Genomic DNA, 57,554 nt, shown 5'->3' on the forward strand with positions numbered 1-57,554 from the left:
CGCCTCCCGGATCCGGGAGGCGGAGCTTTTTCTGCGACCGTTAACGTCGCTGTTGCCGTCTTAGGCCTTAGCCACCGTGGCGGTCACGCCCTTGAGAACGTCGTGGACGTTCTTGTCGGCACCAGCCTCGAGAGGCTGGGTCGTCACGGTGAAGTCGACGGCGAGTACCTCTGCCGCGATGTGCTCGCGGTGGCGGTTGGCCCACTCTTCCTTCTCCGCGGGGACAGACAGGGCCACGGTGATGCGGTCGGTGACCACGAAGTCCTCGGCCTTGCGGGCATCCTGCAGGCCGCGGATGACATCCGCGGCCCAGCCCTCAGCCTCCAGCTCTTCGGTGACGTTGGTATCCAACACCACTAGGCCATCCACGCCGTCCACGCGCGCCGTGGACTCCGGGTTCGCCGCCTTGAGACGTTCCGTGTACTCGTCCGGGGTCAGGCGGATATCGCCGTCGACGATAACCTCCTCGCCGTCGCGCTCGTAGTTGCCCGCCTTCAGGTTCTTGATGGCGCGCTGTACGTCCTTGCCCAAGCGAGGGCCCGCCACCTTGGCGTTGCAGACTACTTCGAAGGTGCCGACCTCATCGACATCATCGGTCAGCTCAACGTCCTTGACGTTGACCTCATCGCGGATGATGTCCTTGAAGTCGGCCAAGCGAGCCGAATCCGGCATCGCCACCGTCAGCTTCGGCAGCGGCAGGCGGTTACGCAGCTTATTGGACTTGCGCACAGACGACGCCGCCGAAGCCACCGCGCGGGTGGCATCCATAGCGGCCACCAGGTTCGCGTCAGCCGGGTAGTCCTCAGCCTTCGGGTAGGAAGCCAAGTGCACGGAACGCTCACCGGTCAGGCCGCGGTAGATGACCTCAGCCACGTGCGGTAGCAGCGGAGCCACCACGCGGGAGACGGTCTCCAGCACCGTGTAGAGGGTGTTGAAAGCCTCTGCGTGGGTCTCCTCGCCCTCCCAGAAACGGTCGCGGGAGCGGCGCACGTACCAGTTAGTCAAGGCATCCGCGAAGAGGCGAACCTCCTCGGTTGCCGTAGCAATATCGGTATTCGCCAACGCATCATTCGTGTTCTTTACCAAGTCATGCGTCTTGGCCAAGATGTAGCGGTCCAGCACGTTAGTGGAGCTGACATCGAACTTCGCGTCCTGGGAAGCGTAAAGCTGCAGGAAGGTGTAGGCATTCCAGATCGGCAGGATAGCCTGGCGCACGCCCTCACGGATGCCCTGTTCGGTGACGATGAGGTTGCCACCGCGCAAGATCGGCGAGGACATGAGGAACCAGCGCATGGCATCCGAACCATCGCGGTCAAAGACCTCGTTAACGTTCGGGTAATTGCCCTTGGACTTGGACATCTTCAGGCCGTCATTGCCCAGAACGATGCCGTGGGCCACAACCTTCTTGTAGGCCGGGCGGTCAAAGAGCGCGGTGGACAGCGCATGCATGACGTAGAACCAGCCGCGGGTCTGACCGGAGTACTCCACGATGAAATCAGACGGCGAGTGGGTCTCAAACCACTCCTTGTTCTCAAACGGGTAATGCTTCTGCGCAAACGGCATCGAGCCGGACTCAAACCAGCAGTCCAACACGTCCGGCACGCGGCGCATCGTGGACTTGCCCGTCGGATCATCCGGGTTCGGGCGAGTCAGTTCATCGATGTGCGGGCGGTGCAGGCTGGTCGGGCGCACGCCAAAGTCACGCTCCAGCTCATCCAGGGAGCCGTAGACATCCACGCGCGGGTACTCCGGGTCATCGGAGATCCACGCCGGGATCGGAGCGCCCCAGTAGCGGGTACGAGAGATGTTCCAATCGCGAGCGCCCTCCAGCCACTTGCCGAACTGGCCGTCACGGATGTGCTCCGGCAGCCACTCGATCTCGTTGTGGTTGAGCTCCACCATGCGGTCGCGGAACTCGGTCACCTTGACGAACCATGCAGGCAGCGCCATGTAGATGAGCGGTTCGCCGGAGCGCCAGGAGTGCGGGTAGGAGTGCTCGATGGTCACGTGGCGCACCACGCGGCCAGCTTCCTTCAGGTCCTTGATGATGCCCTTGTTAGCGTCGAAGACCAGCTGGCCCTCGTAAGGTGGCACCTGCGAGGTGAACTTGCCATCCTCATCCACCGGAATGACCAGGCCCACACCGTACTTCTGGCAGGTGAGCATATCGTCCTCACCGAAGGCCGGAGCCTGGTGGACCACACCGGTACCGTCCTCAGTGGTGACGTAATCTGCGAGCAGCAGCTGGTAGGCATTCTCGACATCCGGGAAGAAATCGAAGATGGGCTGGTACTTAAAGCCCTCGAGCTCAGCGCCCTTGAACGTTTTGAGAACTTCCGCCTCACCCAGCTCCTTGGCCAGGGTGCCGGTGAGCGCTTCGGCCATGATGAAGGTGCGGCCAGCAAAGTCGCCCTCGGTGGCCTTGAACAGGACGTAGTCGACCTCCGGGTGGACCGCCAAAGCCAGGTTGGACGGCAGGGTCCACGGGGTGGTGGTCCAGGCGAGGAAGGAGGCGTCGGCAAGCTCGGCGTTATCCGCCAACGTCTTCTCCGCCGCGCTTCCCTCCACAGCGCCCGCTACCGGGAAGGTCACCGTCAGGGTCGGATCCTGGCGCATCTTGTAAGAATCATCCAGGCGCGTCTCCTGGTTCGACAGCGAGGTGTGCTCAGCCCAGGAGTACGGCAGAACCCTGAAGCCCTGGTAGATCAGGCCCTTGTCATAGAGCTCCTTAAACGCCCACATCACGGACTCCATGTAGTTCAAGTCCATGGTCTTGTAACCGTTTTCAAAGTCCACCCAGCGAGCCTGGCGGTTGACGTACTCTTCCCACTCATCGGTGTACTCGAGGACGGACTTGGCGCAGTACTCGTTGAACTTCTCCAGGCCCATCTCCTCGATCTGGGCCTTGTCGGTGATGCCGAGCTGCTTTTCTGCCTCCAGCTCCGCTGGCAGGCCGTGGGTGTCCCAGCCGAAGACGCGCGGAACGTGGTTGCCGGCCATAGTGCGGTAGCGCGGGACGATGTCCTTGACGTAACCGGTCAGCAGGTGGCCGTAGTGCGGCAGACCGTTGGCAAAGGGAGGGCCATCATAAAAGACGTACTCGGGGCAGCCCTCGGTTTGCTCGAGGCTGGCTTTAAAGGTGTCGTCGGCCTTCCAGTACTTCTGGACTTCCTGCTCCATATCGGGGAAACGGGAAGACCCAGCAGTCATATCAACTTTGGGATAAACATTGCCGACGTTCGCGGGGTTGCTACTCATCTAAAAATTCCTTCACTCGTTCGCTGTGGCGGGGACGCGCCTTACGGCTCGCGGTACCACCCCGCTTGGGCGCCGAGGCGCCCCGCTTCGTTGATGTGAAGGAGATGACGGTCCCTACCCGCCCGGTTCTAATAATGCTCTGCTAAGCGCGAAGCACGTTCTTCCGGAATGCTCCCCGGTGATAGCCGGCTCACTGCATACGTCTAAAAGTATAGCGAGGCGGTCAAGTTTTCACAGGCGCAGGTTCCCGAAAGCCCCAAAATAGAAACGCCAGTACATAAAAGAGGCACCCGGGATAAGGTTTTCCACAGGAACATTTTTTCTAATGCGAGCAGGTCATAAGGTGTTTTAAGCTCCACTGTCATGAGCGCACTGCAGAATTTCCTTAACGCACTCGGGGCCGGCATCGATGTCGTCGCCGAGTGCGAAGGCATGTCTGAAGCAGACCTCATCGCCGCCGGTTCCCCAGACAAAACCGCCGCGGAGTTGGTGCGGCTGCATACGAGCTTCTTTGGCAAGACCGCCATGACGCGGATGCAACGCGACGCCGTGAAGGCAGCGCGCCAACGCAAGCATTCTTTGCCTACCTTGGAGGTCATCGACCGCTATGCCCGCAAAGCCAAAACACAAGCGTTGGGCTGGAAACTACGCCTAGAGCTCTGCCGAACGAGCGCTGACACCCTCGCCATGGAGGCACTGGCGAAAAAGAAGCTCAAGGAGCACGCGGTTCTCCCCACGCCGAAGGAGGGCGTGACTGTCTACCGCCGCCGCAATGCACCGTGGACGATGGCGATCACGGGCCCCTCGCAACTGATTGCAGAGCTTAACGACGCCGTCGACCCAGCACGCCCCCTCGAGTCCATCCGCGAGGCCTTCTTCACAGGCGCTGCTCCGCGCCGCGGCTTGCAGACCAATATCCTTGTGCCGCTGGATGCAATGACGAAAATTCTCGACGGTGACGGCGAAGAAATCACCCTCCAGATGACCAATGGCGCCACGATGACCGGCGCGGAGTACCTCAACAAGGTCATCGCCGGTGAGATCGATAAAGACGGCGCGCTCGCGACTCTTTTCCATCCCTATCACGGGCCGGTCAACCTCTACTACGAGGAGCGCTCCGCCAGCATCAAGCAACGCATCATGGCCATGGCCGAGTTCCCAGTCTGTGCTTGGGATGACTGCCTGAAGCCGGCCGATGAATGTCAAGTTCATCACCTCATCGCGTGGAAGAACGGCGGGTACACCAACCAGGAAAACTTGGTGATGCTCTGCCCGTATCACAATGGGGTGAACCAGGACGATCCGAATGCGCCGCCGGGTCGCGGCCGCATGGCTCGGATCAGGGGTAAAGCGAAAAGAACGAACGGCCCTCCTCCGCCGCCCACGCCGCTGCAAGCGCCACCCGGGATATTCACAAACCCCGCGGAACGAGACGACTAGCGGCTTCACAAAAGTAGCCCTCCACCCAGAATTACCACTGGGCCGAGGGCTACTCGTCGTGCCTTAGCTGCGCGCATTACAGATTTTCGGCGAGACCGAGCTACTCGTCGTGCTTGCGGCGGAGTTTAATCACGGTGTCTGCGATGAACAGAACAATGCCCACCCCGGCGGAAGCGAAGAGCACGTACAAGGACCACTCAGCAGCGGTGAGGATGTAGTTCACGAACGCCAAGAAAGCAACAAAGGCCAGAAGCAATGCGCCGATGAGCATGTGCGTTCTCCTTTCCCACCAATGACGAAGAGCTCTGTGCTTACAAAGAATGTATACCTACGGACGTATACCTACAGAAAAGAATAACGGCGCCCCCGCAGGGACGCCGCTCATTCAGAGATTAATCGTTGGACTTTCCGGCCTCACCGTTGGGGGCAGCGGTGCCGCGGGACTCCAACTCCTCAAGCTGGGACTGCAGCAGCGTCTTGAGGCGGGTACGGTACTCGCGCTCGAAGGTGCGCAGCTCGGAGATGCGGGCCTCCAGAGCGGTCTGCTGCTGCTTGACCGTGTTCATGACCTCGGTGTGCTTCTTCTCAGCATCTGCCTGCAGGGCAGCTGCCTTCTCCTCAGCCTGGCGAATCTGTGCCTCCGCGCGGGACGTAGCGTCGGCCTCAGTCTGCTTTGCCTTGTTTTCGGCGTCAGCCACCAGCTTCTTGGAGCGGGTATCGGCTTCCTGCAGCTGCGCGTCGTAGCGCTTCTGGGCGTCAGCAAGCTGGGCCTTGGAGTGAGAGTCAGCGTCGGCAAGCTGCTTCTCTGCGGCCGTGCGGGCCTCCGCCAGCATGGACTCGGAATCGGCCTTGGCCTCGTTGGTAAGGCGGTCTGCCATCTCCTGCGCCAGGCCCAGAACGCGGGCTGCCTGCATATGAGTGTCCGGGGTAGCGAGGCCCTGTGCAGTGGACTGTGCAGCACCTGCACCTGCTACGGCGGCAGCGGAAGATGCGGTGGTGGAGGTTGCGGAGTTCTTCTTTGCGGACTCCAGCTCCTTCTTGGTGCTCTCCAGTTCCTTCTTGGAGGCCTCGAGCTCACGCTTGGCAGCAGCAGCTTCCTCGCGAGCAGCCTTGAGCTCTGCGGAATTGTCCTGCGCCTGAGCGGCCTTCGCCTGTTCCTGGGCGCGCTTGGTTTCTTCCTTGGCCTTGGCAATCTCGTTCTTGGAGTCAGCCAGCTTTGCCTCGTACTCAGCGCGAAGCTTGGATTCGACGTCCTTGCGCACAGCGGCCTCGTCGACCTTAGCGGCAGCGGCACCGCCGGCAGCGCCGGCCGGAGCCTGAGACTTCAGCTCCTCAACCTGGGCGTGGAGATCATCGTTCTCATCCTGCAGCTGAGCAAGAGCATCCTCAACGAGATCGAGGAACTGATCGACCTCGTCCTCGTTGTAGCCACGCTTGCCAATTGGCGGCTTGCTGAAAGCGACGTTGTGTACATCAGCTGGTGACAGTGGCATTGACTTCTCTTCCCCTTACGAATCGGTCAAACCTCTAGAGGGTCCAGAGGCCGGGTACATATGCGGTTAATAATACGGATTGTGGTAACTCATTGTATCCGAATCAACACATTATCTAACGCTGGCACGAGTCTCAACGTTAACAGGAGGGTTTAATACACCCGTTAGTTACACCGCAAGTCCGTTGGTACCGAAAAATAGCCACGCAATAAGTTGCGAAAGAACGGACAAAAGCAGGAACAAAACAATGATGGAAACATCGAGCGCGATGCCGCCCAATTGCAGCGGCGGAATCACCTTTCGCAGCGCTTTGACCGGCGGATCGGTGACCACGAAAAGCACCTCAGCAACCATCATGAACCAGCGGGGCGGGTTGAATTGGCGCGAAAAAGACTGGATCATTTCAATGACGATGCGCGCCAACAAAACCCACGAGTAAAGACTCACGGCGACGAGGAGAATTGAACCTAAAGCACTCACAATGCCTGAGCCTATCGGAATCACCCCCGCCAGCGGTACTCCCCTGCCCTAAGGTTCGCCCTCGGCGTACAGAGACAGCACCGCGGCAGCCATACCGCCGCCGAGAATGACTCTCCGATAAGGCCCCACGATGAAAACGACGAAACCGCCCCATCGCCTTCCGCCTCCCTTAAGCCAACACGGAGGAGAATAACGATGAAGCGGTTAAAGCCTGACGTCTCTAGCGCAGGTGTGCTGCTCGCTCCAGCTCCACGGTGGAGATATCAGCACCCTTCGGCACAATGGCAAAAACCTTGCGGCTGGTGTCCATGCCCTTGGTCAGGTTCTTCATGCGGCCTTCCAACGCGAAGCAGAGGCCTGCGGCAAAGTCCACGAAGCGCTTGGCGGAGCCGCGGTCGGCGTCGGTGAGTTCGAAGACCACTGCGTCACCGTCACGGAAGGGGCCACCAACCTTTGCTGCATCATCAAAGGAGACGAGGGAGAGAGCCACGATGGTCGGGACAAACTCCTCTTCCTGCTTTTCGTAGGAAGGTGCGTAGGCCGGTGCGTTGTAGCTGCGCTCGTCGGCGTAGTAGGCATCGTCGGCGTCCATGTCCATCGGGCCCAGCCCGAAGAACTCTTTAGTCCTATCAATCAGTGACATTCTGGGTCTCCCTCTGACCTAGTGTGTTCTGTTCATTTGCGGTCTTGTAATGCAGTTTTACAATGACAATTAACCTAGCGGGCGGGCTCCCATGATTCCGGTTCCGACACGCACGATATCCGTTCCAGATGCAATCGCTGCCTCCATATCGGCGCTCATGCCGGCGGACATTTTCAGGTCTCGCCCAAGCTTGGCCGCCACCTCATCCGTCAATGCCCTCACCTGGGTGAAAACCTCCGCCGGATCGCTCTCCAGCGGTGGAACCACCATGAAGCCACACAGCTGCAGGTTCTCCAGATCTTCGACCAGATCCACCAGAGCAGATACACCCTCTAGCGGGCAGCCGCCACGCGCGGTATCACCGTCGGCGGATACCTGGATATAGACCGGAAGCGTGTCCTCGCGCTGGCCGCGTTCCTGGGCAAGAGCCACGCCGCGGTCGAGTGCTCTGGCAAGTTTTTCTGAATCGAGCGAGTGAACACTATGCGCCCATCGGGCCACGTGGTTCGCCTTCTTGGTCTGAACCTGGCCAATCATGTGGAAACGCATCTCGGACAGGGCCTCCGCCTTGGCACGCGCTTCCTGCTCGCGATTTTCCGCCACATCTGTGATCCCCAACTCCGCTAGCAGCGCGATGTCTTCGGCCGGGTGAAACTTCGTCACCGGCAGCAGCTGCGGGGCGGGGCGGCCAGCGGCCTCAGCGAAACGGTGAATAGCAGCGCGGGTGCTCTCCAGGCCAGCCCTCAGCTCTTCACGGCGCACAGTATCGTTGTTCGTCATTAATCCTCCAACCAAATCACGCCGGCTTGGCGTCCGGTGACGCCCTCGCGGCGATAAGAAAAGAAATCTGTGTCCTCAATCGTGCAGCGCGGGTCCGATTCGATAGCCGTAACCCCCATCTCCATCAATTGACGAATCAGCCCAGCGCGCACGTCGACGCCCCAGGTACCCGACGACGTGCGGGTCTTGGAGCCGGGCAGATGCTTCTCGACGTCATCCGCCATCGCCTCCGGCACCTCATAGTTCCGCCCAGAAGCGGCCGGCCCCATGAGCACCTGAATCGAGGCGGGGCGGGCCCCTAACTCAACCATGGTATCGACGGTATTGCGGACGATTCCGTTGCGCGCGCCAAGGCGCCCGGCGTGGGCGGCGCCGATGACGCCCGCGGAGACGTCGACAAGCAGCACCGGCGTGCAGTCCGCCACGAGAACGCCTAGGCCCAAGCGCTTTTCGTTGGTTACCACGGCATCGGTGGCCGGCACGGGCTCCTCGACGCCGCGGCGCTCGGCCCCCACCACCGTCACGGTGTTGGTGTGGAGCTGTTCCATCCACACGATGTCCTCTAAGCCCGTGGCTCGGCGGAGCCGCTCGCGATTGGCGGCCACTGCGGCGGGGTCATCGCCAACGTGATCGCCGAGGTTAAAAGAGTCATAAGGCGACGACGACGCCCCGCCGGCACGGCTTGTAAAAACCATGCGGACGGGGCGTCGTGCTGCGTGTGCTTCCTCGTTTACTGGCATGCACTCCAGAGTAGCTGGCTGGAACTAGCGCATGAAGGATGGCACGTCGAGATCGTCATCGCCGTCATCGTCGAAGTCACGGCCACGACGCTCCGTGGGGCGCGAGAGACGGTACTCATCATCGCCGCCGCGGCGGTAGTCCTCACCGCGGAAGCGATCCGAGGTGGTAAATAGTCCGCTCGACGGGGCCGGCTCTGCCGGCTGCTCGCGCTCGTAGGAGTGACGCGGGGCGTACTCTTCACGCTCAATGCGCTGGGAGTCAGCGCGCTGCGGTTCGGCGCGGGTGTACTCCTCGCGCGGGGCCTCGGTGCGGGGCGCGGCGGGGCTCTCAGGCTGTGCCTCAGCGCGGTTCTCGAAGAGGGAACCCGGGCGTGCAGCCGGGGTAGCCTCCGCACCATGCTGCTGCGTCTGGCCAGGCTGTGCCGGCTGGGAGGTCATGTTGGCCTGGGCATCGAAGCCGGTCGCAATGATGGTGACGCGGACTTCGTCACCGAGGTTGTCATCGATGATGGTGCCGAAGATGATGTTGGCGTCCTCGTCGGCGCGCTCCTCCACCATGGAGGCAGCGGCGTTGACTTCGTGAAGGCCCAAGTCGGAGCCACCGGCGATAGACAGCAGAACGCCCTTGGCACCCTCCATGGTCGACTCCAGCAGCGGGGAGTTAATGGCCTGCTCGGCGGCGTTGAGCGCGCGGTTATCGCCGCGGGCGAAGCCGATGCCCATGAGGGCGGAGCCGGCGTCGGACATGACGGAGCGAACGTCCGCAAAGTCGACGTTGATCATGCCCGGGATGGTGATGAGGTTGGTAATACCCTGCACACCGTTGTGCAGAACTTCGTCGGCGGCGCGGAAGGCTTCGACGATGGACAGCTCCTCGCCGCCCAGCTGCATGAGGCGATCATTCGGGATAACGATGAGGGTATCGCAGACCTCGCGCAACTCCTCAATGCCGGCCATGGCCTGACGGGTGCGGCGCGCGCCCTCGAACTTGAACGGGCGGGTAACGACACCGACGGTCAAAGCGCCCATCTTCTTCGCGATGGAGGCGACCACCGGAGCGGCGCCGGTACCGGTTCCGCCGCCCTCGCCAGCCGTCACAAAGACCATGTCGGAGCCCTGGAGGGCGTCTTCGATTTCGGTCTTGTGGTCCTCCGCGGAGGTCTTACCTACCTCCGGGTTGGCACCCGCGCCGAGGCCGCGGGTGGCCTCGCGACCGATGTCGAGCTTGGTATCCGCATCGGAGAAAATCAGCGCCTGGGAATCGGTGTTGATCGCCACGAACTGGACTCCCTTGAGCCCTTCTTCGATCATGCGGTTGACAGCGTTGACACCGCCGCCGCCGACGCCGACGACCTTGATGTCCGCGAGGTTGTTGCTAGATGAGATCATACGAGGGTCTCTTGCCTTTCGAATAAGGTTTTAATGTAAACGAGGAGGCGCCCCTTTTTTCTGAGAGGCGGTTACATCCATCTTTAACGACAACGGGGTAATTTCGGCGCACATTTTGCCGCGTGTCGGTACCCTCAACCTCTACTTTAGGGTTGCTGACATGCGGTTTTCTTAACAGGCGTCCCACCCGCCCCACTCGCGACGCGCTTAGCGGCGAGTCACCAGCGACGGGTTAGAAATGTTCCAGGATTCGCCCTCGAGCTTGAGCACATCTTCGAAAGCAATGGCCTTGTTCGCGTTGTCCTCCGACGCACCCCAAAAGATGGTTTTGTCATCCTCCGTTCGGAAGGTCAGCGAATACCGGTCCTTGATCTCGAGGGTCGAGACCTTCTCCCGAATCGGCGCGGGGAGCGCAGCGACGGCGTCGACAGCCCCCTGCATCTCAGGCGAACCGGAGTCGGTGTGCCCCGTCAGCTCCACGGCCTCGGGTGGTGCTTCGTCCTCCGCGAATTCCTTGCCGTTGTTGTCCACCAAAATCGTCCTATCGCCCTCCCGCACGTAAGCTACCGCCTCGTGCTCGACAAGTTCGATTTGGACGGTTGACGGGAAGGCCCGCGACACCGTCGCGCTTTCTACCCACGGCAGGGAGGCCACACCGTGCGCAGCTTCGCGCGCATCCAGCCGCACCAAATTAGAGCCCTTCACGACGCCACTGGCCTGCTCGACCTCTTCTGCCGCGACGTGATCATTTCCCACGACCTCGAAGGATGTCACCTTCAGGATGGGAAAAAGCCACACCGCCGCGGCAGCAACCGCCACTACGAGAAGCACCGCACCTAGCGCGAGCGCCCCAGTCTTTTTAGACATTCGGTTCCTTCGGTTCCTCCGCGCCGCTCGCATTCTCTAGCGCCGACAAAATTTCACCCGCCACGTAGGTAATCGTTCCCGCGCCGATGGTGAGGACGATATCTCCGGGCTGCGCCAGGGAAATGACGTCGCCGGCAGCCTCAGAGAAATCAGGCTCGAAAATGACCGGCATGTCTTCGGGCATCTTGTCGGTGATAATGCGGGAGGTAATTCCTTCTACCGGCTTCTCGCGGGCGCCGTAGATGTCGAGGACGACGGCGGCGTCGGCAAGCGCCAAGGCCTGAGCAAACTCGGCGTCAAACTCCATGGTCCGGGAGTACAGGTGCGGCTGGAAGCAAGCGATCACGCGCGCACCCTCGCCCTCGGCGTCCGCCTTCGCGCGCGCTGCGGTGAGCACCGCAGACACCTCCGTGGGATGGTGGGCATAGTCATCGAAGACGCGGATCCCCTGGGCGCTGCCGCGGTACTCGAAGCGGCGGCGCACACCCGTAAAGTCGGTCAAGCCTGCAGCCAGTTCCGCCGGGTCTCCGCCAGCCAGCGCACCGGCCAGCAGGGCCGCCGCCGAGTTGAGCACCATGTGATGGCCTGGGACATGCAGGTCATAGGACAGCTCCTGTGGCGCCTGACCCGGCAAGGTCAGGCGAACGCGGACGTGCGCGCCGGCGGCGGAGACGGTTTCTTCTAGGATCTCCGCTGCCAGCGGCACGGAAGAATCCGCGGCTACCTCGCTGCGCGTGCCGTAGCCCAGCACCTGAATCCCGCGCTGAGCCGCCCGCTCACCCGTGGCGGCCGCATGCTCATCCTCGAGGCACACGACGAGGTAGCCGCCCTCAACCACGCGGTCGGCGAAATCATCAAAGACCCGATAGTAGCTCTCTGCCGTGCCGAAATAGTCGAGGTGATCAGGCTCGATGTTGGTGATGACTGCCACGAAGGGGCTGTAGCGCAGGAGGGAGGCATCGGATTCGTCGGCTTCTGCCACGAAGGCGTCGCCAGTGCCGCCGTGCGCGTTGGTCCCAGCTCGGTTGAGTTGCCCGCCGATGGCGAAGGAAGGATCCATCCCCGCCTGCTGGAGCGCGGTGACCGCCATAGAGGTCGTCGAGGTCTTTCCGTGCGTGCCGGCGAGCAGCACCTGACGGTGGCCTTCCATGAGCTCAGCCAGCAGGTCCGAGCGACGGATCACCGGAATCCCGGCTTCCCGTGCCGCCACCAGCTCCGGGTTGTCCTGTGGGATGGCGGCGAAGGAGGTGACGACCACCGTAGGCTTGTCCCCGGCCAGATCGAGGTTCTCAGCCGCGTGGCCGACGGCGACGTGCGCACCCATCGCGCGGAGGACGTCAACGGCCGTCGACTTCTTAACGTCCGAGCCGGTGACGACCGCGCCACGGCTAACCAGGATGCGCGCGAGGCCGGACATTCCGGAACCGCCGATGCCGACGAAGTGGACGCGGGACAGGTCCGTGGTGGCGGGGGTATCAGTCATGGTGAAAATTTCCTTCTTTAATAAACCTGTACTGTGCGCCTAGCCGCGGGTATCGGCGGCGACGCGGTGCGCGATTCGGTCAGCGATCACCGCGGCGGCATCGCCGGCGGTGCTGGCGTCAGCAGCGGCACGCATGGCCGAAAGGGCGTCGGGATGGTCAAGGATAGCGCGAACTTCGGCGACAAGGCGCCCCGGAGTAAGCTCCGCGTCCGGTATCTGGACCGCGGCTCCCGCTTCCACCAGAGCCCGGGAGTTCAACGCTTGCTCGCCGTTGCCGTGCGGCAGTGGCACATAGATAGCGGGCAGGCCGGCCGCAGACACCTCAGCCACGGTCATCGCGCCGGAGCGGCAGACCATCACATCAGCAACGGCAAGCGCGCCGGCCATGTCATCGATATAGGGCACGGCCGTGTAGTGCTCGTGCTCAGTCGGCACCGTGTTCTTTTTGCCGTAGGCATGCAGCACCTGGAAGTCTCGGCACAGGTCCTCGAGCGCTCCGGCGACGGCGGTGTTAATGCTCACCGCTCCCTGCGAACCGCCGGTAACCACGATGGTCGGGCGGCCTTCATCCAGGTTCCAGTTCTGGCGCGCAGCAGCGGCCTTCGCACCATCCGGGTCCTCGCCCAAGCCCGGGCGTACCGGAATTCCTAGGACCTCGCCAGGCATGCCAGATCCCTCTTGGGCATTGATTCCCGTGCCGCCAAGACGCACGCCCAGCTTATTAGCTATACCGGCCAAAGCATTCGTCTCGAGAACGAAGAACGGAATGCCCAAGGACTTCGCCGCCAGGTAAGCCGGCGCCGCAACGTAACCACCGGTGCCAAACACAGCGTTGGCCCCGACGTCCTTAAGCACCGCGCGAGTTTCCCGAACGGACTTGAGAATCCGCCAAGGCAGCTTCACCGCGTCAACGTTGATCTTTCGCGGAACAGGGACCGGAGTGATCATGCGGAGATCGACACCGCGCGCCGGCACGATGTCGCTTTCCAGACCCCGCGGCGTCCCCAAGGCGGTCACCCGCGCCCCGTGGCGTTGGCGTAGCTCCTCCCCCACCGCAAGCGCGGGCTCAATGTGTCCGGCGGTGCCGCCACCTGCTATGACGACGGAAATCGGCGTGTCATTCATGCACTACACGCTACCAGCGCCGCACTGCGCTACCGGCGCTCGCCGCGCCGATACTCCCGCCGCCCCTCCACGCGCGGCGCCTGCGACCGCTGAGAGCGCCCCGTCACCGCACGCCCGAAACGTTCCTCACGGCTGCGTTCCACGTGGCGTTGGGAGCGCTCGCGGTATGGGCGCTGGGAACGCCGAGCATCTGCGCGCTCGCGCGGGGCACGGTGCGCCCCGCCGCGCCGCTCGTTGGGCGGGGTCGGCTCTGGGATGAAGAAGATACGGTCAAAGAGCGGACGTCCAAAGTTCTGCATCGCGGACACCTGCAGCGGCTCGTGGCGTGCCACATTGCACAGCAGGCCCATCGAGCCGATGGTGATGACCGCAGCCGTACCACCCGCAGAAATCATCGGGAGCTGAATACCCGTCACCGGCAGCACACCGATGACGTAGCCGATGTTGATGAAGGCCTGCACGACAACACCCACCGACAGCGTGGCGGCCAGCAAGGACTGGAACTGGTCCTGCGCGCGGGTTGCGGTACGCAACCCAAAGTAGCCCAGCACGGCGAAAAGCACGATGACGAGCGCACCGCCCCAGAGGCCTAGCTCCTCACCGATAATGGCGAAGACGAAGTCGTTCTTGGCTTCTGGGAGGTAGAACCACTTGGCGCGTGATTGGCCGAGGCCAACGCCCCAGAAGCCGCCGTCGGCAAGCGAAAGAAAGCCCTGATAAGCCTGGAAACCGGTACCTTGTGTGTCCTCAATGTTGCCGCGCAGCGCATCAAAGTAAGTGTGGAAACGGTGCGAACGGAATCCACCCGCCAGGAAAACAGTGATCATGCCGATGGCGCCAAAGACGCCGACGACGACGGGCACACGCCAGTTCACGCCGGCGAATACGAGGGTGAAGACCACGATGAGAGCGAAGGATACGCCCATGCCCAAGTCACCTTGGGCCACGATGAGCACGAACATGATGCCGGCGATGATGGAATACATCATGAACGGATCCGTCAAGCGCATCGAACGATGTGTTTTATCCGCCAGCGCTGAGGCGCCATACATACCCACGGCGACGCGAGCGAACTCAGAGGGCTGGAAGGCCACACCGCCCGGCAACATGATCCACGACTGTGAACCGACCTCCGCGCGGCCGGTACCGATACCGGGCACAAGCACGAGGATAAGCAGCAGGATGGATAGCCCCAAGAACCACGGTACGAGCGCCCGCAACGTGCGCGGCGATATGCGGAGGCCTATCCAGAACACGATGAGGCCGGCGGCGACCAACACGCACTGGCGCAAAGCGGCCGACCACGGGCTATCGGTCTCCGACAGGGACGTCGCCATCGACGAAGAGAAGGCCATGAGTACGCCGATGCCGATGAGCGAGAAGATCGCGATGCGCAGCATCAGGTAGTCAAGCCCCGGGTAGGCGCGCAGGCGCTCGCGAAGATCACGCAGGCGGTGGCCCAGCGTGCGGTGTGGCTTCTGGGTGCTGGTGGCAGTCACGGCTTCTGGGTGCTCCTAGCTAGCGGGCGAGGCGGCGGGCAGCGGCGGCAAACATGTCGCCGCGTTGGCTCATTCCGGTGTACATGTCCAACGATGCCGCAGCGGGCGCCAAAAGTACGGTATCGCCGGCTTCGGCGTGTTGCACGGCGGCGCTCACGGCCTGGTCCATAGCGATCTGCGGGTCATGACTGTCCACGATGACGAGAGGCACGTGGGGTGCCGCCTTGACGAGGGCCTGGGCCAGCACGTGCTTGTCGACGCCCACCAGAACCGCCGCCTTCAGCCGCGCAGCGTGGGTACGCAGGAGGTCCGAGACATCTGCGCCTTTGAGCTGACCACCGGCGACCCACACCACGGAGTCAAGACCACGCATGGCCACCTCCGCGGCGTGCGGATTCGTCGCCTTGGAATTGTCGATGTAGGTCACGCCACCATGACGGTGGACAACCTCACCGCGGTGCCCGGCCACCACGTAGGCGTCGAGGCCCTCCGCGATGGACTCAGGCTGAGCGCCGGCAAGCGCGGCAACCGCCGCGGCAGCAGCGGCATCCAGCACCCCAGCAAGACCTGCGGGCTGGATGGTGGTGACATCCTCCACCACTGCCGCGTGCAGTCCGGCGACCTCATTGACCACGAGGCTGCCGGCGCTCACGCCGACTTCGCCCGGGGCGGGCTCGGCGTGGGTAAAGGCGGTGGCGCTGGATAGAGAGGCGGCAAGCGCTCGAACGTGCTCGTCGTCCTTTCCATAAACGGCGTGCGTGCCGCGCAAGATCTTCGCCTTATCCGCCGCGTAGGCCTCGAAGGAGCCGTGCCAATCGAGGTGGTCATCGGCGAGGTTGAGCAGCGCTCCCACATCCGGGCGCAGCTGGGAGGCCCAGTGCAGCTGGAACGAGGACAGTTCCGCGACGAGGATATCCACGCGGGGCTCGGCGGCCAGGGCATCAAAAGACGAGACCCCGATATTTCCTACGGCCTGCGCGCGCTGCCCGGATCGCTGCTCGTCAGCGGCCATGATGGCAGCGAGCATCCCCGTCGTTGTGGTCTTGCCGTTGGTACCTGTGATCGCGAGCCAGCGGCGGGAGGCCCCAAAGGCCTCTGCCTGGTCAAGGCGGTAGGCCAGCTCCACGTCACCGATGACCTCAAGGCCGCGGGACGCTGCGGCGGCGAGCAACGGCGAATCCGGGCGCCACCCCGGCGAGGTCACGACGAGGGAGTAATCCGACAGATCTACTGCTGCTGTATCCACGGTGGCAACGTCGAGCTCGGCGGCGAGGCGAGCGCGGGATTCCGGGTTTCCATCAGCCACCGTGACGTCCACGCCTAGGTGGTCCAGGACCGCAGCACAGCCGCGGCCGGAAACGCCGGCACCGGCGATGAGGACCCGGCCAGAGAGGAAGTTGGGGCGCGTCATGCGCCGACACCTATGCCTGTGGAGGTCAGCCATTCACCGTAGAAGATGGCCACGCCGGCCATCGCCGCCATCGCGGCCAGCAACCAGAAACGGACAACCACAGCAGTCTCCGCCCAACCGCCGTTTTCAAAGTGGTGATGGATCGGGGCCATGCGGAAGAAGCGCTTGCCGGTGGAATGGAAGACCACGATCTGAATGACAACGGACACCGTCTCGATAACGAACAGGGCGCCGATAATCACCATGAGAAGCTCGGTACGGCTGGTGACCGAAATGCCGGCAACCAATCCGCCGAGCGCCAAGGAGCCGGTGTCTCCCATGAAGATCTTGGCGGGCGCGGCATTCCACCATAAAAAGCCGAGGCAGGCACCGAGGCCCGCCGCCGCGAGCACGGCGAGATCGAGGGGATCGCGCACCTGGTAGCAGCCGGCCGCAAAGTTGGTGGCGCAGGAATAGCGGAACTGCCAGAAAGTCATCAACGAGTAGGAGCCCATGACAATCGCCGTCACTCCTGCGGCAAGACCGTCGAGGCCGTCGGTGAGGTTGACCGCGTTCGACCACGCCGCAATGAGGAAGTACATGAAGATCAAGAACACGATGGTTCCGATCACAACGCCGCCAACCGCAAAGTCGAAAGTTTTCAAATCGCGGATGAACGACAGCTTGGTGGAGCCAGGAGTCAGGCCCGCATCATTGGGGAAACGCAGCACAAGAAAGCCAAAGAGGAGGGCCAGTACCAGCTGGCTGACCAGCTTCGCGGTCTTGTTGAGACCTAGGTTGCGCTTCCGGAAGAGTTTGATGAAGTCATCCGCAAATCCCACCGCGCCCAAGCCCAGCGTCAGTCCGAGGACGAGCAGACCCGAAGCAGTAAACCCCCCGTGGCCCGTCAGCATTCCATAAAAACCAACCACGAGATAAGCCACCAAGATACCGGCCAGAATAGCCAGGCCGCCCATCGTCGGCGTACCCCGCTTCCGCAGGTGGGACTTGGGTCCGTCCTCGCGGATCTCTTGACCGCGACCGGAGTCGGAAAAGTATCGGATGAGAACCGGGGTGGTAAAGATCGCCACGAGGAAGCTAACCGCACCAGCGATGATGATCTGAGTCACGAGCTTGAAGTCCTTTCTAGCGGCTAGCTGTGGTTCAGCTGCTCCGCGACCAACCAGAGGCGCTGGGCATTGGAGGCCTTAATCAAGACCACGTCCTTAACGCTACGGCTAGCCCAATCATCGACCCCTGCCGGGGCCGCGCGCAGAATGCCGTCGACCGCCCGAGCGGCAGCCGCGGCATCGGCGCACACCATTGTATTTATACCTTGCTGCGCAGCCGCCTCAGTCATTGCCCGACAGTTGGGGTTCTCCCCCACCGCGACGAGGTGCTCCACGTGGTATTTGGCCAATATCTCCCCGAGCTGGCGGTGCGATTGTTCGGCATCGCTGCCGAGCTCTCCCATCTCACCAAGCACCGCGATGGAGCGGGCATCGGGGCGTGCTGCTGCGGTATAGGCCAAGGCGGCAATCGCCGCGCGCATCGAATCCGGGTTGGCGTTGTAGGAATCATCAATGATGGTGACGCCATCGCGGCGCGTGCGCACGTCCATGCGGTGCTCGGAGGCTAGGCGGTGCCCAGACAGCGCAGCCGCTACCGTGGCTGCCGATACCCCCAGCTCGATGGCTGCGGCTGCCGCGGCCAGTGCATTAGACACCTGGTGGGAACCAAATACCTGCAGCTTCACTGCAACTGGCTCAGCGTTGGGGCTGTGGAGGACAAAGGAGGGGCGGGCCACGTCATCGAGCTCGATGTTGGTGGCATAGTACTGTGCCGCCGGTGCGCCGCCGCGGCGGTTATCCGTGGAGTAGTACACCACTTTGGCCCCCGTGCGCGTCGCCATTGCGGCGACGAAAGGATCGTCGGCGTTGAGGACGGCCACACCGCCCGCTTCCGCGCTCGGCAGAGCCTCCACCAGCTCTCCCTTGGCCTGCGCGATATTCTCGCGCGAGCCAAACTCGCCGAGGTGCGCGGAGCCGACGTTAAGGACCACGCCGACGCGCGGAGCGGTGATTTCGGTGAGGTGGCGGATGTGCCCGATACCGCGGGCCGACATCTCCGCCACGAGGTAGCGCGTGTGCTCATCACAGCGCAGAGCCGTATACGGAAGCCCAATTTCATTGTTGAAGGAGCCGGGCGGGGCGACGGTCTCCCCCACCTCGCGGAAGATGGTGGCGATGAGGTCCTTGGTCGAGGTCTTGCCCGCCGATCCCGTCACTCCCACGATGGTCAAATCCTGCTCTGTCGCCAGCCGCTGCGTTACTGCGCGGGCCAGCGCGGACAACGCCTCGACGACGGCGGCGGCGGAGCCATCGACATCGTTGGCATAGATATCGGCGTTGGCTCCGTCACCTTCTACGCGTCCGCGCGGCTCCACGACGATGGCGGGTACACCCACCGGCCGGGCAGCCAAGACGGCGACGGCTCCCTTCTCCACCGCGGTGTGGGCGTAATCGTGGCCATCGACGCGGGCTCCGGGCAGTGCCACGAAGAGTCCACCCGGAGTGACCTTGCGAGAATCGAACTCAACAAAGCCGGTCACTGGGGTCTCTGGCTCGTCGACGCTATCCAGGCGGCCGCCCGTGATCTGAGCTATCTCAGCGAGGCTTAACGCAATCATGCTTGCTCCTTGGATTCTTCGGTACTCAGGGTAGTCGCTGTCATCGCGGCATCAAGTGCACGCGCCATCTCTTCGCGGTCGTCGAAGTGGTGGACGGTATCACCAATCAGCTGTCCTACTTCGTGGCCCTTGCCGACGACGATGACGGCATCGCCCGGCTGTGCCCACGCCACGACCTCGTCGATGGCTTTGGCACGGGAGCCGACCTCCCGGATATCGGCCTCCGGGTTCGCTTCGCGCGCTCCCGCGAGCACTGCCGCGCGGATAGCTGCTGGGTCCTCGGTGCGGGGGTTGTCATCGGTGATCACGACCATATCGGCGCCCTTCGCAGCAGCCGCCCCCATGAGCGGGCGCTTGGAAGAATCGCGGTCACCTCCCGCGCCGACGACAATGCCGATCCGGCCGCTGCTGCCTTCCAGCTGCGCACGCAGGGTATCGAGGACCGCGGCGACCGCAGCTGGCTTGTGCGCATAATCGACCACGGCGACAAACTGCTGGCCGCGGTCGATGCGCTCCATGCGGCCCGGAACCGCCACCTTTTCTACGCCTTCCAAGAAGACGCGCGGCTCGATGCCACTGGCTGCGGCCATGCCGGTGGCCAAGGCCGCATTGGCGATGTTGAAAGTGCCCGGCATGGGCAGCCGGAATTCATAGGAACCAGCGTGCTCTCCGGTGGACACCGTCAGCTCCACCTGCTGTGCGCCGGTGGCCTCAGTGCTGAGTTGGCGGGCGGTGATGTCCGCCTCGGTGGCCTCCGCGCTCGTGGACACTGTCATGACCGGACGCGCCGCGGCGCGCTGCGCCATGCGTCGCCCCCACTCGTCGTCGACACAAACAACGGAGCGGTAGGCGGCCTGGGGACCGTCGAAAAGCATGGCCTTCGCCTCGAAGTAATCCTCCATCGTAGGGTGGAAGTCGAGGTGGTCCTGGCTCAAGTTAGTGAATCCGCCAACGGCAAAGCGCGTTCCCTGGACGCGGCCCAGGGAAAGCGCGTGAGAGGACACCTCCATGACCACGTGCGTTACCCCTTCGTCCACCATGCGGGCGAAGAGCTCTTGCAATGTGGGGGCCTCTGGAGTCGTCAGCGAGGTAGGCACCGGCTCCCGGTTAATGCGAGTGCCCGTGGTGCCGATCAGGCCCACCGACAAGCCCGCGTGCAAAAGCCCCGCTTCCAGCAGGTAACTCGTCGTAGTTTTACCGGACGTACCCGTCACGCCAAGAATGGTGAGCTTTTCAGTGGGGTGCCCATAGATCTCCGCGGAAACGTGTCCGAGGATGGCGCGGATATCCTCGACCACGAGAAGTGGGCGTGTTTCTCCCGCTTCGGCAAGGATGCGTTGGCCTTCCGGGTCGGTCAGAATCGCGGCTGCTGCGGTGTCTGCGGCATAGCGTGCGCCATGAACGCGCGTTCCCGGAAGCGCAGCGAAGAGTCCACCAGGTGGCAGGGTTGCAGAGTTTAGTCCGCAGGAGCCCACGGTGGTCGAGGCATCCCCGATCACGGTGCCCGAAGAAATTTCTGCTAAACGATCAAGGCTGATGCTGCTGGTCACGGTGCGTCCTCTTCTCTATCTCTGTAGGTTATTCGCGGCCGGAGCTATCTATTCGGCACGCAAGGTCAGGTGCGGTGCTGGTGGGGAAGGCGGAATATTGTCACGATCAAGCAGCCAGGATGCGATATCACTGAACACAGGCGCTGCAGACTGGCCGCCGGAGCCATCGTCGTTGACACCGGATTCGGGCTCGTCCAGCATGACTGCGACGACAAAGCGGGGATCGTCGGCAGGCGCGATGCCCGCGAACGTGATCCAGTACTTGGAGTTCGAGTATGCTCCCGTCTCCTCGTCGACCTTTTGCGCGGTACCAGTCTTGCCGGAGAGCTGATAGCCCTCGATCTGCGCGTTGCCGGCTGTACCGTTGTTCAGGCCCTGCGGATCCTCCTGGAAGACCGCACGGAACATGTCCACGACAGTGCGCGCGGTTTCGGGACTGACCACGCGGGTGGTCTCGGGCTTCTCTAGTTCTTCCTTAGTCCCGTCAGGCGCGGTGATCGAATCAATGATGCGCGGCTCAATGCGCTCACCGTCATTGGCGAGGGTCTGGTAAATAGAAGCCAGTTGCAGGGCAGTCCATGACTGGCCCTGGCCGATGGGCAGGTTAGCGAAGGTACCGCCGGACCACTGCGAACGATCGGGCACCAGGCCAGGTGACTCGTTAGGCAGCTCAATTCCGGAGGTCTGACCGAGACCGAACTTCTTGAGGTAGTCAGCGTATTTGTCTTGGCCGAGGCGGTCGGCCAACATCAGCGTTCCCACATTCGACGACTTACCAAAAATGCCCGTCGTAGTATAAGGCTCGACGCCGTGCTGCCAGGCATCGTTCACAGTCACCCCAGCCATGTCGATGGAGCCGGGAACCTGGAGGACCTCATCGGGGTTGGTGAGGCCCTCCTCAATGGTTGCCGCGGCGGTGATGATCTTTGCCACCGAACCCGGCTCAAAGGGGTGGGATACGGCGAGGTTGTCGAAGGTCTTATCCTTCTCCAGCTGCTTTTCGATGTCCTTGTTCGGGTCGATGGTGCCGGTATTCGCCATAGCCAGAACCTGACCCGTGGCGGCATCCAGAACGACTGCCTCGGCGCTCTTTGCCTTCGAATTAGCCTTGGCCTTTTCCAGCTTCTGCTGAACGTAGGTCTGCAGATCCAGATCGAGCGTCAACGTGACGTTCTTGCCGTCGGTGGTGGGCACCTGATCGCGAAGGGTACCGGGAATGACCTGACCGCTGGCTGAAACGTCTTCGGTGGAGCTGCCGTCAATACCCGTCAGTGTGGTATCGCCGGAGGCCTCAAAGCCGAACTGGCCTTGGCCGTCCATGGATACCTTGCCGATGACGTTCTCTGCGATAGCACCATTGGGGTACTGGCGGATCTGCTGCTCATCAGCGGCGAGACCGTGGTAGTCCTCGGAGATGGCCACCGCGACATCCGGATCGACGTTGCGCACGAGGACCTCATATTGAGTATCGGCACGGAGCTTGTCCATGATTTGCTCCGAATCCACGTCCCCGGCATCGATGCCGGCTTCCTTCAGTTTGTTCGGGATGCCCTCCGACATGTCAGTGAGCCGCTCTGTCACCTTGTCGTCGAGGAAAGCCTCTTTGGCATCGGGTGCCAACGACTCAAAGTGAGCCTCGCCGGCGGCCTTTTGCTCTTCCTGTTCACGGAGCTCATCTCGCAGGCGCGTAGGTGACACGGTCAAGGATCGGGCGCGCATCGTGTAGGCCAACCGCTGGCCGTCGCGCGCGAGGATCTCGCCGCGCCCGGCCGTATCGACATAGACGCGGGTTCTCTGCGCAGCGGCCTTCGCCGCCAAGTCAGGTCCCCACACTATCTGGACCCACGCGAGGCGCCCCATCCACGCCAGCATCACCACGAGCAGCAAAGCCGCGATGACGTGTACACGACGGCGCATCGTCTTCTGCTGGCTCATGAAGGGCTTGCCGGTGCGCGGATTCCGTGAACGGGTCGCGGGAACGACGCGGTCGGCGTCGTAACGCTGCCGTGGTTGGTGAGAGGTACCGCGCGGTTGGGCGGCACGGGCGGCGGAAGCGCGCCTCGGGCGCGGGCCACCGGAGTGTGGTGGGGTCACACGTCACCTTTCTGTCTGCAGCGAAGATGGGTCAATAATCAGTGGTTCATCCCGAATTGTGCCCTATTATCGCCGCCCGCCCACGCAGGCACGCGCGGAGCGGGGATGGAATCTACCCGCGGGCGGCGTAGGGAGCCTGGGCCGGGATGTCCGGCAGTTCTACGTTCCCTTCGGCCGGCTGTCCGTCATTGGTGGATTCACCGCTGTCTGGGTGGCTGTCCGAACGAGACGCACCCGACTCGGCGCCTTCGCGCTCGCGGTTCCTCTCGCTCAGCGTCGGACGGGCGTTCAGGTTATCGGATACGTTCGCCGTCGCGTGTGGGTCACTCGAGGCCTGACCCGGGCGGACCGGTTCGCCGTTTACGTCGATGACAGATTCCATATCCGGGGTGGCTTCGCGCTTCTGTTCCACATTTCCGTCTGCGTCGACTTCCACTACGCCAGGCTGAACCGGGACGCCCATCTTGGCCTCGTGGGCGCGGCGGGCGACGTCCGACGCCGAACGCACGTTCTCCAAGTCTCGGTTCAGAGTCTCCAGCTGGTTATCGAGCGTGGATTCGTGGGCAGTAAGCTCCTGAATCTTAAAGGTCTGGGACGTCGACAGGCCAGAGAGCCACATCGCCGCAGCCACACCAGTGATGAGCAGGCCAATGGCGATGAAAGAAAGGCGAGCGAAAAGGCCAGTAACCCGCGTGGGCTGTACGACGCGGCGCCCACGATTGCTCACTACCTGCTTCGAACCGAGGCGGTTTCCTCGCAGACCCGTTCCGACCCGGCGGGCGGGCACAGTACTGCGATGCGGCGTGCGACTGGGCAACGGGGTGGTGCGGCGCCCCCGCTCCAGCAGCGCGGTTCCCTGACCGGAGAAATCAGATCCGGTGGTGAAATCGCGGCTAGCTCCCATGGTGTGGGTCCTCTCGTGGTCGCGGTGGTACGTTGCCTGTGCGGTTCGGTCTCTCAGCGTCATGGCCTGCCTCCCGGTTCATGAAAAGACGGACTGCCCTCGAGGCGCTCGAGTGCGCGTACCCGGACGGACGCTGCCCGGGGGTTCTCTGCAATCTCCTCCTCGCTCGCCTTCTCCGCGCCACGCGTCACGATGGAATAGTGCGCTGCCGTGCCCGGAAGGTCCATGGGAAGCCCCGGCGGAGTCGTCGAGGTGCTGAGCTTGGTGAAGGCATGCTTGACGATGCGATCTTCGAGCGACTGGTAGCTCATGAACACCGCGCGGCTGCCGACGGACAGGGCATCCGTAATCACGGGAATGACCTGTTCGACCGCCTCAAGCTCGCGGTTGACCTCAACGCGCAGCGCCTGGAAGGTGCGCTTCGCGGGGTGGCCACCGGTGCGACGCGTCGCTGCGGGAATCGTGGCGTACAACAGCTCAACCAAGCGGGCTGAGGTAGTAAAAGGTTCCTTTTGCCTTTCCTTTATTACTACCGAAGCAATCTTGCCGGCAAAGCGCTCATCGCCATAGGTTTTGAGGATGCGGGCGAGGTCACCGTGGCTATAGGTGTTGAGTACGTCGGCGGCAGTCATTCCCTGGCGCGGGTCCATGCGCATATCCAGCGGGGCGTCGGTCTTGTACGCAAACCCACGCTCCACCTGGTCAAGCTGCATGGAGGACACACCCAGATCAAACAATGCCCCTGCAATGCCGTGTTCTCGCGCGATAGAAAAAATCTCATGGTCACCCTGCGCAATGGCACGACCGACCTCATCGAAGCGAGCGTTGACGCCGACGAAGCGGTCGGCGAAGGGGGTGAGACGTCGAGAAGCACTGCTCAACGAGGCGGAGTCACGGTCCACACCGATAATTCGCGCGTTAGGAAAGCTGTTGAGGAAGTATTCGCTGTGGCCACCAGCCCCCAAGGTGCCGTCCACGATGACGGCGTGCTCCCCCGCTGCTTCGACGGCCGGAGCAAGCAGCTGAGCCATACGCGCACGCATAACGGGGACATGGCCGTGGTTGTCATTCACGTCATAGGTAATGGTGCCGTTGTGGTCCACAGTTGCTGTCCCCCTTTCCATTCAGGCGCCTGAGGCCGCTATCAGATCTGTTCGATAAAAAATCGAGTGCGTATAGGGCCCTGTCCGAGGAAGGGTTCTGATGTCGGGGAAGTACACCAGCTCATCCTCCCCGGGCAGAGTCCATACACGCACTCTCTGTGTGCCAGGAAGCTCTACAGCAGCCCGGCAAGTACGTCATCGGCGTCTGCCGCCGAGTAAGCGTCTTCAGTTTGCGCCTGGTATTCAGCCCACGCGGCTGCGTCCCAGATTTCGAGGAAGTCAACCGAGCCCACAACTACACATTCCTTCGTCAGGTTTGCGTACTCACGGTGCCCTGCGGACAGCGTGATACGCCCGTGCCCATCGGGGCGTTGCTCGTCCGCACTCGCTGCCAAGTTACGGATGAACGCACGCGCTTCTGGGTTGGTGCGTGACACGGCCGCCGCTTTCCTAGCTCGCGCCGCGAACTCCTCCCGCGGGTATACCGCGAGCGAATGATCCTGACCTTTGGTGACCATGAGGCCGCCAGCCAGTTCTTCGCGAAACTTTGCCGGAAGCGTGAGCCGTCCTTTGTCATCGAGCTTGGGAGTGTAGGTGCCGAGAAACATCCCCGGGTCCACCTTCCTGTCACTCGAAAACTCCGGATTCCTCTCGCGACAAGAGAGCAACTCTCCTCCGCTACGCCCCACTCTACCCCACTTTCCCCCACCTCCCACACTTTTATCACCACAACAATCTGCGTGTCGCAATAACATTGCAGGTCAAAGGCGATTTTTCCAGTGGGAAGTTTTCCCAGACCCCCCTTGACACACCCCCTCAAACAGGCCCATTTCCACGTATTCACTCACGCAACTTTAACCTCTTAGCATGCAATTTTCCCCACCACCCCCATATTCCTGACGTTTTCACCTTCCCACCACGCTCCAAAGAGTCCTCGGGCCGACATTCCCCGACCGGCGCGTAACACAGGTGGGGCAAAGTGGGGGAAATCGGGAAATCGCACAAAAAGTCTCCCCTCCCCGCGCAAAATGCCCGCACAAGTTTTTAGAAACTTTGCGTCGCCATGATAGAAACATCATGTTGTCATCTTGCGGCACGCAGGGTGACACGCCAACTCACTTCACCCCACACACTAGGAAGTTCCTTCATGTATCTAGCTTGGCGCGAGATGCTCTTCGCGCGTACCCGATTCCTCCTCATGGGCGTCGTCCTCGCACTCATGTCCATGCTCGTCGTTATCATCTCCGGCCTCACCGCAGGCTTGGTCAACGACGGCGTTTCCGGCCTCAAGGCGATGGAGAGCGACGTCATCGCTTTCGCCGATGGCACGCAGAAAGACTCTGCATTCACCCGCTCGGTTGTCGATGCCTCCGATGCCGAGTCCTTCTCTCAACTAGAGGGCGTGAACCAAGCCACCCCCTTGGGCCTGACCATTGCTAACGCCCACAACCAGGACGGCACGGCGGTGGACCTCACACTCTTCGGAGTAGAACCTGACTCCTTCATCGCACCGGCAGGCTTGCCCCCAATCGACACCGCCCGGGCAGACGGCAAGCCAAGCAACACGAAACACGACATCATCCTGTCCTCCACCCTGCAGGACGAGGGGATCGAGGTGGGCGACACCATCACCCTCGACCGCTTGGACATCCCCCTCGACGTCATCGGCTTCACCGACAACCAGCGAACCTTCGGCCACGTCGACGTGGCCTACCTGCCGCTAGATATCTGGCAGGAGGTTCACGCCGGCGGGCGCCACGGCGAAGCCGTCAACCCCGAAGCCTACGAGGAAGCATCCGTCATCGTCGCTCGCACAGCGGATAAGCCCGATACCGATGCTCTCACCGAGCGCTCCGGCCTCGACGTTCGAACTCTCAAGGAGAGCTTTGATTCCTCCCCCGGCTACACCGCCGAAATGATGACCCTTTCCATGATCACCTGGTTCCTCTATGTCATTGCCGCGCTCGTTACCGGCGCCTTCTTCCTCGTGTGGACCATCCAGCGCGCCGGCAATATCGCCACCCTTCGCGCAATGGGCGCCACCAAGAGCTTCCTGCTGCGCGATAGCCTCGGCCAAGCGGTGGTCATCCTCCTCGTATCAATCCTCGCCGGCGCACTCATCGCCGTTGGCCTGGGCAGCCTCCTAGAGAAAACGGCTATGCCCTACGCCACCGAATTCAGCGCTGTCATCAATGGCGGTCTCATTCTCTTCGTCGCCGGACTGCTCGGCGCCTTCATTGCCGTCGTCCGCGTTACCCGAACCAACCCCCTCGCAGCCCTAGGAGAAAACCGATGAGCCACGCTTTGGAACTGAAAGACGTCACCGTCAGCTACAGCGACGGCGATTCACACGTTAAGGCACTGAATTCCGTCGATCTCACCGTCGAGGCAGGCGAGTTCGTAGCCGTGGTTGGCCCCTCCGGCTCCGGAAAGTCCACACTGCTCGCGGTCGCAGGCGCCTTGACTACGCCCGATTCCGGCCAAGTCCTCGTCGCGGGCGAGGACATCGTGCCGCTGGGCGACTCCGAACTGGCGCAGATCCGCCGCAACCACATCGGCTTCGTCTTCCAGTCCTCTGGCAATCTCCCGTCTGCACTGACGGCGGAGGAGCAGATCGAATTGGCCAGCAAGGTCATCGGCAAGACTGGGCGCTACTCCAGCGCCCAACTGCTGGAGAAGGTCGGCATGGCGCATCGCGCGAAGCACCGGCCCGGCAGTCTTTCCGGCGGTGAGCGCCAGCGCGTCGGTATCGCGCGCGCACTTGTGGGCGATCCACAGGTGCTGCTCGTCGACGAACCCACTGCTGCCCTCGATCGCGCACGGTCCCAAGAGATCGTGGCGCTGCTAGCCAAAGAATGCCACGATTTCAACGTCGCGGGTGTCATGGTCACCCACGACTACGACGTTCTTGGTCACTGCGACAAGGTCTATGAAATGGTCGATGGCCGCTTGACCCCGTCCGCCAAGTAGGCACCAGAATGGAAAAAGAATGCGCAGCTTAACGTAGACTTAGCGCATGCCGAAGATCACTGAAACGACAGTAGCCGAGCACCGCGCCGTCCAGCACCGCGCGGTGCTCGAGGCTGCCGAAAGGTTGATCGTCAACAACCACGGGGCAGTCCCTACCTTGGCGGAAGTCGCTGCGGAAGTAGGCCTTGCCCGCCCCAGCGTTTATCGCTACGTCTCATCCCAACACGATTTGTTGGTGCAGCTGCTTATCCAGGCCACACAAACGTGGAATGAACAGCTCGAAGCTGCCATGCAGGTGGCCCCTCCAGAGCCGACGGAGCGCATCCATGCTTACGTGGACGCCACTCTCGAACTTTTCCTCCATGGCACGCACGGCCCCCTCATGACCGCCGCGCAGCACTTCCCCCAGGCTTTTGCGGATGAGGCGGTGCAGCAGTCACATGGTGGCTTTGCCTCAATCGTTAACGAGTTTTGCCATGGTGTTTCCAAAGCGGATATCTCGCTGCTCAACGCCGCCATCGTTCGCGCATCAGAATTGGCAGACCGCTCGCCCGAGCAGCTCCCGGGCATAACGCAAACCCTGTACGCCATGGCCAATGTCATCGTGCCACAGCCCTCCGACTCACAATAGAGCGAAGGGCTGCTGGTGGGTTTCTAGCGCTTAGTTTCCTTCGAAACGGCGGCGGAAGTTATCTTCAAGGCGGTTTCCAACGTCACTGCCAGCCTTCTTGGACTGCTTGTTGCGCCGCTTAGCGGATGCTGGTGCGCCGGCGGCAACCAGAGAATCTTCCGAATTTCCGCGCAGCATCCACACACCGGATCCAAACATGACCAAAAAGCCAAGTACGGAGAGGATAACGAACCACAGGGACTGCTGGGCCAACGCGATTCCGCCCACCATCATGCACAGACCGACAACGATTAAGGCCACCCCACGGAGGGTGATGGCACCCGAGTTGCCGCCGAAAGAAGTTTCACCGGACACAGACGCGCCAAAATCAGGATCGTTGGCCAGCAACGATTGTTCAATTTCACGCAGCGCTTGCTGTTCGTGCTCAGAAAGGGCCACAGCGTCCTCCGTAATGATTTGGGTTTAGGTAGTGGAACTGGGAACTATGTTTACTACCTCTATAACGTCAAGGATAGCGAGATAGTTCCCACAAAGACAGTCCATAGTTTTTGGGCATCCCTGCACCCCTGCTACCGGAGCAATCACGCCCTCACTAGGCGGCCAGCCCACCGAAGCCCAGCTCAGATTCGGTCGCGTCCACGTAACGTGTGGCAAGCGCCAAGTACTGGTAGACCGTATCCGCAGCGGGCACCGGATCCATTCCGGAGGCCACGCGCGAGCGCACGCGGGAATAGTCTGTGAATTCTGCGGCCCATTGAGCATCCGCCGGACCGATAAGAGCTACCTGCTCCCATGCAGAGGTAGGCAAGCGCCGACGGCGCGACACCGCAGACGCCGCCACACGCGCGCCCGCAGCACGAAGCGAGGCGCGGTACGCCATTTCAAGAGCGTCCTCGAACCGCCCCTCCGCAGCGCTACGGTGCGCATCCACCAACAGATCCAACGCTTGACCGAGGAAGCGGTCACGGCGCACGCGCTGCATCGCCTCCCTGTTCCGGCCCCGAGCCGCTGCCGTTGCTGAAATTACCTGTGCCATAACCTCTCCTCCTTGGGCTGCTTCCTGAGCTTGTCAATGAAGACTGTGCTGTTGACTTTCTGCTGCTGTTCGCTGATGAGACTCACCGTAAAACCACCTTCGTACATCCACCTCTAATTTTAGTTCATGTGTTCGATTTAAACAATAGGGATGGGCGATATTTCTTCTCTTTTCGAACACGTACTCTGACTCCATGGCGGTTGGATGTGCAGAAGATAGTTTCTCTGTGCGCTTTCACATGCCTGAAGAATCTGCTGTTATTAGAGATGTGAGTTACACGCTGCGCCGCCTAAGCCCCCAAGAGTTCGCCATTGCTGTCCCGCGCTTGGTGGATATCTACATCGCGGCAATGGGCTATAGCCAGTCAGTGCGCGACGTCTCTATCTCGCGGTGGCGCGCAGATCTCATACGCCCAGGGTTTTCCTGCGTCGCGGCCACCACCGACTACGGCATTGCAGGCTTTGCCTACGGATTCTTTGGCTCTCCGGACACGTGGTGGGACAAACAGCTTCGCCGAGCGCTCACCGCCAGTGGCGGACCGACCCCGGAACAAGAAGACATTCTCCACAACTATTTCGAGCTGGCGGAGATTCACGTGCTGCCTGAAGAACAGGGTCGCGGCTTAGGGCGCGCACTGCTCGAAGCCTTGGCGTGGAACCTTCCCGCGCGCTACATCCTGCTTTCCACTCCGGAAGTTCCCAACGAGGCAAACTCCGCCTTCGGCCTCTACCGCAAGATGGGATTTAGTGATTTCCTTCGCCAGCTCTACTACCCCGCCGATGCGCGCCCCTTCGCCATCCTGCAATCGACGGTGCCGCTGACACCAGCCGACACCGCTTAACCTGGCGGCAAGCCGGCATAGCTACCCAGGTAAAGTAGCAGGCGTGACTACACCGCAGATACCTTCCTTGAACGACATCCCCGCAGCCGTGCGCGAGGAGCTTAAGCTTTTCTTGGACAGTCAGCGCGACGCCATCGCGGCCATCGGCTCTCCGGTGGCCGACGCGATCTCCTATTTGGATTCCTTCGTCCTGGACGGCGGCAAGCGCATTCGCCCCCTCTACGCGTGGGCAGGTTTTGTCGGTGCGCACGGGCTCGACGGCACTGAGTCCCCGCAGGCAATGCTCCGCGCTGCCTCGTCCTTGGAGTTCATTCAGGCTTGTGCACTTATCCACGACGACATCGTGGATGCTTCCGATACCCGGCGCGGCAACCCCACTGTCCATCGCGGCGTTGCTGCTCGCCACCGCGAGCTCGGGCTCAGCGGCGACGCTGATTTCTTCGGGCAATCGCTGGCCATCCTCATCGGTGACATGGCCCTGGTCTGGGCGGAAGACATGCTTCAAGATTCCGGCCTGAGCCCCGAGGCGCTGGCGCGCGCCCGCGCACCATGGCGGGCGATGCGCCGCGAAGTCATCGGCGGCCAGATTCTGGACATCTCCCTGGAAGCCGCCGGCTCCGAGGACGCCACGTTGGCGGACTCGGTGAACCGGTTCAAGACTGCCGCGTACACCATCGAGCGCCCCCTCCATCTGGGCGCCGTTATAGCGGGCGCACCCGAGAAACTCGTTGCTGCCTTCCGCGGTTACGGCCAGGACATCGGCGTCGCCTTCCAGCTGCGCGATGATTTGCTTGGCGTCTTCGGTGACCCTGCTATCACCGGCAAGCCCGCCGGAGACGATCTGCGCGAAGGCAAGCGCACGGTTCTGTTGTCGCTGGCCCTGCAGCGCGCGGACGCCACCAATCCCGCAGCCGCCGCTGAGCTTCGCCGCCTCATCGGGCAGACGGAGGACCCCGCAGACATTGCCCGCATGGCGCAGATCATTGCTGATTCCGGTGCGCCGGACGTCGTCGAGCAGCGCATCAGCGATCTCACGCGTTCCGGCCTCGATCATCTGCACAACGCACAGGTTGACCCCGAGGTCACGGCGGTCTTGGAAGAACTTGCCCACAAGTCCACGGCCCGCCGGATGTAGCATGGCCCGCTCCGCATCCACGCGCGTGCCCCTGCGCATTCCTCATCCCCTGCCACTGGGCATCGTCTCCGCGATCGTCCTGGCGCTCGCCTCCTTCTCCGGCGGCGCGACCCGGAATCGCGGAGGTTTTCTTGAGGCGCTCAACATCAGCTTCCTTGCCTATGGCCACGGCCGCAACATCGGTATGGTCCTCTACTGGGTCGGACTGTTTGGCCTCGTCGCCGCATGGGTGTTGGCGGGCCGCCACTTCATCGCCCCACAGCTCAAGAACCCGCAGCCAGACGGGGCACTGGCAGACATCCGCCGGATGTTGATCTGCTGGGCCACCCCGCTGCTGTGCGCCGCACCGCTGGCTTCCCGGGACGTGTACTCCTACCTCATGCAAGGCGCGATGGTGCGCGATGGTTTCGACCCCTACGTCGAGGGCGCAGCCGTTAACCCCGGCCCCTTCCTGCTTGAGGTCTCTCACGACTGGCGCAACACCACTACGCCCTACGGGCCGCTACACCTGTGGATGGGCAACGGGGTAACCCACCTCGTGGGCGATAACGTTGCTGCGGGCATCATTGTCTACAAGGCAATTTCCGTCCTTGGTTTTGCAGCCATCGCCTGGTCAATTCCACGCCTAGCCCGAAGCATCGGCGGTGATCCAGCCCTAGCACTCTGGTTGGGAGTGGCGAATCCGGTGATGATTTTGCATCTGATCGGCGGCATGCACAACGAATCAGTCATGGTGGGGCTGGTATCGCTGGGACTTCTCGCTGCTGTGCACCACAAGTTCCACCTCAGCCTCATTCTCGTTGGCGTAGCAGTGTCCCTCAAGGCCACCGCGGTCTTCGCCGCGCCCTTCATCGTGTGGCTCATGCTGCACCGCTGGGCGCCGAAGGGAACGAAGCCGCTCAAGCGCATCGGGTTCTTCCTGCTATCCGGCGTTATCGCCGTGGCGGAGGTCGCGTTGGCGGTGGCGGCGATCACGTGGGCGTCGGGAAGCTCCTGGGGCTGGCTGTCACAAATCAGCGGTAACTCTAAGGTCATCAACCCCCTGGCCGGCCCCACCCTGCTGGCCGATATTCTCGTGCCGCTCATCCAGGTCTTCTCCCCCGAGACCACCTATAACGGCGTGCTCACCGTACTGCGCTCGGCCGCGATGCTTCTGATGCTCCTGGGCCTTGTCCTTGTGTGGTGGTGGGGGCGCACGGGCGTTCGCCGCGCCATTGCCGCCACAGCCGCGGCCTACCAGGTGGCGTTCGTCTTCAACTCTGTGACGCTGCCGTGGTACTACGCCTCAGTACTCACGCTCATGGGAACCTTCCGCCCGCCGCTGCCCCTGATTAAGCTCACCACCGGTGCAGCTCTCTTTATTGGTGTGGCCTTCGCCGGCGACGGCAATCACCAGCTCTACAACTGGTTCTGGGTGATTGCGATGGTGGTCGTGGCTTGGTTGGCCACGCAATGGATTTTCGACGGGGTTCCCCGCACCACGGGTGAACCGAATGCGGCAGGTGCGACGACAGCGCCTAAAACGCCGAAGCCTGCGCGCGCCGAATAACCTCCCGCGCGAGATGGCCGTGCAGCGCGTCGATGGGGCGGCCCGGTAGAGACTCATCCTCGGTAAAGAGGTGCGCCAGGATCTCGTTGTCGTCCCAGCCGTTGTCCGAAAGAACAGTGATGACGCCGGACACATGCTTGGAAATGACGCCTTTGGCGTTGAAGAATGCTTCCGGAACGAGGCGCTCTCCCTCGGCGTTGCGCCACACAATGAACTTGCGCGCATTGAGCAGATCGAAGACGCGGGGAATGGGCAGATCGAGTTTTTCAGCTACCTCTTTAAGCGTCAGCATCTTTTCCTCAGCGAGAAGCTGCGGAAGCTCAGGGTGGGAATTCTCAACGTTAATCTCAGAATTAGTCACGGACACAACTGTAGCCGGATCACACTTTGGGGCGCCGATCAGCCATACTGGAATCCATGACAAGGCTGAACGTGGGCGACATTCTTGAAGGACGCTACCGCATTGATCAGCCGATCGCTCGCGGCGGCATGTCCACCGTGTATCGCTGCGTGGACATGCGTTTGGGCCGCGCAGTAGCTGCCAAGGTGATGGATGAGCGCTATCACGACGACCCCGTCTTCGTCACCCGCTTCGAGCGCGAGGCACGCGCCATGGCACAGCTGAGCCACCCCAATCTCGTCGCCGTGCATGACTTTTCCGCGGATGGTTTGCCGATTTACCTCATCATGGAGCTCATCACCGGCGGCACGTTGCGCGAGCTCCTTGCGGAACGCGGACCCATGCCGCCGCATGCCGCGGCCGGCGTCATGCACTCGGTCTTGGCAGGGCTCACCGAAGTCCACCACGCGGGCCTCGTGCACCGCGATATCAAGCCGGATAACGTTCTCATCACCGATAGCCACCGGGTCAAGGTGGGTGACTTCGGCTTGGTGCGCTCCGCAAAGGCGGAGCATGATAGCTCCGGCCAGATCGTCGGCACCGTAAGCTACCTCTCCCCCGAGCAAGTCACTGGCGCGGATATCACGCCGGCTTCCGATGTCTACTCGGCTGGAATCGTCCTGTTCGAGTTGCTGACGGGCACAGTCCCCTTCCACGGTGATACCCCGCTTGCGCACGCCACCGCGCGCGTGCACGCGGATGTGGTGGCACCATCTTCACGCATTGAGGGGGTGCCGATGCTTTTCGACGCCCTCGTGGCCACCGCCACCGCACGTAACCCAGCCGAACGCTTTGCAGACGCGGGTGAATTCCTCGATGCTTTGGATGACGTTTCCCGGGAGCTGCAACTGCCACAGTTCACGGTCCCCGTCCCGCGAAACTCGGCCGCCGCACGTACCGCTGCAGTACCTACAGACTTTTCGGGAACAGACAATACGCGTGTCTTCGAAGCAACCTCTGCAATCCCCTCGCCCGATTCCCCCACGCGTGAAACACGGGCGGAAACCCGCGAGGACGCTTTCCCCCTGCCTGCCGCACCGGTAGACACCCCGGCGCCCTCCCCCGCCGTGCCAGAACCATATGCGGCCGGGGCCGAAGAGGAGCCGGAGGAACGTCCGTTGAGCAACCGCAGCACGGTCGGGCTCATCGGGTTCCTCGTCCTCGTCGGCCTCGCCACCTTGGCTGTCGCCGTGGCCGCCTGGTGGTTTGGATCCGGAGAATACGGCACCTGGCCGATTCTCTGGAGACCGTATTAGCCTGCGCAACTTCTAGTTGCGCAGCATTTCTGCGATGAGGAAGGACAGCTCCAGCGATTGCTGGGTGTTCAGGCGCGGGTCCACGGCAGACTCGTAGCGACCCGGCAGGTCCACGTCCGTGATGTCCTCAGCGCCGCCGAGGCACTCGGTGACGTCCTCGCCGGTGAACTCCAGGTGCACGCCGCCCGGGTGGGTGCCCAGCTCGCGGTGTACCTCGAAGAAGCCCTGAACCTCGTCAACGATCTTGTCGAAGTGGCGGGTCTTGTAACCGTTCGACGCCGTGAAGGTGTTTCCGTGCATCGGATCGGACTGCCACACCACCTTGTGGCCGGAGTCCTCCACTGCCTTGATGATCGGGGGCAGCACGGAGCGCACCTTATCGTGGCCCATGCGCGCGATCATGGTGAGACGGCCCGGCTCACGGTTCGGGTCAAGCTTCTCCGCGTACTCCACTGCCTGCTCCGGCGTCACGCCGGGGCCAAGCTTGATGCCCACGGGGTTGCCGATGATGGAAGCAAACGCCACGTGGAAGTCGTCGAGACCACGGGTACGCTCACCAATCCACAGCTGGTGCGCGGACAGGTCATAAAGCTTGGTCTCGCCGTTAGAGTCCGTACCCAAGCGCAGCATGGAACGCTCGTAATCCTTCAACAGGGCTTCGTGAGAGCAGTAGATCTCCGCCGAGCGCAAGGTTTCATCGGACACGCCACAGGCATTCATGAACGCCAGGCCGTTTTCAATCTCATCGGCCAAAGCCTGGTAGCGAGCACCCGCCGGGGAGTTGGCCACGAATTCGCGGTTCCACTCGTGGAGGCGGTAAAGGTCCGCGGTTCCAGAATGCGTCAGCGCGCGGACCAGATTCATAGCCGCCGAGGAGTTCGCGTAGGCGCGAATCATGCGGGCGGGATCGTGACGGCGGGACTCCTCGTTGGCCTCCACTCCATTGACGATGTCACCGCGGTAGTTGTACAGGCCGTTGGCATCCAGATCGGCAGAACGCGGCTTGGCGTACTGGCCAGCAATACGACCCAGCTTCACCACCGGGGTGGAAGCGCCGTACGTCAAGACGACGGCCATCTGCAGCAGGGTCTTGATATTGCCGCGGATGTGAGGCTCAGTGTTGGACTCGAAAGTCTCAGCGCAGTCGCCTCCCTGGAGGAGGAAGGCGTTGCCCAAGGCGACGTCGGCAAGCTTGCGCTTGAGCTCCTCAATCTCGGGGGCCACGACGATCGGTGGGACGGATTCCAGGATCTTTCGCACGTTATCTGCCTGCAGCTGATCCCAGCTGGGCTGCTGCTTTGCCTCGCGGGCAATGGCGTCCTGGAACTTCTCATTGATCCCCTCCGGCAGCGGCGGCAGATCAGGGAGCACTTCTTTGGGAATATCTACTGTCCAACTCACACCCAGTATTTAACCATCTCGGGCCTGTCGCGCGTTAGTTAATGGACTTTTAGGTCACGGTATTAATTCACGATTAGCTCACGCGGTTGCCCCGAGTCAGCGGCAAGTGCTGCTCACAGATGCGAAACTTGGCCAGGTTATGGCGGGCGTCGACCAACGCGTCGTGGTTACCGTTAGGCACGGGAGGTAGCTTGGGACGGCCGGCGAACTCCCAATACTGCTTCAGCTCCCGGGTGTAGCGTGGCATCCCCTTGGGCAGGCTCGCCATGTCTCCCCACAGCTGGGCGAGCACCACGTGGTCATAAGCCCCGACCCAGGCCCACAGTTCGATGGGGGTGGAGTGGCGGCCCAAGAATTTCAGGAGATCTTCGCGGATGGTCTCGCGCGATTTCCAGACCGGATCCGCCGGGCTCGGGAGTTTATCCAGTACATTGTCGCGCACCCACGCATTGGCCTTGCCCGGATCGAAATCGGTGGATACCGCGTAATACTCGCTGCCGTCTTCTCCGACAATGCCGATGGAGACCAGCTCGATGGTCGATCCGTCCTCGATAAACTCGGTGTCGTAGAAGTAGCGCACGCCCCGTATCCTAGTCTGCTGCCTAGAGGAGCTGTGCCACTGGGGGCCTATACTCAGCTGCGTGAAGAAAGCTCTCTCCTCGTCCCTCCTTCCTCTCCTTCTGGTGGGGCTGGCAACGGCGCCGTGGACTATCCATCTTGCGCCGTCACTAAACAGCGGGGGAATTGTGCCGTTTTACCACGTTGACCTCGATGTCTACCGAGAGGGAGGGCAGGCCCTGCTCCGCGGGGAGAATCTCTACGCCCAAAGCTACATTCTCGGCAACGGAGTGTCGCTGCCTTTTACTTACCCGCCTTTTGCTGCAGCGCTCTTTGCCTTGGTGTCGTGGATGCCGCTGTGGCCGCTATCTCTCCTTCTTACTGCGGCGTCGCTCGGTGCGCTCTGGGCATGTCTCTACGCCGTTATCTCGCGGTGCTGCGACGTTGACCGCCCCGACTGGTGGGCCACGTGGGCGCTGCTCGCCTGCGCACTCACCGAACCGATTACCGAGAATTTCAGCTTCGGCCAAGTGAATCTCCTGCTGACCGCGGCCGTCGTTGTCGACTGCCTGCTGCTCAGACCACGCTCCCCGTGGCGAGGTGTGCTGACCGGCATTGCTATGGCGATCAAGCTCACCCCGGCGGTCTTCCTCGCGGTCTTTTTCGTTCGCCGCGACTGGCGTGCCCTCGCCACGGCGATAGGTGCCTTCATCGCCTGCGGTGTGGTGGGCTACCTCGCCTCCCCTGCAAGCTCTGCGGCGTACTGGACTGACACCCTCCGGGACTCCTCCCGAATCGGTACGCTGTCCTATTCCAGCAACCAATCCCTCCGGGGCTTGCTCAGCCGCGTTAGTCCTGAGGAAGCATCGGGCCTGTGGTTGATTGGCTGCGCTCTCATCGTCGCAGTCTTGTGGTGGGTCATGGAGCACACGTCCTCAGAGATAGAACTCGTGTTACTGGCCTCCACGGCGGCGCTGCTGTGCTCCCCGGTCTCATGGTCCCACCATTTCACGTGGCTGTGCCTAGCCGCGGTCTACCTCACCGCGCGCCGCTGCTGGTTCCTCGCAGGCCTCACGTGGTTCGTGCTGCTAGCCCGCGGCCACTGGCTTGTCCCCCACGGCGAGCAGCTGGAACTGGAGTGGTCCTGGTGGCAGCAGGCTCTAGGTAACGACTATTTCTTTGTCGTGGTGCTCCTTGTCGCAGTGAGTTTCTGGCTCAAGCTCAAGCCTGCCGAGGGCGGTTCCTCGGTTCTCCTACTCGCGCCGATCGGCGGCGGCTTCAGCGTCCAGCCCGCAACGGGCACCTTGCCCAAGGCCCACAGGACCAACGACGCAATCGCGCAATAAACAAAGCACATGCTGAGCCAGAACCAGGTATTTTCCAACGGCCACTGGCCTGCCAGGCTTACCTCGCGCGGGTTGAGCGCCATGGGGTAGCCATAGAGGACGGTAAGGCCAATGGGGTGGCCAAGGTAGATGGGCAGCGTGTGGGAACCGATGAACCGCAGTCCGGTGGATAGGACCGGTATATAGGACACGGCCACCGCCACCGCAATTCCCACCGGAACCTCGAAGAACTGCTCTACCATGCGCACGAGGATATGGACGTCATCTCTCACCAGCGCCTCCGTGCCTGGCAACAACCACGTGACCTCGACGGCCCCAGCGTAGCTATCCCACGTGCGGCGGATAAAGAACCCGATGGCGTAGGCCCCAACCATGCCGGAATACGCCCAAAAGCTCCGGTAATCCCACTCGCCTTTGAAGGGAGCCTCGATAGCGGAAGCGAAGGCGGAGATTGCATCCCGGAAACAAGCAGCGGCGACAAAGACAGGAAGGAACATAATGGCCTTCGCGATCGAGGTGAACTGTGCCTGCCATGCGATGAACAGAATAGGGCTAAAACTCAGCGCTAGCGCCGCCCACCCGGGGAGCTTGCGTACGCACCACAGAAAAAGATTAAACAGAATCAGTGAATGCAGGAACCACGCCATGGAATGGCCCACGAGCAGGCTGGCCGTCATCTGGCTGAAATCGAAAACGGGATCCCCGAATACCCAGTGGTACTCCACGCGCTTGGTCTGCTGTTCAACCAGCATCCACACCACATAAGGAACAAGGAAGTACCACAGGCGGCGAGTAAAGAGTTCTGCGAAGCTAAAGCGAAAAACCTTATGCGCGAAGAACCCGCTCACCAAAAAGAACAGGGGCAGGCGCAGTGGGTCGAGCCACACGTTGAAAGCGGCCAACCACGTGTCCTTCGATTCTGGAACCGTAAGCGTGATGTGCAACAGCACGACGCCCAGGATGGAAATCCCTTTTGCTACATCAGGCCACGCTAAGCGTTGAGACGGGGAGGAAGTCACTGACTACCGCGCCTCCGAACTGGGCTCGGCCCCTTCCGGGTAGCCGTGCCCAGCTTGCAGGGACGCCTTCACGTCGGAGGCATAGACGTCGACGTACGGCTCACCGGACAGCTCAGACAACTGCTTCATCACGTAGTCCGTGAAAGCACGCACGGTGGCGTGATCCTGCGGATCAAGGTTGCGCTCAGCGGCCCATGCGTGGGGGTCGATGGGTTCGCCAACGCGCATGCCGACGCGCACCGGACGCGGAACCCACGAACCGATTGGATTAGCCTTCCGGGTGTTGAGCATGGCGATCGGTATTACTGTCTCACCGGTGGTTAGCGCGATGCGGGCCATACCGGTGCGCCCCTTGTAGATGCGCCCATCGGGCGAACGAGTCCCCTCCGGGTAAATTCCGAAGAGATCCCCGCGGCCCAGAATTTTTTGTGCGCTCACCAGCATCGCGTCCCCGGCATCCTTGTTGACGCGATCGATCGGCACCTGCCCCACGGAGCTAAAGAACCACTTTTGCAGGCGGCCAACGAAACCGGGGGTGGTGAAGTACTCACTCTTTGCCAAGAAGGTGATCTGCCGCGGGCACAACAGCGGGAAGTAGAAGGAGTCCATCACCGCTTGATGGGAGGATGCCAAGATTGCCGGACCAGACTCCGGGATGCGATCCATGCCTTCGGACCAAGGGCGGTTCCACACTCGAAGGGCCGGGCCGAAAAAAATGTGCTTAAAGGCCCAGTACCACTTGTTTCGCATCGCTTATAGTCCTATCTGTGTGTGCCGAGCAGGCGGCGCTGCTCGGTGAAAGAAAAATGTGCGGTGTTAACCTCGGTGCTCCTGGCGGGCGAGATCAGCGACTCCGATCATACCTGCCGCCGAACCCAACTTCGCGGTTGCCACTCGGGCCAAAGGCCTGTGACCGGCTCCGACGATCTGCCGAGCCATGGCATCCCGCGCCTGATCGAGGTACAAATCCGCGTCCTTGGACACCCCGCCGCCAATCACGATGAGCTCTGGGTCGAGCACATCTGCCACCATGGACAACCCTTGCCCGAGCCACTGACCGAAGTTCTCCATGACAGCTATCCCCAGCGGATCGCCCTGCCTAGCTGCTGCGGTGATCTCCTCGCCGGAGGGATTCTCCGGCAAGGTGGTGTCATACTCGCCGCGCAGCTCTGCGCAGGTGTCCGGCAAAGCGGTTCCGGAAGCGTAGCGCTCTAAGCATCCGCGCTTGCCGCAGGGGCAGAGGCGCCCGCCCGGCGACACAACAAGGTGCCCGAACTCGGGGGCGGTGCCGAAAGCTCCTCGGTAGATTTTTCCCTCAGTAAAAAGCGTGGCGCCAATGCCCGTTCCCACAGCAAAGAAAACCCATTCTTTCGCACCGCGCCCAGCGCCAAAGCGCCATTCGCCCCACGCGGCTGAATTGGCGTCATGCTCAAGGCGGACCGGCACGTCCAAACGCCTGCTGAGGATCTCGCGTACTGGGGCGTTACGCCACGGCAAATGCGGGGCGAAACGAACGACTTCACACTCGGGATCCAAAAAGCCCGCGAGGGCCAGGCCCACGGCCTCGATATCATGGGATGCGGCCAAGTTGTCCACGCAGCGCACGATGTCATCTTCGAGTGCCTGCGCTTCCCTGGCCGTGGGGACGCTTGTCGAATCCACAATCTCTCCGGCGGGATTAATCACCGCGGCCCGCAAGTTGGTTCCACCAATATCGAACCCGATGGTGAGGCCGCTGTGGCCACCGTCAGCGGAGGAAGTGTGTTCAAACATGACTAGTAGGATATACCCCGGCCTGCCCACGATCACATTCCAGAACCTCACGCAATCGTGCGCCCATGATTTCCCACGTCCAGTGCTCCTCCACGTGACGGCGCCCTGCCGCCCCCATGCGGTGGGCCCTGGGGACGTCGCCAAGCAGCGTGCACAAGGCCTGCTCAAGCTCCGGAACCGAGGAGCCGCGCACAACGATGCCAGTCTCGGACGTTACTGTTTCCGGTGCACCACCGGAGTCGCCCGCAATGACCGGCAACCCCGCCGCTTGTGCTTCTAGGTAAACGATGCCCAGGCCCTCGACGTCGAGTCCCCCACCCCGCGTGCGCGCCGGCATGGCAAACACATCGGCAGCATGAAGCGCCAACTGCAATTCTTCGGTGCCCCGCGCCTCCTGCAACATCGCGCCGGGGCAGTACAGACGCGCTAGCTCGCGCAGTGTCTGCTCATAGCGTCCCCGACCAATGATGAGTACCTGGGCGTCCGGGAAGCGTGCCCGTACCGCCGGCATCGCCCGCAAGAGCTGGTCCTGGCCTTTGCGGGGAACCAAGCGGGAGATGCACACGATGACGGGCCCCGGGCCGAGTCCAAAGTGCTCCCGCGCGCTCTGCTTTTCTCCCTCCGTGGCCGGAGTGAAGTCATCCAGATTAACCGCGGAAGGCAGGTGGACCCAACGCGCATGGGTACCAAACGCGGGTTCCAACCTGGTACGCGTGTAGTCCGAGATATACGTGATGGCATCGGCATGCTGACCAATGCGACGCAGGGCCTGCCGGGCTATGGGAAGCATGGACCAGCCCACCTCGTGACCGTGCGTCGTGGCAACGATCCGGCGAGCGCCCGCCGCCCGGGCCGCCGACGCCATAAGGGCAAGCGGGGCCGCCGCCCCAAACCACACGGTCTCGATATCGTATTCACGAATCAGACTCTGCATCCGGCGCGCGGTGGCTGGTGTCGGAAGCATGATGGTGCGTGGCCAGCGAACCACGGTATACGGCAGCGTCGCGTCATACTCGGCGGCGGCGTCACCATCTTGGGTCGAGGCGAAGACGACGACGTCCTCCGGGTTGAGGGTTGCCAGAAAATCTCGAAGATAAGACTGAATCCCGCCGATGGTGGGCGGGAAATCATTCGTTACTAGGAGTGTGCGCGCCATGGCCTAGTAGCGGACGGCGCCTTGAACGGGCATGGAATGAAGCGGCACCACTGCCACGGGAACGCCATAGGTGGAGGCGTGAACCACCTGACCGTCGCCGATATACATTCCCACGTGGGTAATGCCGGCGTAATAGCCCACAATGTCTCCGGGCTGTAGTTCATCGATCGGTACTGGGGTGCCGCCGGCAATCTGCGCCTGCGAGGTGCGCGGGATGCTCTTCCCCATCTGCTGATAGCTCCACACCATCAGGCCGGAGCAATCGAACACATCAGGTCCCGTTGCACCCCAACCATACGGGGCGCCAATTCGGGTGAGTGCTGCTTGGACAGCGGCGGACCCCGAACCATCGGCCAACGCAGCTAGGTCAAGGTCGGCAGAGCCGCCAAAGTGCTCAACCCATGCCTGGCGCGCCTCGGGGCTCAAGCCATCAACCTTGGTTTCGAGCTCCTTCTGCTGCTCTTCCAGGTCAGCCTGCTCCTTGAGAACCGCATCGCGCTGTGCCTGCAGCTCGTCGCGCTTGAGGCGCGCTTCCTCAGTAGCATCGACTGCCTGCTGATGCGCCTCGTCGGCCGCGGCGGCGGCAGCCACCATGGCTTCCTCTTCACGCTTGGCAGCCCTCGTCAAAGCCCCCAGGTACCCCATGCGCTCGACCGCACTGGCTACGTCGTTGGCATCAAGGGCTGCCGACACTGGCGTTGCCGCGCTTCGGCGGTAGCGCGATTGCGCCAGGGAATCGATCCGCTGCTGTTGCTCAGCGACAACCACGGAGGCGTCTTCGGAATTGCGCTGCGCCTCCTCAGCCTTGCGTTCCAGCTCGCCGATCTCCTTCTCCGATTCTGCGAGCTCATCCTCAAGCCCCTTGACTTCCTCACCCTTGGCAGAAACCCGCTGGGCGACGTCCGCCATGCGCTCAATGAGATCGCTCAGATCCTCGGGTGCCTGCTCCCCTGCCGCTTCTTGCGGTTGCTCCTGGAGGAACTCTTGAGCCACTGCAGATGGCGACAGGACGACCACCGGAGCCGCACCCACAACGATTGCAGCGACGGCACACGCAATGCCACGACGCGACATGAATACCCCCGAAACTAAGAGAAGGTTAATAGATGACTGAATTATACCCTCAGTCAAGGAAAAGCATAACGGCTTCTAGAATAGCCGAACCCCTTCCCCACCCTCGCCATCAACATGGCAAGAGCAGCGGAAGGGGTTAGCCAAACCGCCAGGTTCGCTTAGAAGCGAACAGCGGAGTGAATCGGCATGTAGTTCAGGGAGCGCTCGCCGACCGGGGTGCCGGAGTTCAGCGCGTCAATGATGGTGCCGTGGCCGGTGTAGATACCAACGTGGGATGCACCGGAGTAGTAGACGATGATGTCGCCCGGCTGCAGGGCATCGAGGGACACCGGGGTACCCGCAGAAGCCTGCGCCTGGGAGGTGCGCGGAATGGACACGCCAGCCTGGCGGTAAGCCCACGAGGTCAGACCAGAGCAGTCAAAAGCGCTCGGGCCGTTGGCACCATAGACGTACGGGGAACCGACGGCGGAGCGAGCAGCCTCGAGAACCTTCTCGCCCACGGACTGAACCGGTGCCGGCGCCGGAGCCTCAGCTACCGGAGCCTCCACAGCAGCGGCGTAACCCGCGCCCTGATCAGCCTTGAAGGCCGGGATGTAACGGTCAATGTTCGGCAGCTGCTTGATATTCGGGACGTTCTCCAGACCAGCAACCTCGAAGCGGATATCGGTCTCCGGGACGACAACCTCAGCCGCATTAGCAGCGGCAGGGACGGTAACAGCTGCGGTAGCAGCAACAGCAGCAGTGGATGCGATGCGACGGGTGTTCAGGTTGCCCTGACGACGGTGCTTAGCCACGAATTTAAACTCCAAATCTTCCTGCGCGCCTACTTTCGCTCACTAGGAGAAGGCAATCCATATGACTACTCTCCACATGACGCGAACAAAAGCTCTGACCCAAGGGCGGGCCTAGCGTTCGACGATGACCCGTTCCTGTAGGGCCATCTCCGCTCGGCCCCCGGATGTTTAGGAGGGGCCAGACGCGGCGCTTAAATCTTCAGTTCGTATTGAGCACCGGTGATGTGTACACCGTGGCGGTAACTCAATGTCTCGAATAGGTTACGAAATCATCACGAGCGATGTCGAGTCAGAAACGTAAAACCGGCTTCGTTACCGTCCCGTTATCAAATGGAAACCTAAACGACACGGCGCCCAACGACCCCAGTTCATTACACAAGCACGACAGGCAGATACTTGCCCTCACCTGCAATAACCCAGAGGGGTTTTCACTTCACACCGCTAGACCTTAACACCGACCTAAAGCCCCAAAGAGCGTCCAAAAGTATACGATGTAACCTTCATCACACTCGTGTAACTCGCCGTCACATCGACCCCATTTGACCCACTACCCTCTCCTGAAACCATGCAACAAAGTGGTTCTCTCCTGCGGTTTTATGTCAACCGCGTCACTCTCCCGAGCAAATGAGAGAACTCCGCATCGCCGTATCGCACCTCGATTCCTGGAAATCAGACAAACCAAGAAGAGGTTAACTACGGGTTAACACCTTGACGAGCAAGCAACGCAAACTTACGAGCCCGCTCTCCCACCCAGCTCGGCGCCCGCAGACCGCTCCTCTGACAGCGGGTACGTAGACGGCCTTACAACTACTCTAAAGCACACGCTCTAGAGGCCTAGGCATGAAAGAACGCTGTATCTAACGAACTCCCCTGGGACGCCCTTCGCGCTCACCTAGCGTACTCGGGGCGGGGTCTAATGCTTCTTCAACCAAGACAGCTCTAACCTGAGTTAGGCCAATTTAGTCCGAAGAAATCCCGCCCCACCGCCGAACAACACCAGGCAATACTGCAAAGAGTGACGTCAAGGTTTACTCACCCACCCATGACCCAGGTCGGTTCACGACGACCTTTCCGTAGTGCACTGCACATCTCTTCGCGAAACGGATTACCTTCTTTGAGCTCCTCCAACGCCCAACGTCTGGGAGCCTTTATTGACACGCCTGAGGCATCTGACAAAAGGCGTCTGGCAAAAGGCATCAGTCATAAGGCGTTTTGACGGCTAAAAACGCCATTTACTCATGGCAGATGGCGTCTTCAGACCCAAAAATGCCTTTTGTCAGATGCCTTGTGCAAGTACGCCCTCCTGACTTAGCTCAGCTTCCGAAATGAACAAATGAACCAGGCCGGCTCCAAGGGCCCGGTTCGAAGCCCCGCGACAAAAGGAAATGAGAACGCAAAAGCCCGTTCCTATTCTCCTGTGTGATGGAGAAAGGAACGGGCTCTGTGAGCGTGTTTCAGCGAGTGATGGCGCTAGATGCGGCCATTCTCCTCGTCTTCGCGGCGGTTAGCCTCGTTGAGCTGACGGAACATCTCCGCCTCCTCAGCGTGGTTCTCGTGGCGAATTTCATTGACTCGGGAGACGATAGCGGAGTCATCGGAAGAGAAGATGCCCTGTGTCTCGGAGTCGGCCAGACCAAGCTGGTTGAGCTGCTTCGGAACCGGAGCGCCGGCGTACTCGAGCGGAACCGGGTGGCCGTGCTCGTCCACCGGACCAAGCGGCTGGTGAACCTCGATGAAGGCACCGTTCGGCAGCTGCTTAATGACACCGGTCTCGATACCGTGCTCAAGCACCTCACGGTCGGAGCGCTGCAGACCAACGCAGATGCGGTAGGTCATGAAGTATGCAATCGGCGGCAGGACAATCAGACCGATACGGCCAACCCAGGTCATCGCATTCAGCGAGATCTGGAAGAAGTGTGCCACGTGGTCATTACCACCAGACAGCGTAACCAGCAGGAAGAAGACGATGGCAGCTGCACCGATAGCGGAGCGAACCGGAACGTCACGCGGGCGCTGCAGGAGGTTGTGGTGAGCGTCGTCGCCCGTCAGCTTCTTCTCAATGAAGGGGTAGGCGAAGAGCAGAACGACCATCAGGCCACAGAGCAGTGCAACCCAGAACGCAGACGGAATGGTGTAGTTGCCGATGTAGAGCTCCCATGCCGGCATGACACGAGCAACACCGTCAGTCCACAGCATGTAGATATCCGGCTGGGAACCAGCGGAAACCTGGGACGGGTTGTACGGGCCAAGGTTCCAGATAGCGTTAATCGTCATCAGACCGGAGATGAGCGCCAGGACACCGGCAACCATCATGCCCATGCCGATTGCCTTGGTGGCGAAGACCGGCATAATACGGACACCCACGACGTTGTTCTCAGCGCGACCCGGTCCAGGGAACTGGGTGTGCTTCTGGAACCACACCATGATGAGGTGTGCTGCGATAAGGCCCAGGATGATGCCCGGGATAACCAGCACGTGCAGGATGTAGAAACGGTCCAGCATGAGGTCGGACGGGAAGTCGCCACCGAAGATGGCCCAGTGCAGCCAGGTGCCGATGATCGGCAGACCCAGGATGATGGCGGACATAATTCGCAGACCAACACCGGAGAGCAGGTCATCCGGAAGGGAGTAGCCGAGGAAGCCCTCGACCATGCCCAGAAGGATAAGCGCGCAACCGATAATCCAGTTAGCCTCACGCGGGCGACGGAATGCGCCGGTGAAGAAAATGCGCAGCATGTGGGCAATCATGGACATCATGAACATGAGTGCTGCCCAGTGGTGCATCTGGCGCACAAACAGGCCGCCGCGGACCTCAAAGGAGATATCGAGTGCCGTTGCATACGCGCGAGACATCTCCACGCCGTTCAGCGGGGTGTATCCCCCGTCGTAGATGACCTTCGTAATTGAAGGGTCGAAGAACAGCGCGAGGTAGATACCGGTCAGCAACAGGATGATGAAGCTGTACAGTGCCATCTCACCGAGCATGAAGGACCAGTGAGTGGGAAAGACTTTGTTGAGCTGGGTACGCAGGACGCCGGCAGCGGAGTACCGCTCGTCCATGTTGTTACCCATCTGTGCAAGTTTGTTACTCATTATGACTTACGCTCCCAGAATGCAGGTCCGACGGGCTCAATGAAGTTGCCCTTAGCAATGAGGTAACCCTCATCGTCCACGTCAATCGGCAGCTGCGGCAGTGCACGGGCTGCCGGACCGAAGACCGGCTTACCGTAGTGCAACGCGTCGAACTGCGACTGGTGGCACGGGCAGAGAATGCGGTTGGTCTGAGCCTCGTACAGCGAGGTCGGGCAACCAATGTGGGTACAGATCTTGGAGTAGGCGTAGTAATCGCCGTAGTGGAAGTCTTCCTGACCCTTGCGCTCGATAGCCTTCTTGGCATCATCGTTGCGCAGGCGGATGAGCATCACAGCGTTGCGGTTACCGTGGATCGAGTGCATGTGGTTCTCGTAGACGTCCTTGTCCTCGGAGTACTCTGCACCGTCGTTGACATCCTCCGCAGCCAGCGGGAAGACAGTCTCCATACCGCCTGCAGCCAGATCCTCCGGACGCACACGCACCAGGCGGGTGACGCCACGGGTGCTGTAGTGCGAGCCGGACTCGCCTTCGTGCATTTCGGCGATAGTACCGGTATCGCGAGCGAGGTAGAGCTTGACGCCCTTCTCATGCAGGGTCCAACCGGAGGTCCACAGGGTGCCGTCACCCATGTAGTTCAACTCGTGGCGCTTCTTCCACGGGTTGTTGATGGCACCACCCAGCGGAGCAATCACGGTCAAGCCGAACAGAACGCTGGCACCACCAAGCAGTCCCTTGATGGTGGAACGGCGACCCAGGGTCGAGGTGTTCCACGAGTCATTCAGCAGTGCGGTCAGCGTGCGGCGGTCGACTTCATCGGAAGGACCGTCGTGGCGGCGCTGAACCGAGATCTCCTCGGGGAGGATCTTCTTGACGTACTGAACGATGGCAAAGCCCAAGCCCAAGATGCACAGACCAGAGGTCAGGCCCAGCAACGGCGTGTAGAGGGTGTGCCACCACATGCCGTCCTCGCCCAGCATCTTGTACTCCCACGGCCAGAAGAGGTAGACGGCCAGGAAGGCAATGCCCATCAGGACGGAGATGATGAGCCAGAAGGTGACGTTTGCAGCGGCACGCTTCTCGGCGGGATCGCCCTCTACCGGGAAGCGCTCCTTGCGGAACGCAACGGTGACATCGTCCAGCTCGGTACCGAGGGCTGCGAGCTCGTCGTTGCTCATAGCATCGAGCTCTTTGCGAGAGTAATTCTTCTTTACGTTGCTCATGAGCGAGATCCAATCCACATAGCGGCAACGCACAGAAGGCTGATGCCGATGATCCACATTGCCAGGCCCTCAGCCACCGGGCCGAGGCCGCCGAGCGACCAACCAGCCGGAGACGGGGTTTCCTTCGCAGACTTGAGGTAGGCGATGATGTCCTTCTTCTCATCTGCGGTCAGCTGACGGTCGGAGAACTTCGGCATGTTCTGCGGGCCGGTCAGCATCGCCTGGTAGATCTCCTGCTCGTTAGCCGGGTCTAGCGGCGGAGCGAACTTACCGGAGGAAAGGGCGCCTCCCCTACCGGTGAAGTTGTGGCAGGACGCGCAGTTCATGCGGAAGAGCTCGGAGCCCTTGGCGACGTCCTCGGCCTGAATCTGGCCGTTGTAGTTGGCGCCGCGCAAGGACTCCTGCGCTACGGAGCCATCCTCGTCGTAGACGATGTCAGCGCCGCCACCGTTGGCAGCAACATAGGCAGCCAGCGCCAGGGTCTGCTGCTCGGTGTAACGCGGGGTCTTGCGCTCAGCCTGTGCGTCGTTCGACATCATCGGCATACGACCGGAGTGCACCTGGAAGTACACAGAGCCGGCACCGATACCAACGAGGGAAGGACCACGGTCCTGGATACCCTGCAGGTTCGCACCGTGGCAGGTGATACACGCGACTTCGTAGATGTCCTTGCCCTCTTGAACGAGTGCCTGGTCATCCTTTGCGGCGGTGGCCACCTGCGCATCAGGGGTCAGAGCGGAAGCCAAGACTCCTGCGCCGGTAAGCCCGATGCTCAGTGCAAAGACGCCAGCAAGCGTGCGCTTCGCCTTGCGGCGACGGCGGGTCTTCTTAGCCGCGGCAGTGGTGTCTTCCACTGCGGCGGGCTGCTGGATGTTATCCATCATTTTCCTTTAGATAACTCGTACATGGAGATGAATGACTGTAGGCCGGATATTCTCCGGCGACTACGGCCTACTGAACTAGGTAGATGACTACGAACACGCCGATCCACACAACGTCAACGAAGTGCCAGTAGTAAGACACTGCCATTGCCGCGGTGGCCTGTGCAGGCGTGAACTTGGAGCGGGCGATGCGCGCCAAGATGATTCCGAAGGAAATCAGACCCGCAGTCACGTGAGCCGCGTGGAAGCCGGTCAGAATGTAGAAGACCGAACCGAACACGCTGGACTGAACAGTGACACCTGCCATGATCAACTCTGTCCACTCGAACGCCATGATGCCCAAGAAGACAACACCCAACGCGATGGTTACCGAGTACCAGAGTCGGAGCTTGTAAACGTCACCCCTTTCTGCTGCAAACACGCCGAACTGAGAGGTCACGGAGGAAAGAACCAGGACACTCGTAATGAGGAAGCCCATGGGCACGTTGATGTGCGCCGTGTGCTCTGCCCAGTCACCCTCCTGGCCGTTCGCACGCGAGGTGAACCACATCGCGAACAGTCCAGCAAAGAACATCAATTCCTGAGACAGGAACACGATGGTGCCGACGCTGACCATGTTGGGTCGGTTCAGCGCGGCAACACGTGGTGCTGCCATACCTTGGTTAGAAACTACGCTCGTCACGCATAACAGTATGGCTGGTCTGACCGCATAAGTCATCTCATTTCCCCCCGATTTTTTTGAGGCCACGACCTAGACCTTCACAGTTTTCACCCCAGGCAGGAACCACAGAGCTCCCCGGAAGTAGTCGGGAACTTTTTAGCGCGCTTTACGACGCCCCATCCCTGCAGGTAGTGAGACTTGGCAACGCCAGTTGTGAAGCCAGCAACAGGTCAAGAAGAGGTACGTTTTGCCCGCAATCCGAAACCGGTCGGACCAACGCCAATGAGATAAATCACACCCGCCCCCGCGGGCGAAAGTGCAGGACTGCAACTTTCGGATGACCCCCGTAAAAATGGCCGTTAACGTGCTGGAATTCTAAGCACAGACCTAGAGTTACACACTTTCGGCAAGCCACCCGCTCCCCCAGCACTCCACCCAAATCGAAATTTTTTCTCCCTTTTGGGAACTTTCCGCAACGCACTACGACGCAGTCTTCTCAACGACAAAGCCTCCGCCACGAGGTGTGGCGGAGGCGTGAGAAGTCGTGACGCTAGAAAGCGCGGCAGAAAAGGTTAAGCCTTAGTGCTTTTCCTTCGGAAGGCCATACTGCAGGGACAGGCCAGTCACGGAGGTGACGAGCAGGACTGCGCCCAGGATAATCATCCAGAAGTAGAGGAAGATGATGCCAAGACCCAGCACTGCGATGGAGCCGGTCATGCACAGCGGCCAGATGGAGCTCGGAGAGAAGAAGCCAAGGATACCGGCTGCGTCTTCAGTCTCCGCCTCTTCCCAATCCTCCGGCGCGATGTCGGAGCGGTTATCAGTGAAGTGCAGGTAGCCGCCCAGCATGAGGCAGAGCAGCATAGCGAGGACCAAGCCCACGATGCCGACCCACTCGGTGCCGTACATGTAGCCATCATCCTTGACGTAGTTAACGCCAATGACGTAGACGATGAGCGACACGAAGAGGTAGGTCGCGATGGAATAAAAGACCTTAGATGTTGCACGCATTTTCTATCAGTTCCTTTTCTTATGCCGCTTCAGCGGTGTCGACAAAGTTGTCGGCATCGCGGGTGTCGCGCAGAGAGTTGAACGGAGCGGTGGTAACTGCGTAGGGCTCTTCACCGATGTGCTCGAGAGCCTCGGCGTTGGTTGCCTGCGGGTTCTCCTCACGGAACTTGAGGTACTCGTTGAAGTCTGCGCGGTCAACGACGCGAATCTCAAAGTTCATCATGGCGTGGTAGGTACCGCACATCTCAGCACAGCGACCAACGAAGGCGCCCTTTTCCTCAATCTTCTCTACCTGGAAGCGACGCTCCTGGGAGTTGTTCTCCGGGTGCGCGTAGGCATCGCGCTTAAACAGGAACTCCGGAACCCAGAAGGAGTGGGAAACATCGCCGGAGGCGAGACGGAACTCGATCGGGGTGTCAACCGGGAGAACCAGAACCGGAACCTCTTCGGTGGTACCAACAGTCTCAATCTTGTTGAAGTTGAGGTAGGAGATGTCACCGGTGGACTTACCGTGAATCGGGTTCGGGTTCGGGGTGCCCTCCGGGTCGAGGGAGGATTCCTCGGCAAGCTTCTGACGCTCAGCATCGGCGCCATCGTAGTTCTCGCCATCAACCTTGTTCTCGGCGTAACCGAACTTCCAGTTCCACTGGAAGGCGGTAACGTCCACGGTCACCTCAGGGTTCTTGTCCAGCGCCGTAACCTTCTGCTGAGCCTGAACAGTGAAGAAGAACAGACCCATGATGATCAGAATCGGGATAATGGTCAGAGCCATCTCCAGCGGCACGTTGTACTGCAGCTGCTTCGGGAACTCGCCCTTGCCGGCCTTCTCAGCCTTCTTCGCATTCCAGCGGAAGATAGCGGTGAGGAACAGGCCCCACATGATGAAACCGATGATCCATGCAGCAACCCAGACCCAGATCCAGAAGTTGTACATCGAGGTCGCTTCAGGGGTAACACCCTTCGGCCAACCCATGCCTAGGAGGTTCTCAACTGCCGTCGGCGCTGCGACGTCACAACCCGCAAGGGCTAGACCGCCCAAAGCGATGACGCCCGCTAGGCCTGCCTTACGGCCGAGGTTGCGCTGCTTACGCTGTCCCACGTGTGTTCTGCCTTTCTGTGCACACAAACTTCTCGAATACTCACAGAGCATTCCTACCCAATCAGAATAGAGCATCCCGCCTGATTTTCAGGCCTTTTCGCTGGACTGTCTGGGCGTTGGACCTGCCCTATAAGTAGTGACCGTACGGAATGTTACCGGCCCACCTGCGCAAGATCACGCCAGCTCCCCCAGCCTCCCCCTCCCGGCTATGACCCAATTCACAAGCCGCACACCCCTGCATCATCCGAAAGTTCGCACCCTAACGGGGAACGCGGCGCGGGGTTCGCAGATCGTTTAGCCGCGGCCGTAAAGTGTTCCGGAGATAAACCGTGATCTATAAGGAGAAGCAAGCTTATGTGCGGACTCTGCGCGCTACTGAGCGCCGATCGCAACGCCGCCCAGCACCTGGAAGCTCTTGGACAGTCTCTTCAGTGCATGCGCCACCGCGGCCCGGACGCTGCCGGAACCTGGCACGACGATGATGCGGCTTTTGGCTTTAACCGCCTATCTATCATCGACCTCGAACACTCCAATCAGCCGCTCCGCTGGGGCCCCGAGGACAACCCCGAGCGCTATGCCCTTACCTTCAACGGCGAAATCTATAACTACGTAGAACTCCGCGAAGAGCTCAGTGCCGCCGGCTATACCTTCAACACCGAGGGCGACGGCGAGCCCATCGTCGTGGGCTATCACCACTGGGGTAAGGACGTCGTAGAGCACCTGCGTGGCATGTTTGGCTTCGTTATCTGGGATACCGAAACGCGCACGATGTTTGCCGCCCGCGACCAGTTCGGCATCAAGCCGCTCTACTACGCCACCACCAAGGAGGGCACGGTCTTCGCCTCGGAGATGAAGTGCATCCTTTCGATGGCCGACTCGCTCGGTCTAGACCTCAGCCTTGATAGGCGCGCCATCGAGCACTACGTAGACTTGCAGTACGTGCCTGAGCCAGAGTCCCTCCACGCCAATATTCGCCGCGTCGAGTCTGGCTGCACCGTGACGCTTCGCCCTGGCGAAGAAGTTGTATCGGAGCGCTACTTTAAGCCCCGCTTCCCCATCCAACCCGTCAAGCAGGGCGAGGAGCAGCAGCTCTTCGACAGGATCGCCCGGGCGTTGGAGGATAGCGTAGAGAAGCCCATTTGTGCGGACGTCCCCGTCGGCTCCTTCCTCTCCGGTGGCATTGATTCCACCGCCATCGCAGCTCTGGCCAAGCGCCACAACCCAGACCTACTCACCTTCACCACGGGATTCGAGCGCGAGGGCTACTCCGAGGTGGATGTCGCCGCCGAGTCCGCCGCGGCGATCGGTGTGGAGCACATCGTCAAGATCGTCTCCCCTGACGAGTATGCCGACGCTGTACCGAAGATCATGTGGTACCTGGACAACCCCGTCGCGGACCCTTCCCTCGTTCCGCTGTACTTCGTGGCCCAGGAAGCCCGCAAGCACGTCAAGGTGGTGCTCTCCGGCGAAGGTGCGGACGAGCTCTTCGGCGGCTATACCATTTATAAGGAGCCTCTCTCCCTGGCTCCGTTCGAGAAGATCCCCTCCCCGCTGCGTCGCGGCCTGGGCAAGCTCTCACAGGTACTCCCCGAAGGAATGAAGGGCAAGTCCCTGCTCAACCGCGGTTCGATGACCATGGAGGAGCGCTATTACGGCAATGCACGTTCCTTTAACTTCGAGCAGCTCCAGCGGGTGCTCCCCTGGGCCAAGCCGGAGTGGGATCACCGCGAGGTCACCGCACCAATCTACGCGCAATCACAGGACTTCGACCCGGTAGCCCGCATGCAGCACCTCGACCTGTTTACGTGGATGCGCGGCGACATCTTGGTCAAGGCCGACAAGATGAACATGGCCAACTCCCTAGAGCTGCGCGTTCCTTTCCTCGACAAGGAAGTGTTTAAGGTCGCGGAAACTATCCCCTACGACCTCAAGATTTCGCACGGGACGACCAAGTACGCGCTGCGCAAGGCCATGGAGCAGATCGTTCCCCCGCACGTGCTGCACCGCAAGAAGCTGGGCTTCCCGGTTCCGATGCGCCACTGGCTGGCCGGCGATGAGCTCTACGGCTGGGCCCAGGATCAGATTACCGAGTCCCAGACCGAGGACATCTTCAACAAGAAGGAAGTTCTGGAGATGCTCAAGGAGCACCGCGACGGTGTATCCGATCACTCACGCCGTTTGTGGACGGTGCTGTCCTTCATGATTTGGCACGGCATCTTCGTCGAAGACCGCATCGACCCGAAGATCGAGCAGCGCGACTACCCCGTGAAGCTCTAGTTCAAACAACAAAACTGACGGAGCCCTCGCCGCACACTGCGGACGAGGGCTTCATCGTTTTGTCAACGTGACTTTACTTGAATTTAATTGAAGGAATCACCGCAAGCGCAGGAGCCGCCAGCGTTGGGGTTATCGATGGTAAAGCCCTGGGCCTCAATGGTGTCGGAGAAGTCAATCTTGGCGCCGGTGAGGTACGGGATAGACATCTTGTCTACGACGAGGTTAACGCCGCCAATGGTGTCCACCTTGTCACCATCCAAGGTGCGGTCATCGAAGTAGAGCTGGTAGCGCAGACCCGCGCAGCCGCCTGGCTGGACAGCAATGCGCAGTGACAGATCGTCGCGGCCTTCCTGCTCAAGCAGGGACTTTGCCTTGGCGGCAGCGGCCTCGGTCAGGATAACTCCGGTTGCAGACGCGGGAGCGGTCATGATTTCTCCTCTTATATATGCGGAATTTTTCTGGAGCCCACCCTACCCCCTCACAGGTGAGGAAGAAAGGATGCCTCACAGTTCACTAGTGGTTCACAGGTGTCCTGTTCCCTAACCACAACGCTCTCTCCCGCGGGCCTATTCCCGTTATGTCTGCTAGACCTTGTACGCTAAACAGCGTGAAACTTCCGTGGCAAAAAGATGACAAGACTTCTTCCCCCGCCGAGCAATCCCCGGCGCCGGAAGAGCAACCCGCCGCCGAGAAACCGCACCGCAAGGGCTACACGCCGCCGAAGGGCCGCCCCACGCCCAAGCGTGATGCGCAGGAAATCGCCCGCGGCGTCAAGCGTGATCCCCGGGGGATGTCGGACGCGCAACGCTACCAGCATCGCAAGGAGCTTAAGGCTTCCATGTCCAAGGCGGAATGGAAGGAATATAAGCGTAAGGAGCGCGCTGAGTCCCGCGAACGTAACAAGGTGGCACAGGAGCGCATGGCCGCTGGCGACGAGCGCTACTTGCTCGCCCGCGATAAGGGCGAGGTCCGCCGCTATGTGCGCGATTGGGTAGATTCCCGCCGTTTTATCAACGAGTGGGTCATGCCCTTTGTTATCGTCCTGCTCGTACTCATGTTTGTCAGCACCCGGGACCCGCGCCTGTCGCAGATCATCTCGATCGGTGCAATGGCGATCATCGTTGTTTTTGCCGTCGAGGGCTTCTGGCTCGCGCGCAAGTGCAACAACGCCGTGCGCCTGAAGTTCCCCGGAACCACCGAGGCCGGTTTTGGCCTAGGCTTCTACGCGTACTCCCGCGCCTCCCAGCCGCGTAAGTGGCGCACCCCGCGCCCGCAGGTGGAGCGCGGAGCCACCGTCTAAACCGGAGGACACATGCCTGAATTCACCGCGGTTCCCCAGCTGCGCCCTTCAACCGCAGCTCAACCAAACCGCGTAGCCGAAATTGCCGCGTGGTTGGCGGCAGCGCAGGATTCCCCGCAGGCGAAGCCCCTTCAGCGCCCCCGAGCCATCGTCTTTGAGGGCGCTGATGCCAACGTTGTACCCACTGTCGACGGTGCAGAAGCCACAGAGCACTCCCTCAGCGATGCAGATCGGTGGCGCGATAATCTCTTCAGCGCTGCGCAGCGGGCAGGAGCGGGCATCGACTTCGTCGAATGCAGCGCAGAGTCCACCAGCACTGAGCCTGGTGCCCCCTCTGCCGCTATGTCCCCGGCAGAGTGCGAGTCACACATCGAACTCGGCATGGCTACGGCTGACCGAGAGATCGATTCGGGCACTGATCTGCTCATCACGTCTGATTTTGGTATCGGCGCAAGCACAGTCGCCGCCAGCGTCATGGGCCGGATTACCCATACCGAACCGGTGGCGATTGTGGGGACGAATACTCTGGCCAGCGGTATTACGGATGCGATGTGGAAGGCCCGCGTGAGCGTTGTGCGTGACTCGATGTTCCGCGCCCGCAACCTGGAGGGCTGGGAGGTCGTGCAGACCATCGGCTCCCCGAATCTCGCAGCGCTGGCGGGTTTCATCGCGCAGGCCACGGCGCGGCGAACGCCAGTGCTTATCGACGGCCCCCTGGCCGCCACCGCCGCCGTCCTGGCCGAGCGCACCGCGCCCGGCGTGAGAGGCTGGCTGCGCGCAGGGACGACCACCCCCGAACCGGCGTATGCGCTTGCTCTCAAAGAGCTGGGACTAACCCCACTGCTTGATTTAAACCTGAGCGAAGGTTTCCCCCTCGGCGCGCTCGCGGCCTTGCCGCTGGTGCAGCTGGCCGCCGAGCTTGCCTAAGCGAATTGCGCTCTAAGCCTCCACCAGCGTGTGCAGCCAGCCGTGGGTATCCTCCACGGACCCGCGCTGGATGCCGGTGAGGCGCTCGCGCAGAGCCATCGTCGTAGCGCCGGCCTCATCGTTGTTGATGTGGAAGTCGGTCTCGTCGCCCATGACGTGGCCCACCGGGGTAATAACGGCCGCAGTGCCGCAAGCAAAGGCCTCCACCATGGCACCGGAAGCAACGTCCTGCTCCCACTCCTTGTAGGTGATGCGACGCTCTTCGACCTTCAGCCCCATGTCCTCAGCAACCTGCAGAAGCGAGGCGCGGGTAATGCCCGGCAGCAGTGAGCCCGACAGCGCCGGGGTCACCAGGGTTTGGTTGCCCTCTTCGCCGTAGACAAAGGCCAGGTTCATGCCGCCCATTTCCTCGATGTAGGTGCGGTCGATGGCGTCCAGCCATACCACCTGGTCGCAGCCCTTTTCCGCGGCCTGCGCCTGGGCGAGCAGTGAGGCCGCATAATTGCCGGCGAACTTGGCCGCGCCCGTGCCGCCGGGAGCAGCGCGAACAAAGTCAGTGGATAGCCAGACGGACACCGGCTTGATGCCGCCGGTGAAGTACGCGCCTGCCGGGGAGGCGATGACGACATAGCGGTAGGAGTGCGCCGGGTGCACGCCCAGGGACACATCAGTAGCGATCATGAAGGGGCGGAAGTACAGCGCTGCCTCGCCACCGGCTTCGGGGACCCAGGCCTGGTCGATGTCGACAAGCTGGCGCAGGGACTCGATGAACTCCTCTTCCGGCAGCTGCGGCATAGCCATGCGCTCAGCGGAAGCCTGCAGACGCTGCGCGTTTTGCTCCGGGCGGAAGGTGGCGATGCTGCCATCTGGCTGGCGGTAGGCCTTGATGCCCTCGAAGATGGCCTGGCCATAGTGGAAGACGGTGGACGCCGGATCCATGCTAAACGGCTCGTAGGGGCGTACCTGCGCGTCATGCCATCCCTTGTCCTCAGTCCAGTCAATCGTCACCATGTGGTCGGTGAAGTACTTACCAAACCCCGGGTTCGCCAGAATCTCCTGCAGGCGCTCCGGTGAGGTGGGGTTTTCAGTTCGCGTCACGGTGTAATTCAACATGGATTACAGCGTACTCCTTAGCCCCCTATAGAGATGCAGAAATGCCCTAGCTAGATCACCACTCCTTGAGTCCACTCGGCGAGCCCACAAGCCCCGCTGCCACCCC

The 57,554-nt window shown here is 61.4% G+C and carries 50 protein-coding genes and 1 pseudogene; 12 read left to right on the forward strand and 39 right to left on the reverse strand.

The features are described 5' to 3' along the window. Positions 1 to 60: 60 nt before the first annotated feature. A complete protein-coding gene (ileS, locus tag HMPREF3009_RS11795; protein ID WP_070682119.1) occupies positions 61 to 3,258 on the reverse strand; it encodes an isoleucine--tRNA ligase in 3,198 nt (1,065 codons plus the stop codon). 363 nt (positions 3,259 to 3,621) lie between these two features. Between ileS and HMPREF3009_RS11800 the strand changes: the two genes are divergently transcribed. Further along, the gene (locus HMPREF3009_RS11800; RefSeq protein WP_070682122.1) at positions 3,622 to 4,698 is read left to right on the forward strand and encodes an HNH endonuclease signature motif containing protein; all 1,077 of its coding nucleotides are present in this window, start codon (positions 3,622 to 3,624) and stop codon (positions 4,696 to 4,698) included. A gap of 100 nt (positions 4,699 to 4,798) precedes the next feature. Here HMPREF3009_RS11800 and HMPREF3009_RS13590 read toward each other — a convergent pair whose 3' ends face one another. The 19 genes from HMPREF3009_RS13590 to mraZ all read right to left on the reverse strand — a co-directional run bounded on the left by HMPREF3009_RS13590 (position 4,799) and on the right by mraZ (position 25,535). Continuing rightward, positions 4,799 to 4,969, reverse strand: coding sequence for a hypothetical protein (locus HMPREF3009_RS13590; protein ID WP_046647978.1), 171 nt, complete (start codon positions 4,967 to 4,969; stop codon positions 4,799 to 4,801). A 121-nt stretch (positions 4,970 to 5,090) separates the two neighbouring features. After that, complete coding sequence (locus HMPREF3009_RS11805) at positions 5,091 to 6,191, reverse strand: DivIVA domain-containing protein (RefSeq protein ID WP_070515739.1); 1,101 nt, start codon at positions 6,189 to 6,191, stop codon at positions 5,091 to 5,093. A 168-nt stretch (positions 6,192 to 6,359) separates the two neighbouring features. Next, positions 6,360 to 6,671, reverse strand: a complete 312-nt coding sequence (locus HMPREF3009_RS11810; RefSeq protein WP_046647976.1) for a YggT family protein — start codon at positions 6,669 to 6,671, stop codon at positions 6,360 to 6,362. Between the two features lie 220 nt (positions 6,672 to 6,891). Next, complete coding sequence (locus HMPREF3009_RS11815) at positions 6,892 to 7,314, reverse strand: cell division protein SepF (RefSeq protein ID WP_046647975.1); 423 nt, start codon at positions 7,312 to 7,314, stop codon at positions 6,892 to 6,894. A gap of 69 nt (positions 7,315 to 7,383) precedes the next feature. Continuing rightward, positions 7,384 to 8,094 (reverse strand): YggS family pyridoxal phosphate-dependent enzyme, encoded by a 711-nt coding sequence (locus HMPREF3009_RS11820; protein ID WP_070515741.1) that lies wholly within the window; start codon positions 8,092 to 8,094, stop codon positions 7,384 to 7,386. Next, positions 8,094 to 8,834 (reverse strand): peptidoglycan editing factor PgeF, encoded by a 741-nt coding sequence (gene pgeF, locus HMPREF3009_RS11825; protein WP_046647973.1) that lies wholly within the window; start codon positions 8,832 to 8,834, stop codon positions 8,094 to 8,096. Before pgeF ends, HMPREF3009_RS11820 begins: the two co-directional genes overlap by 1 nt. 24 nt (positions 8,835 to 8,858) lie before the next feature. Beyond that, on the reverse strand, positions 8,859 to 10,223 hold the full coding sequence (ftsZ, locus tag HMPREF3009_RS11830; RefSeq protein ID WP_046647972.1) for a cell division protein FtsZ: 1,365 nt from the start codon (positions 10,221 to 10,223) through the stop codon (positions 8,859 to 8,861). Positions 10,224 to 10,430: 207 nt separating this feature from the next. Beyond that, positions 10,431 to 11,090, reverse strand: a complete 660-nt coding sequence (locus HMPREF3009_RS11835) for a cell division protein FtsQ/DivIB (RefSeq protein WP_083312748.1) — start codon at positions 11,088 to 11,090, stop codon at positions 10,431 to 10,433. Further along, positions 11,083 to 12,573, reverse strand: a complete 1,491-nt coding sequence (gene murC, locus HMPREF3009_RS11840; RefSeq protein WP_070515748.1) for a UDP-N-acetylmuramate--L-alanine ligase — start codon at positions 12,571 to 12,573, stop codon at positions 11,083 to 11,085. Before murC ends, HMPREF3009_RS11835 begins: the two co-directional genes overlap by 8 nt. Positions 12,574 to 12,612: 39 nt before the next feature. After that, complete coding sequence (gene murG / locus HMPREF3009_RS11845; RefSeq protein WP_070682128.1) at positions 12,613 to 13,698, reverse strand: undecaprenyldiphospho-muramoylpentapeptide beta-N-acetylglucosaminyltransferase; 1,086 nt, start codon at positions 13,696 to 13,698, stop codon at positions 12,613 to 12,615. A gap of 29 nt (positions 13,699 to 13,727) precedes the next feature. Beyond that, the gene (locus HMPREF3009_RS11850) at positions 13,728 to 15,197 is read right to left on the reverse strand and encodes an FtsW/RodA/SpoVE family cell cycle protein (protein ID WP_049155255.1); all 1,470 of its coding nucleotides are present in this window, start codon (positions 15,195 to 15,197) and stop codon (positions 13,728 to 13,730) included. Between the two features lie 19 nt (positions 15,198 to 15,216). After that, positions 15,217 to 16,608, reverse strand: coding sequence for a UDP-N-acetylmuramoyl-L-alanine--D-glutamate ligase (gene murD, locus HMPREF3009_RS11855; protein ID WP_070682131.1), 1,392 nt, complete (start codon positions 16,606 to 16,608; stop codon positions 15,217 to 15,219). Next, a complete protein-coding gene (gene mraY / locus HMPREF3009_RS11860; protein WP_049155252.1) occupies positions 16,605 to 17,717 on the reverse strand; it encodes a phospho-N-acetylmuramoyl-pentapeptide-transferase in 1,113 nt (370 codons plus the stop codon). The genes murD and mraY overlap by 4 nt, the downstream gene beginning before the upstream one ends. A 23-nt stretch (positions 17,718 to 17,740) precedes the next feature. Continuing rightward, on the reverse strand, positions 17,741 to 19,276 hold the full coding sequence (gene murF, locus HMPREF3009_RS11865) for a UDP-N-acetylmuramoyl-tripeptide--D-alanyl-D-alanine ligase (RefSeq protein WP_049155250.1): 1,536 nt from the start codon (positions 19,274 to 19,276) through the stop codon (positions 17,741 to 17,743). Next, positions 19,273 to 20,826, reverse strand: a complete 1,554-nt coding sequence (locus HMPREF3009_RS11870) for a UDP-N-acetylmuramoyl-L-alanyl-D-glutamate--2,6-diaminopimelate ligase (protein ID WP_070682132.1) — start codon at positions 20,824 to 20,826, stop codon at positions 19,273 to 19,275. The genes murF and HMPREF3009_RS11870 overlap by 4 nt, the downstream gene beginning before the upstream one ends. A gap of 48 nt (positions 20,827 to 20,874) precedes the next feature. Further along, on the reverse strand, positions 20,875 to 22,743 hold the full coding sequence (locus HMPREF3009_RS11875; RefSeq protein WP_070682168.1) for a peptidoglycan D,D-transpeptidase FtsI family protein: 1,869 nt from the start codon (positions 22,741 to 22,743) through the stop codon (positions 20,875 to 20,877). Between the two features lie 289 nt (positions 22,744 to 23,032). Further along, positions 23,033 to 23,887, reverse strand: coding sequence for a cell division protein FtsL (locus HMPREF3009_RS11880; protein WP_049155246.1), 855 nt, complete (start codon positions 23,885 to 23,887; stop codon positions 23,033 to 23,035). Further along, positions 23,884 to 24,927 (reverse strand): 16S rRNA (cytosine(1402)-N(4))-methyltransferase RsmH, encoded by a 1,044-nt coding sequence (gene rsmH, locus HMPREF3009_RS11885; protein WP_049155245.1) that lies wholly within the window; start codon positions 24,925 to 24,927, stop codon positions 23,884 to 23,886. Before rsmH ends, HMPREF3009_RS11880 begins: the two co-directional genes overlap by 4 nt. 173 nt (positions 24,928 to 25,100) lie before the next feature. After that, positions 25,101 to 25,535 carry a division/cell wall cluster transcriptional repressor MraZ gene (gene mraZ / locus HMPREF3009_RS11890; RefSeq protein WP_046647963.1) on the reverse strand — a complete coding sequence of 145 codons (435 nt, stop codon included), beginning with the start codon at positions 25,533 to 25,535 and terminating at the stop codon, positions 25,101 to 25,103. 539 nt (positions 25,536 to 26,074) lie between these two features. Between mraZ and HMPREF3009_RS11895 the strand changes: the two genes are divergently transcribed. The 3 genes from HMPREF3009_RS11895 to HMPREF3009_RS11905 are packed head-to-tail and all read left to right on the forward strand — an operon-like array spanning position 26,075 to position 28,528. Continuing rightward, complete coding sequence (locus tag HMPREF3009_RS11895) at positions 26,075 to 27,223, forward strand: ABC transporter permease (RefSeq protein WP_049155243.1); 1,149 nt, start codon at positions 26,075 to 26,077, stop codon at positions 27,221 to 27,223. Further along, on the forward strand, positions 27,220 to 27,897 hold the full coding sequence (locus HMPREF3009_RS11900) for an ABC transporter ATP-binding protein (protein ID WP_049155242.1): 678 nt from the start codon (positions 27,220 to 27,222) through the stop codon (positions 27,895 to 27,897). Before HMPREF3009_RS11895 ends, HMPREF3009_RS11900 begins: the two co-directional genes overlap by 4 nt. A 46-nt stretch (positions 27,898 to 27,943) precedes the next feature. Beyond that, positions 27,944 to 28,528 carry a TetR/AcrR family transcriptional regulator gene (locus HMPREF3009_RS11905; RefSeq protein ID WP_049155240.1) on the forward strand — a complete coding sequence of 195 codons (585 nt, stop codon included), beginning with the start codon at positions 27,944 to 27,946 and terminating at the stop codon, positions 28,526 to 28,528. A 30-nt stretch (positions 28,529 to 28,558) separates the two neighbouring features. On the opposite strand, the gene HMPREF3009_RS11910 is transcribed toward HMPREF3009_RS11905, so the two are convergent. Together HMPREF3009_RS11910 and HMPREF3009_RS11915 are read right to left on the reverse strand one after the other, a co-directional pair. After that, a complete protein-coding gene (locus HMPREF3009_RS11910) occupies positions 28,559 to 28,966 on the reverse strand; it encodes a DUF3040 domain-containing protein (RefSeq protein WP_046647959.1) in 408 nt (135 codons plus the stop codon). A gap of 154 nt (positions 28,967 to 29,120) precedes the next feature. Further along, on the reverse strand, positions 29,121 to 29,564 hold the full coding sequence (locus HMPREF3009_RS11915; RefSeq protein WP_070682135.1) for an SAV_6107 family HEPN domain-containing protein: 444 nt from the start codon (positions 29,562 to 29,564) through the stop codon (positions 29,121 to 29,123). Positions 29,565 to 29,832: 268 nt separating this feature from the next. Here HMPREF3009_RS11915 and HMPREF3009_RS11920 point away from each other — a divergent pair, with 268 nt between their 5' ends. The 3 genes from HMPREF3009_RS11920 to HMPREF3009_RS11930 are packed head-to-tail and all read left to right on the forward strand — an operon-like array spanning position 29,833 to position 33,089. Then, positions 29,833 to 30,405 carry a GNAT family N-acetyltransferase gene (locus HMPREF3009_RS11920; protein ID WP_070512448.1) on the forward strand — a complete coding sequence of 191 codons (573 nt, stop codon included), beginning with the start codon at positions 29,833 to 29,835 and terminating at the stop codon, positions 30,403 to 30,405. Between the two features lie 43 nt (positions 30,406 to 30,448). Continuing rightward, entirely contained in the window at positions 30,449 to 31,540 is a 1,092-nt protein-coding gene (locus tag HMPREF3009_RS11925; protein WP_070682138.1) for a polyprenyl synthetase family protein, read from the forward strand. A 1-nt stretch (position 31,541) separates the two neighbouring features. Next, complete coding sequence (locus HMPREF3009_RS11930; RefSeq protein WP_049155230.1) at positions 31,542 to 33,089, forward strand: alpha-(1->6)-mannopyranosyltransferase A; 1,548 nt, start codon at positions 31,542 to 31,544, stop codon at positions 33,087 to 33,089. On the opposite strand, the gene HMPREF3009_RS11935 is transcribed toward HMPREF3009_RS11930, so the two are convergent. Then, positions 33,058 to 33,435, reverse strand: coding sequence for an Rv2175c family DNA-binding protein (locus tag HMPREF3009_RS11935; protein ID WP_369816123.1), 378 nt, complete (start codon positions 33,433 to 33,435; stop codon positions 33,058 to 33,060). The two genes, HMPREF3009_RS11930 and HMPREF3009_RS11935, sit on opposite strands and share 32 nt — an antisense overlap. Positions 33,436 to 33,506: 71 nt before the next feature. Between HMPREF3009_RS11935 and HMPREF3009_RS11940 the strand changes: the two genes are divergently transcribed. After that, positions 33,507 to 34,745, forward strand: a complete 1,239-nt coding sequence (locus HMPREF3009_RS11940) for a protein kinase domain-containing protein (protein ID WP_049155227.1) — start codon at positions 33,507 to 33,509, stop codon at positions 34,743 to 34,745. Positions 34,746 to 34,757: 12 nt separating this feature from the next. Here the strand turns inward: HMPREF3009_RS11940 and HMPREF3009_RS11945 are convergent, their stop codons facing one another. Then, positions 34,758 to 36,146 (reverse strand): class II 3-deoxy-7-phosphoheptulonate synthase, encoded by a 1,389-nt coding sequence (locus HMPREF3009_RS11945; RefSeq protein WP_049155225.1) that lies wholly within the window; start codon positions 36,144 to 36,146, stop codon positions 34,758 to 34,760. Between the two features lie 73 nt (positions 36,147 to 36,219). Then, positions 36,220 to 36,726: a polyadenylate-specific 3'-exoribonuclease AS gene (locus tag HMPREF3009_RS11950; protein ID WP_046647951.1), complete on the reverse strand. Its 507-nt coding sequence runs from the start codon at positions 36,724 to 36,726 to the stop codon at positions 36,220 to 36,222. A gap of 61 nt (positions 36,727 to 36,787) precedes the next feature. On the opposite strand from HMPREF3009_RS11950, the gene HMPREF3009_RS13990 reads away from it, so the two are divergent. Beyond that, the gene (locus HMPREF3009_RS13990) at positions 36,788 to 38,050 is read left to right on the forward strand and encodes a glycosyltransferase family 87 protein (RefSeq protein ID WP_369816122.1); all 1,263 of its coding nucleotides are present in this window, start codon (positions 36,788 to 36,790) and stop codon (positions 38,048 to 38,050) included. A gap of 32 nt (positions 38,051 to 38,082) precedes the next feature. Here the strand turns inward: HMPREF3009_RS13990 and HMPREF3009_RS11955 are convergent. The 12 genes and pseudogenes from HMPREF3009_RS11955 to HMPREF3009_RS12010 form a co-directional block, all read right to left on the reverse strand. After that, positions 38,083 to 39,069 (reverse strand): annotated as a pseudogene (locus HMPREF3009_RS11955) (acyltransferase family protein); the annotation flags it as partial. 3 nt (positions 39,070 to 39,072) lie between these two features. After that, positions 39,073 to 39,819, reverse strand: a complete 747-nt coding sequence (locus HMPREF3009_RS11960; protein ID WP_046647947.1) for a lysophospholipid acyltransferase family protein — start codon at positions 39,817 to 39,819, stop codon at positions 39,073 to 39,075. A 66-nt stretch (positions 39,820 to 39,885) separates the two neighbouring features. Next, a complete protein-coding gene (locus tag HMPREF3009_RS11965; protein ID WP_046647946.1) occupies positions 39,886 to 40,842 on the reverse strand; it encodes an ROK family protein in 957 nt (318 codons plus the stop codon). Then, positions 40,835 to 41,998, reverse strand: a complete 1,164-nt coding sequence (locus HMPREF3009_RS11970; protein ID WP_070682144.1) for a glycosyltransferase family 4 protein — start codon at positions 41,996 to 41,998, stop codon at positions 40,835 to 40,837. Before HMPREF3009_RS11970 ends, HMPREF3009_RS11965 begins: the two co-directional genes overlap by 8 nt. Positions 41,999 to 42,001: 3 nt before the next feature. After that, positions 42,002 to 43,072 carry a C40 family peptidase gene (locus HMPREF3009_RS11975; RefSeq protein WP_046647944.1) on the reverse strand — a complete coding sequence of 357 codons (1,071 nt, stop codon included), beginning with the start codon at positions 43,070 to 43,072 and terminating at the stop codon, positions 42,002 to 42,004. A gap of 158 nt (positions 43,073 to 43,230) precedes the next feature. Next, positions 43,231 to 43,866 (reverse strand): C40 family peptidase, encoded by a 636-nt coding sequence (locus HMPREF3009_RS11980; RefSeq protein ID WP_046648126.1) that lies wholly within the window; start codon positions 43,864 to 43,866, stop codon positions 43,231 to 43,233. Between the two features lie 1,470 nt (positions 43,867 to 45,336). Continuing rightward, positions 45,337 to 46,959 (reverse strand): cytochrome bc1 complex cytochrome b subunit, encoded by a 1,623-nt coding sequence (locus HMPREF3009_RS11985; RefSeq protein WP_046647943.1) that lies wholly within the window; start codon positions 46,957 to 46,959, stop codon positions 45,337 to 45,339. Beyond that, positions 46,959 to 48,179 carry a cytochrome bc1 complex Rieske iron-sulfur subunit gene (locus tag HMPREF3009_RS11990; protein ID WP_070682147.1) on the reverse strand — a complete coding sequence of 407 codons (1,221 nt, stop codon included), beginning with the start codon at positions 48,177 to 48,179 and terminating at the stop codon, positions 46,959 to 46,961. Before HMPREF3009_RS11990 ends, HMPREF3009_RS11985 begins: the two co-directional genes overlap by 1 nt. Beyond that, positions 48,176 to 49,063, reverse strand: coding sequence for a cytochrome bc1 complex diheme cytochrome c subunit (locus HMPREF3009_RS11995; RefSeq protein ID WP_029159009.1), 888 nt, complete (start codon positions 49,061 to 49,063; stop codon positions 48,176 to 48,178). The genes HMPREF3009_RS11990 and HMPREF3009_RS11995 overlap by 4 nt, the downstream gene beginning before the upstream one ends. A gap of 67 nt (positions 49,064 to 49,130) precedes the next feature. Then, positions 49,131 to 49,715: an aa3-type cytochrome oxidase subunit III gene (locus HMPREF3009_RS12000; protein WP_198531141.1), complete on the reverse strand. Its 585-nt coding sequence runs from the start codon at positions 49,713 to 49,715 to the stop codon at positions 49,131 to 49,133. Between the two features lie 585 nt (positions 49,716 to 50,300). Next, on the reverse strand, positions 50,301 to 50,732 hold the full coding sequence (locus HMPREF3009_RS12005) for an aa3-type cytochrome oxidase subunit IV (protein ID WP_046647941.1): 432 nt from the start codon (positions 50,730 to 50,732) through the stop codon (positions 50,301 to 50,303). 19 nt (positions 50,733 to 50,751) lie between these two features. After that, positions 50,752 to 51,831 carry an aa3-type cytochrome oxidase subunit II gene (locus HMPREF3009_RS12010; protein ID WP_070682150.1) on the reverse strand — a complete coding sequence of 360 codons (1,080 nt, stop codon included), beginning with the start codon at positions 51,829 to 51,831 and terminating at the stop codon, positions 50,752 to 50,754. 354 nt (positions 51,832 to 52,185) lie between these two features. Here HMPREF3009_RS12010 and asnB point away from each other — a divergent pair, with 354 nt between their 5' ends. Next, on the forward strand, positions 52,186 to 54,108 hold the full coding sequence (gene asnB, locus HMPREF3009_RS12015; RefSeq protein WP_070682153.1) for an asparagine synthase (glutamine-hydrolyzing): 1,923 nt from the start codon (positions 52,186 to 52,188) through the stop codon (positions 54,106 to 54,108). Between the two features lie 83 nt (positions 54,109 to 54,191). Here the strand turns inward: asnB and HMPREF3009_RS12020 are convergent, their stop codons facing one another. Beyond that, positions 54,192 to 54,536: a HesB/IscA family protein gene (locus HMPREF3009_RS12020; protein ID WP_070512402.1), complete on the reverse strand. Its 345-nt coding sequence runs from the start codon at positions 54,534 to 54,536 to the stop codon at positions 54,192 to 54,194. Positions 54,537 to 54,715: 179 nt separating this feature from the next. Between HMPREF3009_RS12020 and HMPREF3009_RS12025 the strand changes: the two genes are divergently transcribed. Both HMPREF3009_RS12025 and HMPREF3009_RS12030 read left to right on the forward strand, forming a co-directional pair. Beyond that, on the forward strand, positions 54,716 to 55,408 hold the full coding sequence (locus HMPREF3009_RS12025) for a DUF3043 domain-containing protein (protein ID WP_070682156.1): 693 nt from the start codon (positions 54,716 to 54,718) through the stop codon (positions 55,406 to 55,408). A gap of 12 nt (positions 55,409 to 55,420) precedes the next feature. Further along, positions 55,421 to 56,335, forward strand: a complete 915-nt coding sequence (locus HMPREF3009_RS12030) for a nicotinate-nucleotide--dimethylbenzimidazole phosphoribosyltransferase (protein ID WP_070515791.1) — start codon at positions 55,421 to 55,423, stop codon at positions 56,333 to 56,335. Between the two features lie 12 nt (positions 56,336 to 56,347). On the opposite strand, the gene HMPREF3009_RS12035 is transcribed toward HMPREF3009_RS12030, so the two are convergent. Continuing rightward, complete coding sequence (locus tag HMPREF3009_RS12035) at positions 56,348 to 57,448, reverse strand: branched-chain amino acid aminotransferase (protein ID WP_070682159.1); 1,101 nt, start codon at positions 57,446 to 57,448, stop codon at positions 56,348 to 56,350. Positions 57,449 to 57,554: the final 106 nt, after the last annotated feature.

Origin of the sequence: Corynebacterium sp. HMSC034H07 (genome assembly GCF_001815175.1) — a bacterium.
In the GTDB taxonomy this organism is placed as follows: Bacteria; Actinomycetota; Actinomycetes; order Mycobacteriales; family Mycobacteriaceae; genus Corynebacterium; species Corynebacterium hiratae.

Coding starts and splice junctions, on each gene's coding strand:
- HMPREF3009_RS11960 (WP_046647947.1), bottom strand. CDS start 39,819: ATGCGAAACAAGTGGTACTGGGCCTTTAAGCACATTTTTTTCGGCCCG.
- HMPREF3009_RS11975 (WP_046647944.1), bottom strand. CDS start 43,072: ATGTCGCGTCGTGGCATTGCGTGTGCCGTCGCTGCAATCGTTGTGGGT.
- mraZ (WP_046647963.1), bottom strand. CDS start 25,535: ATGTTTCTCGGCACCTACACTCCCAAGCTCGATGACAAAGGACGGCTC.
- HMPREF3009_RS11880 (WP_049155246.1), bottom strand. CDS start 23,887: ATGACGCTGAGAGACCGAACCGCACAGGCAACGTACCACCGCGACCAC.
- HMPREF3009_RS11905 (WP_049155240.1), top strand. CDS start 27,944: ATGCCGAAGATCACTGAAACGACAGTAGCCGAGCACCGCGCCGTCCAG.
- HMPREF3009_RS11930 (WP_049155230.1), top strand. CDS start 31,542: ATGGCCCGCTCCGCATCCACGCGCGTGCCCCTGCGCATTCCTCATCCC.
- HMPREF3009_RS11805 (WP_070515739.1), bottom strand. CDS start 6,191: ATGCCACTGTCACCAGCTGATGTACACAACGTCGCTTTCAGCAAGCCG.
- HMPREF3009_RS11915 (WP_070682135.1), bottom strand. CDS start 29,564: ATGGCACAGGTAATTTCAGCAACGGCAGCGGCTCGGGGCCGGAACAGG.
- HMPREF3009_RS12005 (WP_046647941.1), bottom strand. CDS start 50,732: ATGCGTGCAACATCTAAGGTCTTTTATTCCATCGCGACCTACCTCTTC.
- HMPREF3009_RS12035 (WP_070682159.1), bottom strand. CDS start 57,448: ATGTTGAATTACACCGTGACGCGAACTGAAAACCCCACCTCACCGGAG.
- HMPREF3009_RS12020 (WP_070512402.1), bottom strand. CDS start 54,536: ATGACCGCTCCCGCGTCTGCAACCGGAGTTATCCTGACCGAGGCCGCT.
- murF (WP_049155250.1), bottom strand. CDS start 19,276: ATGATTGCGTTAAGCCTCGCTGAGATAGCTCAGATCACGGGCGGCCGC.
- HMPREF3009_RS11895 (WP_049155243.1), top strand. CDS start 26,075: ATGTATCTAGCTTGGCGCGAGATGCTCTTCGCGCGTACCCGATTCCTC.
- murG (WP_070682128.1), bottom strand. CDS start 13,698: ATGAATGACACGCCGATTTCCGTCGTCATAGCAGGTGGCGGCACCGCC.
- ftsZ (WP_046647972.1), bottom strand. CDS start 10,223: ATGATCTCATCTAGCAACAACCTCGCGGACATCAAGGTCGTCGGCGTC.
- ileS (WP_070682119.1), bottom strand. CDS start 3,258: ATGAGTAGCAACCCCGCGAACGTCGGCAATGTTTATCCCAAAGTTGAT.
- HMPREF3009_RS12000 (WP_198531141.1), bottom strand. CDS start 49,715: ATGGCAGCACCACGTGTTGCCGCGCTGAACCGACCCAACATGGTCAGC.
- HMPREF3009_RS11985 (WP_046647943.1), bottom strand. CDS start 46,959: ATGAGTAACAAACTTGCACAGATGGGTAACAACATGGACGAGCGGTAC.
- HMPREF3009_RS11900 (WP_049155242.1), top strand. CDS start 27,220: ATGAGCCACGCTTTGGAACTGAAAGACGTCACCGTCAGCTACAGCGAC.
- HMPREF3009_RS11995 (WP_029159009.1), bottom strand. CDS start 49,063: ATGATGGATAACATCCAGCAGCCCGCCGCAGTGGAAGACACCACTGCC.
- HMPREF3009_RS11835 (WP_083312748.1), bottom strand. CDS start 11,090: ATGTCTAAAAAGACTGGGGCGCTCGCGCTAGGTGCGGTGCTTCTCGTA.
- HMPREF3009_RS11800 (WP_070682122.1), top strand. CDS start 3,622: ATGAGCGCACTGCAGAATTTCCTTAACGCACTCGGGGCCGGCATCGAT.
- HMPREF3009_RS11990 (WP_070682147.1), bottom strand. CDS start 48,179: ATGAGCAACGTAAAGAAGAATTACTCTCGCAAAGAGCTCGATGCTATG.
- HMPREF3009_RS11940 (WP_049155227.1), top strand. CDS start 33,507: ATGACAAGGCTGAACGTGGGCGACATTCTTGAAGGACGCTACCGCATT.
- HMPREF3009_RS12030 (WP_070515791.1), top strand. CDS start 55,421: ATGCCTGAATTCACCGCGGTTCCCCAGCTGCGCCCTTCAACCGCAGCT.
- HMPREF3009_RS13590 (WP_046647978.1), bottom strand. CDS start 4,969: ATGCTCATCGGCGCATTGCTTCTGGCCTTTGTTGCTTTCTTGGCGTTC.
- HMPREF3009_RS11965 (WP_046647946.1), bottom strand. CDS start 40,842: ATGTTTGAACACACTTCCTCCGCTGACGGTGGCCACAGCGGCCTCACC.
- pgeF (WP_046647973.1), bottom strand. CDS start 8,834: ATGCCAGTAAACGAGGAAGCACACGCAGCACGACGCCCCGTCCGCATG.
- asnB (WP_070682153.1), top strand. CDS start 52,186: ATGTGCGGACTCTGCGCGCTACTGAGCGCCGATCGCAACGCCGCCCAG.
- murD (WP_070682131.1), bottom strand. CDS start 16,608: ATGACGCGCCCCAACTTCCTCTCTGGCCGGGTCCTCATCGCCGGTGCC.
- HMPREF3009_RS11815 (WP_046647975.1), bottom strand. CDS start 7,314: ATGTCACTGATTGATAGGACTAAAGAGTTCTTCGGGCTGGGCCCGATG.
- HMPREF3009_RS11875 (WP_070682168.1), bottom strand. CDS start 22,743: ATGCGCCGTCGTGTACACGTCATCGCGGCTTTGCTGCTCGTGGTGATG.
- HMPREF3009_RS11820 (WP_070515741.1), bottom strand. CDS start 8,094: ATGACGAACAACGATACTGTGCGCCGTGAAGAGCTGAGGGCTGGCCTG.
- murC (WP_070515748.1), bottom strand. CDS start 12,573: ATGACTGATACCCCCGCCACCACGGACCTGTCCCGCGTCCACTTCGTC.
- HMPREF3009_RS11970 (WP_070682144.1), bottom strand. CDS start 41,998: ATGGCGCGCACACTCCTAGTAACGAATGATTTCCCGCCCACCATCGGC.